The organism is Actinomycetota bacterium (genome assembly GCA_030650795.1).
Taxonomy (GTDB): Bacteria; Actinomycetota; Actinomycetes; order S36-B12; family S36-B12; genus UBA11398.
Genome location: JAUSDJ010000017.1, coordinates 288,358 through 344,243, shown reverse-complemented (window position 1 = coordinate 344,243; position 55,886 = coordinate 288,358). Strand labels below are relative to the sequence as shown.

Below are 55,886 nucleotides of genomic sequence, written 5' to 3'. Positions count from 1 at the left end.
CACGATGCGTTGCAGAATGCGGGTTGTCGTTCCTTCATAGTCGGGCTTAGTCACCCAGGCAACAGTCATTGGCAGCCAGTACTGATCAGGCAGACTGCCGATGTTCGAGATCATCGTCGCAACGGTGACTGTCAATGAGAGTCGCAGCGCGTGTCTGGTGAAGCGATCGTTCCAAATGAAATGCGGCCGTATCTGCGGCCACAATGGTGGCAGTCTCTTGACTACGAGCCCCAACTCACGCGGATGGTTGGCGATCCCGACGATGATGGTGACGAGCGCCTGAATGAGTCCGCCTAGACCTACGGCCAATGCATTCTCAACAGCACCGAGCGGGGTGTCGGGAATCCCGAGAAAAACCGTGAAGACGACGAGCGCGAGCAGGCCACCGATTCCAGCACGTGGACCCGCAGTGCCGCTATAGCCCGCGATGAGTGCGACGGCTGCCGTTGCGATGATGCCGAGCCACAGAATGTCGCTCAGCAGTCCGGCGATGCCCACGCTGACCATCTGCCACAAGGTCATCCAAAGCATCGTGCGCCAACGTCGACCGAACTCCTCTCCTGCCTCAGAAAGACCAGACGCAAGAGCGCCAAATGCCAATGGCAGGGCCAGAAATGGATTGCCGATGTGGATGCTGAATGCCACGAGCGAGCCGATGACCAGACCCACACGAATCGCCGCCGGACGATTGACGAAGGCGGCGTCGGTGCCAGGCAGGTGTAACACGGAGGCATTCTTACCGATCGGACGTTCCGGAGCGGGGTCGAATCGCCACAGTAGACTTGCGATCCCATGACTGAGCAGACCACCGCGCCCAATTTCGCATCGGATCAAGTACCCGAACCGGGCGCGTATGACTTCGAATCGATTCAGGATCGATGGCTGCCGATCTGGGATGAGCTCGCGCCGTTCCGTTCCGGTCTTGTTGATGATCCACGACCCAAGAAGTACGTGCTCGACATGTTCCCGTACCCATCGGGCGACCTTCACATGGGACATGCGGAGGCGTATGCGCTCGGCGATGTCGTCGCCCGCTACTGGGTGCAAAAGGGCTTCAATGTCATGCACCCCATTGGTTGGGATGCCTTCGGTCTGCCCGCGGAGAACGCGGCGATCAAGCGCGGTTCAGATCCTGTCGACTGGACCTACGAGAACATCGAGCAACAGAAGATTTCGATGCGGCGGTACGCCTGCTCCTTCGATTGGGACCGGGTATTCAACACTTGCGATCCGGAGTACTACCACTGGAATCAATGGTTCTTCCTGCAGATGTTTGAGCGCGGGCTGGCCTACCGCAAGGACAGCGCAGTCAACTGGTGTCCCAACGACCAGACGGTGCTTGCAAATGAGCAGGTCATCGGCGGATTGTGTGAGCGATGCGATGCCGTCGTCACGAAGAAGAAGCTGACCCAGTGGTACCTGCGCATCACTGATTACGCCGATCGACTTCTCGATGACATGAGCCTGCTCGAAGAAGGTTGGCCAGAGAAGGTGCTGCTAATGCAGCGCAACTGGATCGGCAAGTCGACTGGTGCCGAGGTGGCCTTCGAGATTGAAGGCCGAGCCGAGCCAGTGACCGTCTATACGACTCGTCCTGACACCTTGTTCGGTGCCACATTCTTCGTGGTCGCTGCGGATTCAGATCTGGCAACGGAACTTGCGGCAGGAACTTCAGCGGAGAGTGCTTTTGCTGCCTACCTCGATGAGGTCAAGAAGAGCAGCGAGATGGATCGTCTTGATTCGAGTCGCGCGAAGACCGGTGTCTTCCTGGAGCGCTACGCAATAAATCCGGTCAATGGCGAACGCATTCAGATCTGGGCTTCGGATTACGTTCTGGCCGACTACGGCACTGGCGCGATCATGGCTGTGCCAGCCCACGATCAGCGAGATCTCGATTTTGCCCGCACCTTCAACTTGCCAGTACGCATGGTGGTCGATGCTGGGGAGGACCCGGCGGTCACTGGCATTGCGACCGCCGACGACGGCTTGCATGTGAATTCCGGACCACTCGATGGACTTGGAAAGCAGGAGAGCATCGAGGCAATGATTGCCATCCTTGCCGAGCGTGGAACCGGCAAGGAAGCGGTGAACTATCGCTTGCGCGATTGGCTGATTTCCCGCCAGCGTTATTGGGGAACCCCTATCCCGATCATCCATTGCCCAAACTGTGGCGAGGTTCCAGTTCCGCTTGATCAGCTGCCGGTGAAGTTGCCTTCAGCCGAGGGTCTGGATCTCAAGCCCAAGGGCACTTCGCCGCTGGGTGCAGCAACGCAGTGGTCGCATGTTCCGTGCCCGAAGTGCGGTGAGCCCGCGGTGCGCGACACCGACACGATGGATACCTTCTTCGACTCCTCTTGGTACTTCCTGCGCTTCGTGAATCCGCATAACGGCAGCGCGATGTTTGACGCCGAAGAAGTTCGCAAGTGGCTGCCAGTTGATCAATATGTTGGCGGAGTCACGCATGCGATCTTGCACCTGCTGTACAGCCGTTTCTTCACCAAGGTCTTGCACGACATGGACTTGCTCGATTTCACTGAACCGTTCACACGCTTGCTGAACCAGGGCATGGTCGTGATGGACGGCTCAGCGATGAGCAAGAGTCGCGGCAATCTTGTTCGTCTTTCGGACGAACTCAATGAGCACGGCGTCGATGCCATTCGACTCACCATGGTCTTCGCAGGTCCACCAGAGGATGACGTTGACTGGGCCGATGTATCGCCCGGTGGTTCAAAGAGATTTCTTGCGCGTGCGTGGCGGCTGTCCGGTGACGTGACAAGCGATCCTGGAGTCGACTTCACCACAGGTGATCTTGCGCTTCGCAAGGCCACGCACAAGGCCATCAACGATGCTGCTCACGCTGTTGAGAGTTTCCGTTTCAACGTTGCCATCGCTCGGGCAATGGAGTTGGTCAATGTCACGCGCAAGGCAATCGACAGCGGACCTGGACCAGCAGACCCTGCGGTTCGCGAGGCCGCAGAGGCAGTAGCGGTGATGCTTTCGCTGGTGGCGCCGTACACATCTGAAGACATGTGGATGCGCCTAGGGCATGAGCCCGCAGTCGCACTTGCCGGTTGGCCCACGGTCGATCCGGCACTGCTCGTCGAAGACTCTGTGATCTGCGTTGTGCAAATTGCGGGCAAAGTTCGCGAGCGCCTAGAGGTTTCACCAGACATCACCGAAGAGGCCCTGCGCGAACTCGCGCTCGCCTCTGTTGCCTCAGCTCTGCAGGGGCAGGAACTGCGCACGGTGATTGTCCGAGCTCCCAAGCTCGTCAACATCGTCCCTGCATAAATCGAAGAGATCATGCGAATGGATTGTCGCCCAACTCAGGGGCCAAACCTGGCGGCAGTGCAGGATGCACTCGATACCTGATTGGGTGTCCAAGCGTCAGGTAGCCGTCCGGGCCTATCGTCAAAGTGCCGCGCTCACGGAAGTGTGGATGCTCCAACATCTGCTGCCGGGTCAGCACCGGGGCAATAGGTACAGCTGCGCGGCGCAGTTGATCCAAAAGCTCCTGGCAGTTGCGGCTGGCGATCGCGTCAGCGACATTCGCAGCAAGGGACTGTGCCTGGGAGCTGCGCTCGGCCATGGTCAAGCCGAGGTGCTCGGGAAGGTCCAGGCAGCGACACAGCGCATCCCAGAAATGGTCCTCGCTGTAGACGCCAAGAACAACCCATTGGCCGTCCGCCGTGCAGAAAGTTCCCATCCCTGGGCTGCCGCCTTGGCCGTTCTCGGCTTGCAGGCCCGGGCGTCGCGCATCCACTGCCCCGAGCGGTGCGACCCAAGATGCCAGAACATCAGTCATGGAGACATCAACATGCTCCCCAATGCCCGTCCGTCGTGCGCACAAGACGGCCGCGAGGATCCCGAAGGCAGCCGTCATGCCCGAGCCTTGATCACCGACCAACAAGCCAGGGGAGACTGGCGGCTGTCCTGGGTTCACGGTCATCGCACCGGCGTAGGCCTGATAGTTGTGCTCGTGACCCGTTTCGGCGGCGAGCGGCCCGGTTTGGCCAAAGCCAGAGATCGAGCACAACACAATGGCTGGATTCACTTTCTGGAGCTGCTCGTAGCTCACTCCCAAACGCGCTGCGACTCCTGGCCGGTAGCCCTCGACCACGACGTCGGCGTCCGCAACCATCTCCATCATCCGCGCCCGATCCCGATCCTCTTTGAGATTCAGCACGACGCTGCCCTTGCGGCCGTTGAAATTGATATGCCGATCGAGCACTGCTCTTTCGCGATCACCACCTGGTGGTTCAACCTTGATGACTTCTGCACCGAGGTCGGCCAACAATTGCGTCGCATAGTGACCTGGTTGCCACAAGGACAGATCCAGAACCCGCAAGTCGTCCAGTAGTTGATCGGTCACTTAGCCTCCTTGTCATCGGCGCGGCGACAGAGTCGTCGTCACCCCGATAAGTGCCGGGGTACACAGTCCATCACTGAATGTCGACTGCTGTGCACCAACGACGCAATCGCGTGACTTCGTCCACAGTTACTCCTGTCCTTTGCAGTTGTGGAGCGATCCACTTCTAGATTGCCGATGTGTTTTCGGTTCCTCCCGCGATCCAAGCGCGACTCGAGCGTCTGGCGCAGCAGTGGCTCCCGGAACACGGCCATGAGCCACAGCTGCTTCTTCCACCTGCCCGTACTGAGAGCGCGCGAATCCCGCGTCTGGATGCGCGTTCGTGGCGGGTCTTGGTCACTCTTGGTTCAGTCGCCTTCTTGATTGTTGGCTGGATGTGGTGGCAGGGACGAGCCCAGCCGGTTGTGCCCATTGCGGATCACTTGGTCACCAGTACTGCAACTCCCCTTCCGACCGTGGGTGGGTCAGAAGTCGTGGTGCATGTGGTCGGTGCTGTGCGCAGGCCGGGGCTCGTCCATCTCGCTGTGGGAAGTCGAGTTGCCGAAGCTCTCAAGGCAGCCGGTGGAGCCACCTCAACAAAAGCTGAGGGCTCAGTCAACCTGGCACGCATTCTTGTTGATGGCGAGCAGATTCGCCTCGATGCGTCAGGCGCTGCAGCAGGCGGCGCCTCAGACGGGAAAGTCAGTCTGAATTCAGCCAGCGCTCAGCAGTTCGAAGAACTCCCCGGAGTCGGACCTGTACTCGCCCAGCGAATTCTCGACTATCGAAAAGAGCATGGATCCTTTCGCAGCATTGATGAACTCGATGAGGTGTCCGGAATCGGAACGGCTCTCATGTCGCAACTGCGCGCCCATGTGCAGATGTGAGGCTTTCGCGCATTCTGCTGCCTGCCGTGGCACTGTGGTTGGGGGCGCTTGCGCTCGAACTCCTTGCTAGTTCAGGAGAATTCAACATTCGTGAGTTTTCGCAGTTTGCTCTCGTTCTTTCCGCTGCGGTGCTGCTCCTGGCTGTCATTGTGGCTTGGCGAAGACCCACTTTGCGATCAAGTCCAGTGCTTGCAGTCTTTGCAACTGCCGCAATGGGCACTGCTGCGGCCGCGATTCACTTGCTGCCGATGGTGGCTGAACCACTGAATTCGCTCGCCAGTTCGCATAGCGAGGTCGTCTTGACCGGCATTGTTGAAAGCGAAGGACGCCTCGTTGTCTCTTCGAAAAGTCGACTCTGGCAACTCGAGCCGGAATACCAATTTCTCTTTGCGTCCTCGACCTTGAGTTCAGGGCAGCAGTCGTGGGAAATGGCGCTGCCCTTCCAGGTGGCAAGTGCGCAGACTCCGCCTGCCATCGGGACGCAGGTGCGTCTGCGCGGTCCACTCGCGCCTGGGAAACTGCCTGCAACAGCGGCATTCATCCGCGTTCGTGGTGACATCGCAGTGCTGAGCACTCCCGGATTCGTTGATCAGATTGCAAATGACTTGCGCACAGGTCTTCGTGCTGCGGTAGCTAATCGACCGCCCGATGCAGCAGCTCTTGTAGCGGGCCTGACCATCGGTGCCCAGGGTGAGCAATCGTCCGAATTGACGCAGGCCATGCGCACGGCTGGACTGTCGCATCTCACGGCGGTGTCGGGTGGCAATGTCGCAGTGATCATCGTGCTTGTCTTTGGGCTGGCACGCTGGTGCCGACTGCGTCTAGGCGGTCAAGTCATCTGTTGTCTCCTTGCCTTGGCTTGGTTCGTGGTTCTGGTGCGTCCGCAGCCAAGCGTTTTGCGGGCAGCGGTGATGGGCGCGGTCGTGCTGATCGGCCTGCTCACCGGCGGTCAACGGCGAGGAACTGGGGTGCTGGCAGTCAGCATTGCCCTGCTCATCGCCATTGCCCCGGAGCTTGCGGTCTCCTGGGGTTTCGCGCTTTCAGTAGCCGCAACAGGTGGACTCATTCTGTGGTCGCCGTTGGTATTGCTCTGGTTGCGGAGGCACTTGAGTTCGTGGCCTTTGCCGTTGCTCGAAGGTCTGGGCGTCACGCTGAGCGCGCAACTGGCGACCACCCCGATCATCATTGCGATGGGTAGCACTGTCGGACTTGCCGGAATACCAGCGAATCTGCTTGCGATGCCGGTGGTTCCGGTGATTACGGTGCTTGGTCTCATCACCGCAGCACTCGGAACTCTGCTGCCAGGGATCGCCGTGCTTACCGGCTTGATTGCCTCGTGGTTCGCATCGTGGATCGCAACAGTCGCCTTTGCGATGTCTTCCTCGCCGCTCGCAGTTGTGCCGTGGCCATCGGGAGTCAATGGCGCCTTGCTTGCGATTGCCTTGCTCGGACTGCTGCTTTGCGCTCGATCATTCCTGCTCGCACATTTTCCACATGGAACTCCACTCAAATTGCGTCTTGGGCTTGTTGCATTTGGCTTGACACTTGTTCTGTTGGTGCCTTGGTTGGCAGCGCCTCGCGGCTGGCCGATGTCGGATTGGATCTTTGTCGCATGTGATGTGGGCCAAGGCGATGCACTCGTCATTCGCAGTGGCCCAAGTTCGGCAATGCTGGTGGATGCAGGACTCGATGGAAGAGATGTGGATCAGTGCTTGAGTCGATTGCAGGTGTCGACTCTCGACGTCATTGTGTTGACGCACTTCCACGCTGACCATGTTGGCGGGCTCAGCGACGCGATGCACGGCAGAGCAGTTGGCGCTGTGTTCGCAACCTCGACGAAAGAGCCGGCAGGCGAGGCCGCGCACATTCAGCAGGAACTGGCTGCACGGGGTCTTGAGATGCACACCGTGCGCACGGGCGAGAGGCACCAACTGGCAGAGTTGTCATGGCAAGTGTTGTGGCCGAGTCGCTTCATCGACGCGGGTTCAATTCCCAACAACGCGAGTGTGGTGCTACTGATCGAAGTCGAGGGGCTTCGCATCCTGCTGCCGGGGGATATCGAGCCGGAGGCTCAGTCGGCGTTGATGTCCGAACATCCAGCGATCCAAGCTGACATTGCGAAGATTCCGCATCACGGCAGCCGATTTCAGGAGGCCGGCTTCGCTCAGTGGGCAGGTGGGCGATTGGCCGTTGTCAGCGTGGGTGTGGGAAATGACTATGGGCATCCCTCGGCCTCCACCATTCAGCAATGGCAGCAGGCCGGAGCCGAGGTCTGGCGCACCGATCTCCAAGGTTCGATTGCCGTCTCGCGGCAGTCCGATGGAAGCCTGGGTGTCGTGGCCTTCAAGGCCTAGCCCGTGGGATGCTGACCGCATCATGTCCGACAGTGCTCAAGGCGTCCCGCGGATCACGATCGCCTTCGGAAATGAGCCCCTTCTTGTTGATCGCGTGGTGCGCACCACACTTGGGCAACTGCGCGCGGCTGAAGGTGAACTCCAGACCAGCACGATTGCGGCCAACGGCGAAGATGCCGCCAGCCTGCTCCGCGAGGCCTCGTCGCCAAACTTGTTCGGCGACACGACGGCGGTTGTGGTGACCGGCATTGATCAGGCCACCGACGAGGTCGATGCAGCGCTGCGTGAGTTTGGTCGCGATGCGCCTGATCACGCCTGGCTGATCCTCACTCATCCCGGCGGGGTCAAGGGCAAGAACCTGCTTGATGAGTTGAAGAAGTCCGGTGCCGAGCAGGTCGTCTGCGCTCAACTCAAGGGTCGCGAATTGCGCGCATTTCTCGCCAAGGATGTTGCCTCCTACAAGCGAGTCATGACCGACGATGCATTGAGCGCGCTGATCGACGCTGTGGGTCAGGATCTACAACTCCTGGTCGGAGCCATTTCGCAGCTCGTCGCCGATATTGAAGCCGATCCAATCGGTCGCGATGAAGTCAGTGAATATTTTGCGGGCGTGACGGGAGTCACCGGCTTCGCAGTTGCTGACGCCGTGTGGGAGCGACGTCCAGCTGATGCTCTGCGGGCCTTGCGTTGGGCCATGCGAGATTCCGGAGATCTGTCGGTACCGATGGTGATGGCCATGGCTGCTGGCCTGCGGTCGATCGTGCGGGTGGCAGCTGCTGGTCCGGGAGCTTCTGAGGTTGAGGTTGCCCGTGAGGCAGGTGTTCCGCCATGGAAGGTCAAAGCCCTGCGTCATCAGTGGGCTGCCTGGAGCGGCGATCAACGCAGACTGGCTGCAGCAGCAGTGGCATTGAGTGATGCCGACGGCGCAGCCAAGGGCGGAGTCGGCGAAGGCACCAGTCTTGATCCAGAGCAAAAGATGCTCGCGCTCGAGCGGCTCGTGTTGCTTACTTCCTCTCGCCAACCATCCTGATCATTCCCTCCCGCTTGTGCCTTGCGCGCTCTACAGTCACGGTGCGGGCGGTCGCGACAGTAGTGACAGGAGTTCGAATGTTTGATCTGACTGGGCGCACCGCTTTCATTACAGGCGCTGGACAAGGTCTGGGTGCGGAGATCGCCCGGGTGCTCTCAAGTCAGGGCGCTGCGGTCATTCTCAATGACCTGTTCGCCGAACGCGCGGACAGCATCGCGGCGGAACTGACCTCTGCTGGGGGCAAAGCGGTAGCGGCCATCGCTGATATCTCTGACTTGGAAGCTCTGCGCGCTGCCAAGGAAGATGCTGAGTCTGCGATCGGCAGCGGCGTCGACATCCTCGTGAACAATGCAGGCATTCCTGCAAGTGGAATGGCCTTGGAGAAGTTTCTAGACACCGATCCGGCGCAATGGCACCGCCAAGTGGATCTCAACGGCTACGGCACCTTCAACACTTGCTACGTGATGCTCCCGGGCATGATCGAACGAGGCTGGGGACGCGTGGTGACCATCGTGTCCGATGCTGGCCGCATCGGCGACCCAGGCGTCGCGGTCTACGGCGCAGCGAAGGCGATGGGGATGACCTTCATGAAGTCCTTGGCAAATGAGTACAGCCGTTTTGGTGTCAACTTCAATTCGATTTCCCTGGGCACCTTCGGTGCTCCCGGCGCATTCAGTGAAGAAGCGCAGGCCAAGATGGCTCGCAATTACGCGACCAAGCGGCTGGGTACGTGGACAGACATTGCTCCAGCGGTGCTATGGCTGGCGTCCGAAGAAGCCGGCTGGGTCACTGGTCAGACCATTCCCGTCAACGGCGGCTACGCAACGAGTTAGCTCGTTGATCCATGATTCCTGACATGCGAAAGCCCCCATCCGCAGATGGGGGCTTTCGAAGTTGTGGCTAGAGCGCGGCGGCGCGAGTGGCGATGGCCGACTTGCGGTTGGCGGCCTGGTTGGCGTGGATGACGCCCTTGCTTGCTGCCTTGTCGAGCGCGCGCGATGCCTCGCGAGCGAGCTCGGCTGCCTCAGCGCTACCGGCGTCAGCGGCCTTCTGGAACTTGCGAATGGACGTCTTCAGGCCACTCTTGACGGCCTTGTTGCGCTGACGATCCAGTTCGTTGGTCCGGATACGCTTGATCTGCGACTTGATATTCGCCACTGGTCAACCTTTACTCAATCGTGATGGGGAACCCCGAGCCCGCAGGTGGCGGTCATCAGGGCATGAAGCAAACCCGTAGGCTACCGGCATGGTGGCGAAAGCGCCAAATGCCCCATTCATGGGTAGTGGGTCAGTTTGAAAGCAACGAATTTCCGTGGACGTGGGAAGATAGATCTATGCCTGACCGCTCACGCAAGCGCCCCACTGATGTCAACTCATTGGCCGCGTCCATAGTCGCTGACTCTACCGATGAGGACGAGACACCTATGCCGGATGACGGCAAGGACCCAGCAGCTGTCGCCCTCGGGCGCAAGGGCGGACTCAAAGGTGGCAAGGCTCGCGCCGCGAAGCTGACGCCAGAGCAAAGGTCTGAGATTGCAAGGAAGGCGGCGGCGGCGCGATGGGCTCTTCCCAAGTCGGGGTCGTAAACCTCTGCGAGCCGACTTGACATTTCTTACGACTTTACGGCAGACTACGAATCGCTCGTAAACTGCTGAAAGGTTCCTAATGGCTGCGCCGACATTCAAGTTCACGTCCTTTGATCTCAATCAATCTGTGGAGGTCGCCCGCATACTCGATGAGCATGGGGGCTTGGGTTCGTCACATGAACTGGCAATCTGGCTTGGGTATAGCGGTACCAACAACGGCTCATTTCTCACGCGGCTAGCGAACGCAAAGCTGTTCGGGTTCGTCGAGGGACCGTCCAGCGGCATCCAGGCGACTGAACGTGGAGTGAACGTGATCAGGCCTGAGAGCATTGCTATGGCAGATCGGGCGCGCTTGGAAGCCTTCGAGAGCGTGCCTCTCTACCGTGCATTCCTTGATCACTTCCATGGTCAGTTGCTTCCCGATGAGACCGGCATGAGAAACGCGCTAGAGAACCGATGGGAGATTCAGCGAGACAAGTCAGCAACTGTTCTCACCCGCTTACTGGACTCTGCGGAGCAGGCGGGTCTCTTCAAAGTCGCCGGCAACAGGACAAAGATGGTTCGGCCAACGTTCGGTAGAGATTCGGTCACGGTTCCTCACGCGCACGTAGTAAAGGAACCATCGTCAGCAGCAGCCGAACCCATTCAGCAGCAAGAGGTTTACAGGCGTGAGTCAGCTAGAAGCCACAAGCTTGTGGATGGCGCCCTGGACCTTCTGCCGGACATCGGGGGGACGTGGGACGAGAACCAGCTACGTCAATGGCTGTCATTCCTGGAGTCTGCCCTGAGAGTGGTCTACAAGTTGCCCGCCGACCAACACCATTCTTCTCTCAAGCAAGGCGTGGTGGCGTAATGACTGACGTCATGGGCACTCCTGGAATGGTCGCGCGACCTGAGTACCCCTCCGCGATCATGGACCCTGCGCTTGCCGAGTTCGTGGCCCTCCCTGAGGTTACCCAGCGAGGACTAGATGAAGCGCTTGGCGAACTGGAGCAACGCCCTTGGCCAGATGACGCTCGGGAGCTCGTTAAGGGGTCTGTCTTTGCGGTGCTTCGCTGCGGCGTTTGGATCATTTATGAGCGGGACGACGAAGCGCGGACCCTTGAGGTCTGGCGACTGCTGCCGTGAGTTACCGACTTAGCCTTCTTCGCGGGCCAAGAATCGGTGGAGCTGGTCCCTGCTCGTTCCAGGGCCGCTCCCTCGGGACTTTCCATCGTTGTAAGCCTCAAGCAAGCGAGCTTGGAGTTCATCGTCCCGTTGATTGCGACGCTCGACAAGGCTCACAACGCGGCTGTCCGTGGTCATTTGTCGCTCCTGCCTGATTCGGGCGGTCCCTATTCGTTACTTGACACTCTAGACGAGATAAGTCTGTATGGCATCTTTGTGAGGCATTCGACTTGACTGTGCGTAAGCGGTCAAGCATAATGGTCATTATGAACAGGTTGAGCACCGAGCAGCGGGCAAGAATCGTTGGCTGCCTTACGGAGGGCATGAGCATCCGCGCCACTTCCCGTGTAACGGGCGCAGCCAAGAACACCGTTGTGAAGTTGCTGGCCGACCTGGGAGCAGCAAGCGCGGACTACCAGAACGTGGCCCTGCGCAACCTGTCTTGCACGCGGATCGAGTGCGACGAGATCTGGTCCTACTGCTACGCGAAGGCCAAGAACGTGCCCGATGAGCACCAGGGCGAGTTCGGCTATGGCGACGTGTGGACCTGGACCGCGATATGCGCCGATACCAAGCTCGTTCCCTCGTGGCTCGTGGGTGAGCGCACCAGGGAGGACGGCACAACGTTCATGGAAGATCTCGCCTCGCGCTTGGACAATCGAATTCAACTCACCACCGATGGACTTTCGATATACCCCTTGGCCGTTGAGTCAGCATTCTTCGGGAAACTCGACTATGCCCAGCTGCACAAGATTTACAACTCACCCACTGGCACCGGTCCCGACCGCCGCTACAGCCCCGGCATTTGCACCGGCATCAGCCTGAAGGTCATGGCAGGCAACCCCGATATGGCCTTGGCTTCAACGTCCTATGTAGAGCGTCAGAACCTCACCATGCGAATGGGAATGCGCCGCTTCACGCGACTGACCAACGGATTCAGCAAGAAGGTCGAGAACCTTGCTCACGCCGTGTCACTTCACTACATGCACTACAACTTCGCTCGGCCCCACAAGACGCTGACTAAGGCCGCTGGCGGATATGCCACGACCCCGGCCATGGCTGCGGGGGTGGCTGATCACGTCTGGACGAATGCGTCAATTGCGGGACTGCTTGACTAACCGCAATTGACGCACTGTGCGAGCTTCTTGCGATTGTCAGGAGCCGAGGTGATCGGGCATTGGGACCTGACTTGGCACCACGGACATATCGAGATCGCACGCGCCCTTCAAAGCGTAGACGTCAGCCTTGAATTTAGTGTTACTGAGGGGGCCATCGGGCAGATCGCTGGGTTCCATCTGACCTGTGAACGTGTTTTTCCAAAGTGTGGTGATCTCAGCTGATGATGCGTCGCGCAGGACATCTCGAAGATCCGCGCTGTCTACGTTCGGCCATGTCTCAGCGAATCGCTGTTGCGCCTGTTTGAAGAAGACCGTCTGTTCGATGTAGCCGACATAGATGGCTTTGCGATTTCCACTACGCACGAACTCTTGGGAACGCCAGCCATCCAGGTCGGCTGAGGCTCCTGACCAGGCAGATCGGATTGCGCTGCAGTCAGCCTCCGCTCGTGATCCGGCGCACGCTGCTATGCCAGTGGATGAGACCAAGGCGACGAGGGTTAGGGCGATCACTCTCGGACTGGTCATCACTGCGCGGGTCACGGTCAAATCTTAGAAGGCCAGTTGGTAGTTCGCCTTCATCGCGATCAGCCTCGCCGCAGAGGAATTACTAATAGCTCTTGGCCCTAAACTGACCCACTACCCATTCATGAACCAGAAGGACCCACGTGCCAGGACCGCAGCCCGGATCAACTGATCCATCGGTTATCCGGAATTTCTGCATTATTGCCCACATTGACCACGGGAAATCCACCCTCGCGGATCGGATGCTCCAGGTCACTGGCGTGGTCGATGACCGCTCAATGCGCGCTCAGTACTTGGACCGCATGGATATCGAGCGTGAGCGTGGCATCACGATCAAATCCCAGGCTGTTCGGCTGCCCTACAAGGCGGACGATGGCATCGAATATGTCCTGAACATGATCGATACCCCTGGGCACGTCGACTTCACCTATGAAGTCTCGCGGTCATTAGCTGCCTGTGAGGGCGCCATCTTGCTGGTTGATGCAGCTCAGGGCATTGAGGCTCAGACCCTCGCCAATCTCTACCTGGCACTGGAGAACGATCTGGTAATCGTGCCGGTATTGAACAAGATCGACCTGCCGGCCGCGCAGCCGGAGAAGTACGCGGCTGAGCTCGCTCGCATCATCGGCTGCTCGCCTGATGAGATCTTGCTGACCTCGGCCAAATCTGGCCTCGGAGTGCGTGAGGTGCTGGAGCGAGTGGTCGAGACGATCCCTGGTCCCACGGGCGATGCTGATGCTCCAGCTCGCGCGATCATCTTTGACTCGGTCTACGACACCTATCGAGGCGTAGTCACCTATGTCCGCGTCGTCGATGGCCGCATCGGCACCCGCGACAAGGTCGCGATGATGTCGACAGGAGCAGTGCACGAGCTGCTTGAGGTCGGAGTGATCAGCCCAGAGCCAGTCGTGTCCAAGGGTCTGGGCGTCGGCGAGGTTGGCTACCTGATCACGGGCGTCAAGGATGTTCGCCAATCGCGTGTCGGTGACACCATCACCACCGCGCATAAAGGCGCAACCGAATCTCTAGGTGGTTATCGCGATCCCAAGCCAATGGTCTATTCGGGGCTGTATCCGATCGATGGCTCCGACTATCCCCTGCTGCGCGATGCCCTTGACCGTTTGAAGCTCAATGATGCTGCGCTGATCTATGAGCCGGAGACTTCGCTCGCACTTGGCTTCGGATTCCGCTGCGGCTTCCTTGGCCTGCTGCACATGGAGATCGTGCGCGAGCGTCTCGAGCGCGAGGCCAACCTTGATCTCATCTCGACTGCACCCAACGTCATCTACCGGCTCGTGCGCGATGACGGCAGCGAGTTCGTCGTGACAAATCCAAGTGAGTTCCCGGAGCAGAAGATCGCGCATATCTATGAGCCGATCGTGAAGGCCACCGTCATCTTGCCAAGTGAGTTTGTCGGAACGGTGATGGAACTGTGCCAACAGCGTCGCGGAATGATGCTCGGGATGGACTACCTCTCCGAGGATCGTGTCGAACTTCGGTACACCTTGCCAATGGCTGAGATCGTATTCGATTTCTTCGATGCATTGAAGTCCAAGACCAAGGGCTATGCATCCCTTGACTATGAGTTGAGCGGCGAGCAGGACGCTGACCTCGTCAAGGTCGACATCCTGCTGCATGGTGAGCCAGTTGATGCCTTCAGTTCGATCGTGCACCGCGACAAGGCGATGAGCTACGGCACGATGATGACCACGAAGTTGAAGGACCTCATTCCACGTCAACAGTTCGAAGTGCCGATTCAGGCAGCCATCGGCTCTCGAGTGATCACTCGCGAAACCATCCGCGCAATCCGCAAGGACGTGCTTGCCAAGTGCTACGGCGGTGACATCAGCCGTAAGCGCAAGCTCCTTGAGAAGCAGAAGGAGGGCAAGAAGCGCATGAAGATGGTCGGACGTGTCGAAGTTCCGCAAGAGGCATTCATCGCGGCGCTGTCTACTGGCGACGAGACCTCGAAGAAATAGTGTCGGCCGTCCACGAGAGCCCGCTCTCTATGTATGTACACGTTCCATTCTGCTCAAGCCGCTGCGGTTACTGCGATTTCAACACCTATACGGCCACTGAACTTGGCAACGAAGTGCGCCGCGACAGTTTCCATGAGGTGCTGGCAGCTGAGGTCCGCATTGCGGCGGAGCAACTCTCGAATTCTCAACCGATCAGCACGGTGTTCGTCGGGGGCGGTACTCCGATCTTGCTCGGCTCCGATGGCTTGAACTACGTGCTGGCGGAGATCAGGAACAGCTTTGGTCTGGTCGAGGGTGCCGAGGTCACGACCGAAGCCAATCCTGATTCAGTGGATCAGCAGATGCTTGAAGATTTGCGTGCGGGCGGATTCACTCGAATGTCCTTTGGCATGCAAAGCGCCGCACCCAAGGTGCTGCAGATACTTGAACGCACGCACACTCCTGGTGCGAGCGTGCAAGCCGCCAGGTGGGCCGTCGAAGCCGGATTCGAGCATGTCAATCTCGACCTGATCTACGGAACGCCGGGCGAGACCGACGATGACTTGAAGGCGTCAGTTGAAACGGCCCTCTCCGCTGGCATTGATCACCTGTCGGCTTATGCGCTGATCGTTGAAGAAGGCACTGCGCTGAGTCGTCGAATCCTGCGCGGTGAGCTCGCGGCTCCAGACGACGATGTCTGTGCTGATCGATACGAGTTGATTGACGAGTTCATGACTTCCGCAGGCATGCCGTGGTACGAAGTCTCGAATTGGTCAAAGCCAGGTGGCGAATGCCAGCACAACCTTGCTTATTGGCGCAGTCAGAACTGGTGGGGAGTTGGACCGGGTGCGCACAGTCATGTCGACGGTCGGCGTTGGTGGAATATCAAGCACCCGGCTCCATACGCCGATCGCATTCGACTACATGAATCGCCAAGCGCCGATTCCGAGTTGCTGACAGATGTCAACCTGCGCACAGAGCAAGTGATGCTCGGCGTGCGGCTTGCCGAAGGTATCTCAGCTGATTCCTTCGACTCGACGGTGCTTGACGGACTGGCCAGTCGTGGACTCATTGCAGAATCTGCGCGCAATGACGGCCGGGTGCAATTGACCTTGGCCGGACGCCTGCTTGCTGATGCCGTGGTGCGAGAGTTGCTTCCGAATTAGAGATTGTGCGCGAAAGCTGCTGCACTTTCACCGGCGATGCGACCAAAGACCAGGCAGGTCGCGGTTGGCGTTGCATCCATCGCACTGCCATAGCCAGCGATGCCGCTGGCACACTCGCCGCCGGCAAACAGTCCCGGGATCGGCACGTTGTTCTGATCGAGCACGGCTGCTCGCGCATTGACGCGCGGACCTGCGCCGGTGAAGCCGACGGAGGCCAAGCGCATCTCCGTCGCGTAGAACGGACCAGTTTCAATCGGCCGCATATCGGCAGGATCTTTCAACTGCACAGAGTCATATCCGGCTCGCGCATCCTCGTTGTACTGCTGCAAGGTGCCGCGAAGCGATGCCGGCTCGATGCCGATCTCTACAGCCAGTTCATCGATCGTGTCGGCCTTCACGATGCTGCCGCGCTCAACTTCGGCATCGACGACGTCCTCGACATAGTCCGGATGTAGCCGTTGCTTCTTCTCACCTGGAGCCAGGATCTCGCCACTTGGCTTGTATGCACTCTTGCCCGCGTCGTCAAAGATGAGGTGGACAGGTCCCTGCGCGTGGCGCACCGCACCCTGCATCGCTGCCACGCCTGCGCACTCGTCCACGAAGCGTCGGCCCTTGGCATCCACGAGCACCATGTGTCCTGGCAGCGAAGGAAGCGAGACCTGCACGTATCCGGGACGAAGGGTGACCTCCCAGAGATCCTTGCCCGCAATCTGCGCACCGACGGCCGAAGCCAATGGGATCGCGTCGCCCTGCGCAAATCGGGCCAGTTCCTCGCCGCCGACGGGCAGCACCCAGTCGCCTGCCAGCGCAGCAACGGATGGCAGCCACTCTGCTACAAGCTCCTTGTTACCGCCGAAGCCGCCGGTGGCAAGGATCACGGTCTTGGACAGCAGTGCTTCGTCTCCTGCTTCGACCCCGATGACGCGCCCATCGTCAGTGAGCAAGCGGTCGACCCGGGTGTTGAGGATGAACTCCACGCCCTGGTCCCGTGCCAGCCGAAGCAGTACTTCGATGATCTTCCAGCCGCCACCAGAACGATGGATGCGGCTGACTTCATTTGTCTCGCTGGGCAGGATGCCCTTGACCACCAGCCCGTTATCGGCCAGCCACTCGATCTCCTCGCCGATGCCGAAAGTCAGGGCGTGGGCATTGGCAGCGTCAATCTGATACTCATGCAGGCGCATGTACTGCTTGAACAGCGCCTCTGGCGAGTCCTCCACCCCTGCCTCCTTCTGGAAGCGTGTGCCGGCTCCCATGAGATGGGCGAAGGAGTATTGGCTGCGACCGCCGATCTCTGGCTGGGCCTCGACGACGACCACCGAAGCCCCCGCAGCGCTAGCGGCCACGGCCGCTCGAAGGCCAGTGAAACCACTGCCAAGAACAATCACATCGAAGTCAGACATCAGGTTGCTCCAAGACGCGGATGGTGTTGCGGAGAGCGGCAAGCGTATCGGCGTTGTGTACGCGAGCACCATGCCTTGGCGTTATGGTTCTGTCATGTTCTCGCGTATGAATTGGTGGTCCGCCGACTAGGCGACCATTGGGATACGCGTATCCGCATTGACCGCCCTATGGGCGGTTTTTTCGTTTCGTGGGGTGGGCACCGAACAAGGGACCACCGCATGACTTCACTCCTTGAAGGCGTCGTCGCAGGCGACTACTCGGCCTTCGCTCTGGTCAATCGGCATGACAGCTCACAAGTCGAAGTGCTGGTGGGCTCGGTCATTGACGTAAGCCTGATTTCCGAGATTCCACTGTGGAATGAGCATGGGGAGCCAAGAGAGGTCTTGGCGCTTGTGCCCTTTCAGCAGATTCGTGAACGCGGCTTTGCGGCTCGAGTCGACGGCAGCCCCTTGAGATCTCTCGTTATTGAGCAGCGCGAACAGGTGGCCATCGATAAGTTCCTCGCGCTCGCTGGTCCTTCGCCTGCGCTCGAGGGAGAGCAGGGCTTCGACGTCAGTGATGCCGACTATGCCGACACCGTTGGCCGGATCATCGCTGACGAGATTGGTCGCGGTGAGGGCTCGAATTTCGTCATTCGCCGTGACTACCGGGCGCACACATCGATGGCCGCACACTCCGCGGTCATCGCGTGGCTCGCAGCACTCCTTGCGCAAGAAGCGGGGGCCGCCTGGACTTTCGCTGTATGCACGCCTGGTCTGTCGATGGTCGGCGCGAGCCCGGAACAGCACCTAAGTGTTGCGCCCACTGGCGAACTCGGGCGATCGCTGGTGCAGATGAATCCCATCGCCGGCACCTACCGACATCCGGTAGCCGGAGCCACAGCTGAAGGCTTATTGGATTTCTTGCACAACAGGAAGGAACAGGAAGAGCTGTTCATGGTGGTCGATGAAGAACTCAAGATGATGAGTCGCATCTGTTCGTCGGAAGTACGCGTTCGCGGGCCTTTCCTGAAACAGATGGCGCATTTGACTCACTCGGAATATGTCATCGAAGGCATGTCCAATGTGCATCCCCTGGATGCCCTGCGCCAGTCGATGTTCGCTCCGACCATCACCGGCTCACCTATGCAGAATGCCTGTGCCGTGATCGCCAAATACGAACCCACTGGGCGGGGTTACTACGCGGGTGTCTTGGCCTTGTTCGAAGTTCACTCAAAGGATGGACACAGTCTCGACGCACCAATTCTCATCAGAACGGCCTATCTCGACGGCAAGGGCGACATCTGCGTACCTGTTGGCGCAACTTTGGTGCGTCATTCTGACCCGGTGTCCGAAGTTGCCGAGACACTCGCCAAGTCGCGTGGAGTGTTGCAGGCAATCGGTGCCCGAGGTGCAAGGGCAAAGAATCCGCGACTGGATCTCGCCCAGTTGCCCGCGGTCGATCACGCGCTGCAAGTGCGCAACAGTGGATTGTCGGGCTTCTGGCTGCAAAGTAAGGTCAAATTCGATAGCCGCGCGGGGCTGTCCGGAACTGCAGTGGTGGTTGATGCCGAGGATGACTTCAGCGCGATGCTTGTGCAGCAACTGCGTGCACTCGGGATGAGTGTGGCGTTGCAGGCCTGGTCAGAGCCCCAGATTGCAGACTGCGATCTGCTCGTGGCTGGCCCAGGTCCGGGTAACCCATCAGATCTGCAGAATCCGCGAATCGCCCGCATGCATGAAGTCATCCGACAGCGTCGCGCGTCAGGTCGCGGACTGCTGGCGGTATGTCTGAGTCACCAGATCCTTGCGACCCAACTGGGACTTCGTCTTGAGCGTTTGGACCAACCGCGACAGGGACTGGTGCTCACAGCAAATGTGCTCGGTCAGCGAGCGCAGCTGGGCCACTACAACAGTTTCAGCGCAGTCGTCGATCAAGCTAGTCGACCACCGGCAGATGTGTGCGTTCACACGGAGCCGGACTCCGAGGCGGTCTCATCCTTGTCTGGTGCTGGCTTCTCGTCAGTTCAAGGCCATCCCGAATCGGTGCTGTCCCGTGATGGCCTTCTTGCGCTCAAGGCATTGGCAACGCACGCATTGCTGACTCCCAACGCGGCTGGTCACCTATGAGACGCGGAAGCCTGCAGCCCGCTCTACTGACAGTTGAACGTCCTTTCCGGCCGCGCAGGACAGTACGTGTCCTCCTGCAGTCTTTTCTGCAGTGATGCCATGCAAATGCAGGCCTGGCGCCCCGATGCCGGCAAGATCCGCGCCTGTTCTGAAGCCCACCAGCACGGCCTTTCGTGAGCCAAGCTGGAAGACCGTCTGCTTGGCCACTACATCTGCGAGCGAAGGATAAGGAGTGCTCTGGGCTGGAACGCTGCGCGTGACCAAGTCTGAGAACGTGCCACGCACGCGCACCGCCACGACGCCGGTATTGGTTTGAGCGAGAGTGTTGACTGCACTCAGGAGGTTGGCGCATGTTGTGCCTGGAGCAACGGGCCCGGACCAATCAGGCGTGAATTCGATCGTCTCGAAGAATGGCGTGGTGGCCACGCTCGTGACGGGGCGCGGAGTTCCGTCGGTGCCGACTCGGTAGGCAACACCGCCGAGCATCACCAGCTCGCCATCGAGGTGGTCAAAGGTGCCGATCCCGATGTTCTGATCATTGATGAACGACTTCACCGGGACAAGCCCGGAGTAGTTCGGTGAGATGAGGGAGTCGTAGGTTCCGATCTGGTCGACCCAAGGGGCGATAGAGGCTTGTGCCGGTGCGGGCAGCAGTCCTGCCGCCAGAACTATGGCGAGCGCACCAAGGAGCAGTGCCAGAGGTCGGTGGGGTCGTCGTGCACTCATCTTTGGCTGCTCCTTTTGTTCTGCGTAGGCCTACGACTGCACCATCTTCCTCACGCTCTCAGCGCGCGTACACTTGGCACTCAAGAATTGCGAGTGCTAAGGCCTGGAGGTGAGCATGCTCGAAGACCGCCGTTTGGCTGTCTTGCGTGCCATCGTCGAGGACTACGTGTCCACTCACGAGCCTGTGGGTTCCAAAGCTCTAGTCGAGCGGCACAGTCTCGGCGTCTCTCCAGCCACGATCCGCAATGACATGGCCGCCCTTGAAGACGAGGGATACATTGCCCAGCCGCACACCAGTGCCGGCCGAATCCCAACCGATCTTGGATATCGGCTCTTTGTTGATCGGCTCTCGGCCGTCAAGCCGCTATCAGCAGGAGAGCGCAGAGCAATTGAGCAGTTCCTGTCAGGCGCGGTCGATCTTGACGACGTGATGGTCCGCACCGTGCGCCTGCTTGCTCAAGTCACCCGGCAGGTGGCTCTGGTGCAGTACCCATCACTGACGCGCAGTTCCGTTCGACATATCGAACTCATAGCCATCAGCACAACGCGATTGCTGCTGATCTTGATTGCGGACACCGGCCGTATTGAGCAACGCACGATCGAAATCAATGAGCCGATCAGTGAGCAGTTGATTGGCGAACTCCGCGCTCGTCTTCTCACTGTTGTGATGGGACAGCCTTTCTCTGCCTTGGCCACGCTGCTTGAGCAATTCACGGAGAACTGCGAACCGGCGCTGCGCCCTGCAGCAACATCGATCACGGCCACGCTCTTGGATGCTGCAATGGAGACGGTTGATGAGCGCATCGTGCTCGGCGGCACCGCCCACCTGGCCAGGTACGGCGAGGCCTTTCCGATCGACATTCAGCCAGTGCTCGAAGCCTTGGAGGAGCAAGTCGTGCTGATGCGCTTGATGGGCGAGGCCACGACTAGTGGGGTCACCGTTCGCATCGGCCAAGAAACCGATGTCGAGGGTCTCCAGTCGACCTCCCTTGTCACCACTCGCTATGGCCGACACGGACAGGGGCTTGCCTCCTTGGGTGTCGTTGGCCCAACCCATATGGACTACGCCGGGGCCATCCGCTCGGTCAATGCGGTCGCGCAATACGTAACTCGAATACTTGAGGAGCAGTGAGTCTGCAGTGAGCACCGATTTCTACGCACTGCTTGGCGTTGAACGAACTGCGAGCCCGGAGGAGATCAAGAAGTCCTACCGCAAACTTGCGCGCGAGCTTCACCCTGATGTCAATCCTGATCCACATGCGCAGGATCGTTTCAAGAACGTGACTGCTGCCTACGAGGTGCTCAGCGATCCAGAGAAGCGTCAGATGTATGACGCGGGGGGCGATCCGCGACAAGGCGGCTCCGGCGCTGGTGGATTCCAAGGTGGATTCGACTTCGGCGACATCATGGATGCCTTCTTTGGTGGTGGCGGGTCTGGGCAACGCGGGCCACGCACGCGGGCTCGTCGTGGACAAGATGCGCTCATCCGCTTGCAAATCGACTTGAACACTGCGGTCTTCGGCGACACCCGCGACATCACCGTCGACACCGCCAGTCGCTGTGGATCGTGCAACAGCACCGGTCTCGATGGCGACAGCCAGCCAGTGGTGTGTGTGATGTGCAAGGGTCGTGGCGAGTTGCAGCAGATGCAACGCTCGTTCCTTGGGCAAGTGATGACTTCACGTCCTTGCCCGCAGTGCCAAGGTTTTGGTACGACCATTCCGCATCCTTGCCACGAGTGCTCCGGTGATGGTCGAGTGCGGACCCGTCGCACGATGACGATCCAGATTCCGCCAGGTGTCGACACTGGCACTCGCATTCAACTCACGGGCGAGGGGGAGGTTGGACCCAATGGCGGGCCTGCCGGTGATCTCTATGTCGAGATCGTTCAAGCTGCGCACCCTGTCTTTGAACGTCACGGTGACGAACTGCATTGCCGGGTCGCGGTGCCAATGACATCGGCTGCGCTGGGAACAAGCATCAGCCTGGAAACCCTTGATGGCGATGAACTCCTTGATGTCCGTGCCGGGACCCAATCCGGTGAGGAACTCATTCTTCGTGGCAAGGGGGCGGCCCGACTCCGTGGTGGCCAGCGTGGCGATCTGCATGTGCATCTCGATGTGCGTGTGCCCACGGATCTTGATGAAGAGCAACGCATCCTTCTTCAGCAACTCGCGCAATTGCGCGAAGAAGAAGCCGTGCGTGTATCGCACCCATCAGCGGAGGCCAACTCCGGATTGTTCACTCGACTCAAGGATGCGTTCACTCAGAAGTGACGATGCAGTTATTGCTGTGCGAGGCCGTGAGTGCGGCCGAGATTGGCGCGGTCGTTCAATTGTCGCCCCAAGAGGCGCGCCATGCGATCGCCGCTTTGCGCATGACTTCGGGCGAACATGTGTTGCTCGCCGATGGACTCGGACGCAAAGCCATAGGCAGGCTGGAAGTACAGAACAGTGCTGCGTCCGTTGTCATCGAGAGCATCAGCGACGAACCGGCGCTGGATCCGTCCATAACTGTTGTTCAGGCATTGGCCAAAGGTGAGCACGGTGAACTGGCGATCGATTTGATGACTCAAGTGGGAGTTGATCGCATCATTCCCTGGGCCGCTCAGCGCTCGATCGTTCAACTCAAAGGGGATCGCGCTGACAAAGCCCTGATCAAATGGCAACAAGCAGCGCGTGCTGCCGCAAAGCAGTCGCGTCGTTCGCGCCTTCCGGTTATCAGTGCAGCGCTTTCCACCCAAGAAGTCGTGGCGCTGCTCGCTGACTTTGATGCTGTCTTTCTCCTGCACGAGGCAGCAACGATCCCGCTCGCCTCAGCAGACTTGCCGACTTCTGGCCACATCTGCCTGATTGTGGGGGCGGAAGGCGGGATCTCGCCCGAGGAGTTGACGTTGTTCTCTGCGCAGGGCGCTATTCCCGTCTTGCTAGGCCCCGATGTGCTGCGTACCTCGCTGGCTGGGACGGTGGCGATCAGCGTCCTGGCAGCCCGGCTTCGCTGGGCAGCGCCACCCGCGCCTGGCGTGGGAGGATGAACTATGTCTGATTGCCTGTTTTGCAGCATCGTCGCTGGGGAGATCCCTGCTGATGTTGTGCTGCGCACGGAGGATGTTGTCGCCTTTCGCGATATCAGCCCGCAGGCGCCTGTGCACTTGCTCGTGGTGCCGATTGCTCACTACGCCAATGTTCAAGAGCTCTCCGCTGCGGCACCAGAGCTCACCGCGAGCCTCATTGGTGCTGCGGCGACCGTTGCGGCTAACGCAGGGGTGGGGGAGGCCTATCGCTTGGTGTTCAACACAGGCGCGGCTGTTGGCCAGTCGGTATTGCATGTGCACGGACACGTTTTGGGCGGAAGGGAATTCACATGGCCACCGGGATAACTGCATGAGCATCCTGCCTTCTGAGTCGCGCGCAGAGGCGCGCATCACTGTTCCTGCTTCACAGCCGATGGTTGCGCTCCTGGGCGTCAGCGATGCGCACATTCGATTGATAGAGGCGGCCTTTCCAGCCGTGGTGATACTTGTGCGCGGCAATGAAATTCAGTTGACCGGTGCACCTGAAGAGGTTGGAATCGCAGAGACACTCATCGGCGAGATGCTCGCTGTGCTGCGCACGGGGCAGTTGCTGACCCAAGAGTCAGTGGATCGCAGCATCACTCTTCTTCGCAGTGGCACTCGCCCCACTGAGGTGCTGACGGCAAATATCCTGAGCAATCGCGGGCGCACGATTCGGGCCAAGACTCTCAATCAGAAGCGCTATGTGGACGCCATCGACAACAACACCGTCGTGTTCGGCATCGGCCCGGCAGGTACCGGCAAGACGTACCTCGCTGTGGCAAAAGGCGTGCAGGCCCTCCAGGCAAAGAGGGTGTCACGCATCATCCTGACTCGCCCTGCCGTTGAAGCTGGTGAGCGCCTTGGTTTCCTGCCCGGAACCCTGTCGGAGAAGATCGACCCATATTTGCGTCCGCTCTACGACGCGCTGCACGACATGATCGATCCCGAGTCGATCCCGCGACTGATGACCAGCGGCACAATCGAAGTCGCACCGCTTGCGTACATGCGTGGCCGCACCCTGAACGACGCATTCATCATTCTTGATGAGGCGCAGAACACCTCGGCCGAACAGATGAAGATGTTCCTCACCCGTCTTGGCTTTGGCTCGACGATGGTGATCACCGGTGACGTGACCCAGGTTGATCTGCCCGGCGGCACTACGAGCGGCCTGCGCGTCGTCGGCGACATCCTCGACGAGATCGATGACGTGGCTTTTTGTCAGTTGACTTCCGGCGATGTGGTGCGTCACAAACTCGTTGGACGCATTGTTGAGGCCTATGCGCGTTATGAGGCGCAGCGCGAAGTATGACGCTGACTTGCGAGAACGAGACGAATTACCAAGTTGATCTGGAAGGACTGAAGGCTGAGGCTGAGTTCCTTTTCGGCGCCTTGCAATTGCACCCGGAAACTGAGTTGGCGATCACTCTGATCAGTACGGCCGATATGGAGGAACTGCATCTTGAATGGATGCAGGAGCCGGGTGCTACCGACATCCTGTCCTTCCCGATGGATGAGCTGCGGCCATCAATGGATCCCCAACCCGGGATGCTCGGCGACATCGTGATCTGTCCGGAGTTTGTTGAATATGACACCCAGCGCCCGGGGATGTCCCTGTCGCAGCGGCTGGAGTTCCTTCTGGTTCATGGGATGCTGCATCTCATCGGCTACGACCATGCAACAGAGGATGAGTACGACGTGATGTTCGCATTTCAGGATGAACTGCTGGTGCAGTGGCAGGGCGCACGCGGCGTAGTAGGGGGAGAACGTGGCTAGCGCCTGGCTGCTCGCCATCGCAGTGGTTCTTGTGGTGCTCGCAGGTCTGCTCGTCAGTGCCGAAACGGCCATTGGTCGGGTCTCGCGATCTCGGATCGAGGAACTCCGACGAGAAAAGCAGAAGTCAGCCGACCGACTGTTGATCCTGCTCGAGGATCGTGCTCGCTACGTGAACGTCCTGCTCTTCTTGTCTACCGTTGCCACCGTTGGCGCGACAGTCATCGTTGGGTATGTCTGCGTTGACACCCTTGCCATTGGGCACGACTGGTCATACGGCGGCGCCTTATTGCTCGCAGTCGGGGTCATGGTCGTCGTCTCATACGTTGCTCTCGGCGTTGCGCCGCGTACCCTTGGGCGCCAGCACGCTGATCGCATTGCGATGTCGAGCGCAGGGTTGGTGCGCACAATGGCCACGATCCTTGGGCCGATCACCTCATTGTTGATTGTGATCGGCAATGCGTTGACTCCCGGCAAGGGCTATCGCGAAGGTCCGTTTGCGTCACAAGCTGAATTGCGCGAGTTGGTTGACCTCGCTGAAGCCGACAGCCTCATCGAGGACGACGAGCGTCAGATGATTCACTCGGTCTTTGAACTTGGCGATACGCGCGCGCGAGAGGTCATGGTTCCGCGCACCGAGATGGTCGTTGTCGAGCGCCAGAAATCCTTGCGGCAGGCACTGTCTCTTGGCCTGCGATCCGGATTCAGTCGGATCCCGGTCATCGGTGAAGGCGCTGATGACATTGTCGGCGTGGTGTATCTGAAGGACCTCGTGCGACGAGTCTTCGATGATCGTCAGGCCGAGGAGGATGAACTCGTTGAGTCGCTGATGCGCAAGACCTTCTTCGTGCCCGACAGCAAGCCGGTCGATGAGCTTCTGCGCGATATGCAGGCCGCGCGCGTTCACCTGGCCATCGTGGTTGATGAATACGGCGGTACGGCCGGCTTGGTCACTATCGAAGATGTGCTCGAGGAGATCGTCGGTGAGATCGCTGATGAATATGACACTGAGATGCCTGAGGTGACCGAGCTGGGCGATGGTGGCTATCGCGTGAGTTCGCGCATGCACGTTGAGGATGTGGCTGAGCTTCTCGGCATCAAGATCGACGCTGAAGAAGAAGGCGTGGACACAGTGCTCGGGCTTCTGGCCAAGCGACTGGGTCGCGTGCCGATTCCTGGAGCGGCAATCATTGAAGATGGCTATGTGTTGACTGCCGAGAGCAGCGGTGGGCGCCGCAACCGAATCAACGCTATTCGCGTGGAGCGCATATTCGCAGAGGATCAAGTGAAGGCTCAGACCGATGGATGAACTGAACCCTGAAGACGCCAAGCTCGTCACTTTGGCGCGCGGGGCACGTGCTCGCATCGGTGCTAGTCAGGGGGCTGCTGTGCGCGATGAACTCGGCAGAACCTATGCAGGGGCAACAGTCGAATTGCCGAGTTTGCATCTGAGCAGTTTGGAGCTCGCCGTTGCGCAGGCAGTGGCCGCCGGTGCGACGGGTCTTGAGTGTGCAGTTGTGGTCGGCGGCTCTGAGATTGAACACACAAGTGTGCGCGATCTTGGTGGGTCGGGTGTCACAATCCTGATCTGTGCTGCGAACGGCTCCGTGCAGTCGCGGATAGCGTCCTGATGGCCTTTCGCAGTGGTTTCGTCTCCATCGTCGGACGCCCCAATGCTGGGAAGTCAACGCTGACGAACCGCTTGGTTGGGCAGAAGATCGCCATCACCTCATCGAAGCCGCAGACCACCCGGCGACTCATTCGAGGAATCCTTACAAGCGAAGAATCCCAACTCATCCTCGTCGACACCCCGGGCTTGCACCGTCCACGCACTCTCCTTGGAGAACGCCTCAACGATCAGGTCCGCGAAACCTGGACCACAGTCGACGCAATCGGCCTTTGTCTTCCGGCCGATCAATTGATCGGGCCAGGCGACCGCTACATCGCCAAGCAGATCGTCGAGCTCGGCCGAATTCCCATCATTGCCATCATCACCAAGTCCGACAAAGTCTCGCGTGAGGCGCTTGCTGAGCGTTTGCTCGATGCTCAATTGCTGGCTGAGCAACTTGGCACTCAATGGGCAGCGATCGTGCCGGTCTCGGCCAACAACGGCGAGAACATCGATGCTCTTGTGGCGGAATTCATCGACCTGATGCCTGAAGGTCCACTGCTCTATGTCGATGGAGAGGTCACTGATGAGCCTTTGGAGATCGCAGTCGCCGAGCTCATCCGCGAAGCCGCACTGGAAGGCGTGAGCGACGAACTCCCACATTCGATCGCTGTGACCATCGAAGAGATGGGCCTGCGAGCGGGACGATCTGCAGATCGTCCGTTGACCGACATCCACGCGAACCTCTTCGTTGAACGTGACAGCCAGAAGTCGATCATCATCGGCAAGGGCGGCTCGCGCTTGAAAGCGGTGGGCACCAAGGCTCGCCAGAACATCGAGCATTTGGTTGGCACGCCGGTCTATTTGGATATTCGAGTGAAGATCGCCAAGGATTGGCAGCGCGATCCCAAGCAGCTGCGCCGCCTTGGTTTCTAGCCCTTTCACGCCTCTGACAGGCGTGGCAGTTGGCCGGAACCCCGAGTGAAGATGACAATGTCCTGTGCCGCTTTATCGTGACGAAGCCATCGTGCTGCGGACCCACAAATTGGGCGAGGCCGATCGCATCGTGACTCTCTTGACTCGCAGGCATGGTCGAGTCCGAGCAGTGGCTCGCGGGGTTCGCAAGACATCCAGTCGCATTGGGGCTCGCCTTGAGCCGTTCAGTCATGTCGATGTGCAGCTCTACGAGGGAAAGAACCTGGACAACGTCACGCAGGTTGAGACCATCGACTCGCACGGAGCGCAACTCTCAGGTGACTACGGACGTTGGACTACAGCAATGGCGATGGTCGAGACAGCCGAGCGTCTGACTCCAGTTGAGCGCGAGCCCGCCGTGCAGCAGTACGTCCTGCTCTTGAGTGGATTGCGATCACTGGTCGGCGGCGGTCACGATTCACCGCTCATCTTGGATTCCTATCTCTTGAGGTCCTTATCCATCGCTGGTTGGTCGCCTTCTTTCGATGAGTGCGCGCGCTGTGGTACAGCCGGCCCGCATCGGGCCTTCTCAGTCCAAGGTGGCGGCATGGTGTGTGGCGATTGCCGCCCACCAGGTTCGGCAACTCCATCGATCGCCGCCATCGCCTTGCTCGCTGCCCTGCTCAGTGGCGACTGGGAGCTTGCCGATGCCAGTGAGGTGCGCGAGCGTAGGGAAGCCAGCGGGCTGGTGGCAGCCTTTTTGCAATGGCACTTGGAGCGGGGATTGCGTTCGCTGCCTTTTGTCGACCGTGACGATCGAAAGCTTGGTTCATGAAGAAGCAGGTGCGCCTTCCAACGCCGCATAGCGCCGGCGTCAAGCCGCCGAAGTTGCCATCTGATCTCGTGCCCCGTCATGTTGCTGTCGTGATGGACGGCAATGGGCGCTGGGCAAAGGAGCGCGGGCTGCCCCGAACTGCGGGACATGAACAAGGCGAGGCCAGCCTGCTCGATTGCGTGCATGGCGCACTCGAGCTCGGCATCGGCTGGATCTCTGCCTACGCCTTCTCAACTGAGAACTGGAAACGCTCACCTGAAGAGGTGCGATTCCTGATGGGATTCAATCGCGATGTCATTCGTCGTCGCCGTGATGAGATGAATGAGATGGGCGTTCGTATCCGATGGGCCGGACGGCGACCAAAGTTGTGGCGCAGTGTGATCAATGAGTTGGAAGAAGCCGAGCGGCTGACGGCCAAGAACACAACGCTGACGCTGACGATGTGTGTGAACTACGGGGGCCGAGCGGAAATTGCTGATGCAGCTGCAGCGATGGCTCGCGATGTTCAAGCTGGTCGATTGAATGCCGAGCGCATCGACGAGCGAATGTTCCACCGCTATCTCGACGAGCCCGATATGCCTGATGTCGATCTGTTCATTCGATCGTCGGGGGAGCAGCGCACGAGCAACTTCTTGCTCTGGCAGTCGGCATATGCCGAACTGGTGTTCATGGACACCTTGTGGCCCGATTTCGATCGCCGACATCTGTGGCATGCCTGCGAGATCTATGCCGCACGAGATCGTCGCTACGGCGGAGCACTTCCGAATCAAGCGCCGCAATGAGCGCATAAGCCGAAGAGCTCCAAGGTATGGCTGACTTCGGTGAATCTGTGTTGCGCAGCTACCGCATCAGCCCAGCGCTCAACCGCCGGTCCTTCGATCTCAACTGCCGAGCCACATTTGCGGCAGACCAAGTGATGATGGTGTGAGCCGCTGCACTGGCGATAGACAGACTCCCCGTCTTCGCGGACGATGACATCGACTTCGCCAGCATCAGCCATTGCTCGCAGAGTCCGGTAGACCGTGGTGAGCCCCACGCTTTCGCCCCGAGTGCGGAGGTATTCATGTAATTCCTGGCTTGAGCGAAAGTCATCTAAGCCATCGAGCGCTGACGCAACTGCGGCGCGTTGGCGGGTAGAACGTGGTCCGCTTGTCATCTCAATGCCCGTGGTTGTGGTCGTGATCGTTGTGACCGTCTTCGTGATGATGATGATCGGTGGAGGGCTCGGCATCTTCGCTTCGATGCAATCCGCCAAGCCCGTAGGCAGTCAGCAGATTGTCATTGGTGAGCACGGCTGCCGGTGGGCCTGCAGCTATCACGCGCCCGGCCAACAGCACAACGAAATCTGAAGCCCGAGCCTCATCCAGGTCGTGGGTGGTGAGGATGACCGTGCACCCGCCCTCGGGCTCTTGATGGATGATTTCGTCAATCGTCTGAGCAGAGCCGATGTCCAAACCAGTCAAAGGCTCGTCGAGCAGCAGCAGATCGTGATCCTGCGCAATGCCTTGAGCCACGTAGACCCGCTGCCGTTGGCCACCTGACAACTCACTCAAATGGCGCTTGGCAAGATCGGTGATGCGCAGCTTCTCCATCGCCTCACCTACCCGAGCTTTGTCGAGCTTGCTTGGGCGGCGCATCAACCCAAGCCCGGGGTAGCGACCCATCATTACGGACTCGGCAACGGTGATCGGTGTGCCGACGGGCACGGTCGTGTTCTGCAGGACGTAGCTGATGTGCTCCCGACGTGACTGTGGTTGCGAATCGAGTACGCGAAGGCTGCCGGCGAGTGGACTGATCAGCCCCGCGATGGCGTGCAGCAAGGTTGATTTGCCGCTGCCGTTTGGTCCGATGACGGTTGTCACTTTGCCAGCGGGGATGAAGAACGACGAGGCATGCACTGCGATATGCGAGTTATGCCCGAGCACGACATCGTCGGCAACCACAGCGTCAACTGCGGCGCTGTGGTTGTGATGGCTATGCACGTCAGGCATATTCGGCCTTCTCCACTGCAGTTCTCTTGGCAAAGATCATGCGAAGTCGAGTGACGGTGAGCACGATGAAGAAGATAAGAATCGGCATCAGCGCCATGGTTGCCGAACCCGCTGTGCCGAGGTGGTAGCTGAAGGTGAGGCCAAGCCACACAGAGACCAGAGCTATTCCCGCCGAGATCAGCATCATGCGCGGCACGGTCCGCGCCAGAAGTGCCGCTGTAGCCGGCGGTCCGACCAGCAGTCCGAAGACCAGCAGCGTTCCCACCGATTGGAAACTTCCGATCACTGCCGCGGCAATCAGGATCAGCAGAGCCGCGTGGGTGGCTTTGGGTCGCATCCCGAGAAGCTCGGCCTTGTCGCGATTGAACGAAAGCGCCAGCAGTGGTCGATAGAGAGCCGTTGTCACGATGACAATTGCCAGAGCAAGTATTCCTTGAGCCCATAGATCGCTGGTCGTCACGCCCAGTGCATCACCAAACAAGATGGTGGTCAGACTGCCCGAGAAAGAGCTCAGCCTGGAGATGATCACGACGCCAAGTGCCAGCATGCCTACGAACAGCAGACCGATGCCAGTGTCTTCAGTAAGCGCGGTTTGACGATTCACCAGCTCGATCAGCAGCACCATCACAAGGGCCGCGACTGCTGCCCCAATGACGGGATTGATACCCAGGACGACTGCCGCAGCAATGCCGGGAACAACTCCATGCACGAATGCATCGCCGAAGAAGCTCATCCCGCGAAGGACCAACCACGTTCCGACGATGGAAGACATCAAACCGGCAAGCGCGCCTCCGATGAGTGCGCGCTGCTCAAAGCCCAGCGAGAAGGGCTCGATCCACCAGTCCATGTCAGCTCTTCAAGGCCTCTGCGATGCGCTGAGCATCGGTGTGCATGTATCCGATGTAGGTGCCGGCACTGCTGCCCGCGGGTCCCAGGCTGTCGACGTACAGATCAACGACGGAAACCGGGTATCCCACTTCCCCTGCAACGGCTGTAGCCAAAGCCTTCGGGGTATTGGTGTTCGCGAAGATCGCCGTGACTCCCTTGTCCGTGATCGTCTTGGCGAGCGCTGCAAGGTCGACCGTGCTTGGCTCAGCCAAGGTGGTGCCAGAGGGAATGACGGCGCCAACAATTGAGTAGCCGTATGCATTCGCAAAGTAGCCAAATGCGTCGTGATCAGTGACCAGCACACGCCTCTTCGCTGGCACTGACGCCAAAATCGCCTTCACCTCTTGCTCTGCTGAGCGGATCTTTTCTGCTTCTGCAGTGGCACAGCTCTTGTATTTTGCGCCACCCTTCACGGCGAGCTGATCGCCAATCAGCTCGACCGCATGCGCCATGCGCGTCATGTCGAACCAGAAGTGAGGGTCCGGGGTCGTTGTCCCAGCGAACTTGCGAGGGGAAATGTCAGGCGCGACTTCATACACCGTTGCACCGTCGCTTTTCGCTGACTCCAAAGCGTCAACGAGCCCACCTTCGAGGCCGAGCCCATTTGCGATCACGATGTCGGCGTGAACGAGCGATGCCACTTGCTGGGAGGACGGAGCAAAGTCATGCGGATCGGCTCCATTGGGGAGCAAGGTGGTGACCTCACCCCCAGCACAGGCCGCCAAGTCACCCACGACGCTGCCGAGCATCGTGGTAGTGGCCACGATTGACAGTCCATCGGAGGAAGTCGAACTCGAGGGCTCAGCGCTGCTGCAAGCGCTCAGGCCTACCGCTGTGAGCAGGATCAGCGCAGAGGTGCGCCCTGCGATGAAGGCCATGGCGAAAACCTAGGCTTATTGAAAATGATTGTCAATTTCAAACTAGAAGCGACCGAGGAACTTCAAGATCGCAATGCCGAAGGCGCCACCGACCACGATCAAGCGGATGAGACGGGCCTGGGTAGGCAGCACGGGCCAAGCCAGAACAAGCAGCCAGAACAAGAAGGCGGTAACGATCAGCAGCAGGACTCCACCAAGCCAGGCCAGCGGGCCGGTCTGAATGAGTCCGAGGAACAGCAATGCGCCCATGACTACTACTACGAGCCATCGAGGCAAGCGATTGAGGATGAGTAGGAACCGCATGCTTCGGCGCTCAACTGCCTCGCGTCCCGGACCGCTGGGTCCGCGCACACCTGGCGGCAGTTGGCGTGGGGGCTTGGCCATGAATCCTCCGATACCCGCTACCGTCGAGCGGTGAGTGAACTGCAGGGTGACTCTAGTGCGCCCATCTTGCTTGTGATCAACCGCTTTCGGGTCGCTTCGGATCAGAGTGCGAGCTTTGCCGAGGATGCCCGTCTCGCTTTGGCGACCCTGGCTGGGAGTGTCGGATTCATTGATGGCGCAATCGCTCAGGCCACTGATGAGACTGATTTGCGCCTGGTCACCACCCGATGGAAAGACGTTGGTTCCTACCGTCGGGCTCTTTCAAGATTTGAGGTCAAGGTTTCTGCGGTTCCGCTGTTGTCGCAGGCCATCGACGAATCCTCCGCCTTTGAAGCTGTGCACATGATCAGTGATGGAGAAACGATCACCGTTGCCTCTGGGCGTGCGGCAGACGCCGACGTCATTGGGCTGGGCCGCGCCTCGGCCGCGAGAGTTCCGCCGGTTCAACTGTGACCGCCTATTCAAGTTTCGCGGAAGCAGGGCGCCTTCTGGCCGTTGAAGTGCTCGCTTCTGGACGATTCTTTGACCCATGTGTCATCGGGATGAATGCTCGAGGGCAGTTGGTGGCAAGTCCGGTGGCAAGGGCACTCGGCGTCCCGTGCGAACCGGTGGCAGTTCTGAAGACGGGCGATTCGGTAACCACCACTGAATTGCCCGAGACTCTCGGGCGAACCGTGATCGTGGTTGATGACGGAGTTGAATCGGGAACAGCGGCGCGCGTTGTCGGCGTGGCCATCCGAGCGACGGGCGCCTTGCGGATTGTTCTCGCGGTGCCGGTGTGTCCCCAAGAGCGCATTGCAGAACTCGGCGCTATCTACGACGAACTTGCTGTCCTGCACGTGTGCGCGGACGGCTTGCCCTTGGAAGGTCACTACCTGGATTTCGACCTTCTCTCGTAGACTCCCTCCACCCGCCGACACCCAGCCGGATTGGAGCGCCGCAAGCGCTTCGGAAATGGAGCGCTCAATGGCCGCCGATCGTGTTGATGCAGTAGTCAATCTCTGCAAGCGTCGAGGATTTGTCTTCCCATCTTCAGAAATCTATGGCGGTACCCGTTCAGCTTGGGACTATGGCCCCAACGGTGTTGAGCTCAAAGACAATGTGCGCCGCCAGTGGTGGCAGTACATGGTTCGGGGTCGCGAGGACGTTGTTGGCCTTGATTCGTCAATCATTCTTGCGCCGCAGGTGTGGGAAGCATCGGGCCATGTCAACGCGTTTGTTGATCCGCTGACCGAATGCAAGAAGTGCAATCGTCGTTGGCGCGCAGATCAACTCATCGAGCAGTACGAAGAGAAGCATGGCCGCGCGCCAGCCAATGGGCTCGCTGACATCACCTGCTCCAACTGTGGAAACAAAGGCGAATTCACCGAGCCCCGCGATTTCAACGGCATGCTGCGCACCACGGTCGGTCCTGTTGAAGACGCGGGAGCCATTCACTACCTCCGCCCGGAAACAGCGCAGGGAATCTTCGTCAACTACCTCAATGTGATGAACGCGGCTCGCAAGAAGCCTCCTTTTGGCATCGGCCAGACGGGCAAGAGTTTCCGCAACGAGATCACTCCTGGCAACTTCATCTTCCGCACGCGTGAGTTTGAGCAGATGGAAATGGAATTCTTCGTCAAGCCCGGCACTGATGAGGAATGGCATGAGTACTGGCTGAAGCAGCGCTGGGATTGGTATGTCGACCTAGGCCTTGATTCTGAGAACATGCGTTTCCTTGAGCACCCCAAGGAGAAGCTCTCGCACTATTCCAAGCGCACTGTCGACATCGAATATCGATTCCGATTCGCCGGCTCCGAGTGGGCAGAGCTTGAAGGCATCGCCAACCGCACCGATTTTGATTTGACCACGCACGGTCAGCACTCCGGTACTGATCTTTCCTACTTTGACCAGGACTCAGAAGAGCGCTGGGTGCCCTACGTCATTGAGCCTGCTGCCGGATTGACCCGCGCAGTTTTGGCCTTCCTGCTGGATTCGTACGACGAAGACCAAGCACCCAACTCCAAGGGTGGGGTCGATACCCGCACAGTGCTTCGACTTGATCCCCGTCTCGCACCGGTCAAGGTCGCAGTCTTGCCGCTCTCGCGCAATGCAGATCTCTCGCCCAAGGCCAAAGATCTCGCCACTGAATTGCGTAAGCGGTGGAATGTTGAGTTCGACGATGCCGGTGCTATTGGCCGCCGCTATCGCCGTCAGGACGAGATCGGTACTCCTTTCTGCGTCACGGTTGATTTCGACACCCTTGAGGATCAGGCCGTAACAGTTCGTGAGCGCGACACCATGCAGCAGGAGCGCATCGGCCTTGATGCGCTGCCGGCATGGCTCGCCATTCGTCTGCCTTCGTACTGAGCCACATCTAGGCTGCGCGCATGGGCAAAATTGTCGTCACCACGTTCATGTCCCTCGACGGAGTTGTTGAAGCTCCGGGCGGCGAAGAGGGATTCGAGCACTCAGGATGGGTGCACAGTTATGCCAACGACGACTGGCTTGAGTACAAATTGCAGGAAGTGCTGGATTCGGAAGCCTTGCTTATTGGGCGCACTACCTACGAGAGTTTCGCGGGAGCCTGGCCAGAACGCGACGGAGAGTTCGCAGACAAGATAAACGCGATGCCAAAGTATGTGGTAAGCACCACCATGACTTTGGCCGACTGGAACAACACCTCGGTCCTTTCGGGTCATTTTCGCACCGAAGTCGACAAGGTAAAAGCTGCGCATCGCGGTGAGATCCAGGTGGCTGGCAGTCGCACGGTCGTCAATGCGCTCAAAGAACTTGATCTGGTTGATGAGTATCACTTCATGATCTTTCCGATCATTCTTGGAAGTGGCTTTGGCCTCTTCGATGAGGTCGAGGACACCTACGCACTCAGTTATCGCACAACGCAGAACTTCGACAACGGCGTGGTTGTTCACACCTATGCGCGCCAGCGCTAACGAGTCGAGGGTGCGGGTGTCGCCGGAAGCAGCGGGAGGGCTTTGTCTCGATTGATTCAGTACGCGACCCTGTCACCCGTCAGGGAATCACCGTTTCGTATTGGCGCGACGAAGCTTCTGCCAGGAGTTGGAAACAGGTGGGGGAACACCTGGCAGCGCAGGAGCAGGGCAAGACGACGTGGTACTCGTCTTATGAAGTCGTCATCGCGACTATTTCGAGACGATACGGCTCACCCTCCGCGTGAGCGGAGTTGCGTTGAATTCTGTTCGTACTCGTCGCACTGGCAGAATCATCCGGTGATCTCGATGGGCAACCTCAGTGTGCCGGTTGTTCTCGCGCCAATGGCGGGCATCACCAATCGCGCTTTCCGTCGTCTTTGTCGTGAAGCCGGCGCTGGGCTGTACGTCTCTGAAATGGTGACTTCGCGGGCATTGGTCGAGCGCAATGCGGAGACGATTGACATGGTCACTTTCGATGTTGATGAGGTCCCGCGTTCAGTGCAGCTCTATGGCGTTGATCCAAAGGTGATGGCTGCGGCGGTGCGCATCATCATTGATGAGGATCGCGCCGATCACATCGACATGAACTTCGGCTGCCCGGTTCCCAAGGTCACGCGCAAGGGTGGCGGCAGTGCACTGCCGTGGAAGCGCGATCTCTTCCGAGCGATCGTCCGCGCTGCTGTCACTGCGGCGGACGGCCGCGTTCCGGTGACGGTGAAGATGCGCAAGGGCATCGATGAGGATCACCTGACCTATCTCGAGGCCGGTCGTGCGGCCGCCGAGGAAGGCGCCACGTGGGTTGCACTTCATGCGCGCACTGCTGAGCAGATGTATTCGGGTGTCGCCGATTGGGATGCGATTGCACGATTGAAAGATCATCTGGCGCCAATTGGCACGCCCGTCTTGGGCAATGGAGACATCTGGACCGCGCAGGATGCCCTCGACATGGTCGCTCGCACAGGTGCTGACGGAGTCGTCGTGGGCCGCGGATGTCTTGGCAGACCTTGGCTGTTTGGCCAGTTAGCAGCAGCATTCACGGGCGCGGCTGTTCCGGCCGATCCTGATCTGACTCATGTGCTGCTCACCTTGCGCCGACATGCGCAATTGCTGTGTCAGGACTATGGCGAATACAAAGGCATCCGTGATATCCGCAAGCACATGGCCTGGTACCTCAAGGGCTTCAGCGTCAGGCAGCAAGTCCGACAAGGCCTGGGCACAGTCGCGAGCATCGGCGAACTCGATGCCTTGCTCGCGCAGATCAATCCCGATCAACCGTTCAATAGTGAGGTCGGTGCCGGACCGCGCGGTCGCACCTCCGGCGGTCGTCGGCCCACGCTGCCCGATGGCTGGCTTGATTCGCCTGAGCTGGATGCTCCGGCGCGACTCATGCTTCAAGATGCCGAGTTGTCGGTGAGTGGCGGTTGAAGGAACTGGTTCAATATCGCGCGGGATGACCAACGTGACTTTCCAATGCGACTCATCAGTGCTCAACTTGGTGCATGAACACACTGGGTGATGCCGGCGGCATTCCGCACTATGTCTTCTCGTTCGCGCAGGGTGACCGATCGCAAGCTGATCTCCTGGGTGGCAAGGGTGCGAATCTGGCCGAGATGACGCGATTGGGTCTTCCCGTCCCGCCCGGATTCACGGTCTCAACGGCGGCCTGTCGGGCCTATCTGACGGCGGGAGCGTTGCCGCAGGGATTGGCCGAGCAGATCCAGGATTTTCTGGAGCTGCTTGAGCAGGAGATGGGACAGCGACTCGGTGATGCAACTGATCCGCTGCTGGTATCAGTGCGTTCAGGCGGCCGGTTCTCCATGCCGGGCATGATGGACACCGTCCTGAACATCGGACTCAATGACGCGAGCGTGCTCGGGCTGGCAACGCGAGCCAATGATGAGCGCTTTGCCTGGGATTCCTATCGCCGACTCATCCAGATGTTCGGCAAGACGGTGCTTGGCCTTGAAGGCGAAGGTTTTGAGCAGGCATTGGAAGAGGCCAAACAGCGTGCGCAGGTGATCTCCGATGTGGACCTGCCGGTAGAGGAGCTGAAGAAACTGGTCACCATCTACAAGGCCATGGTGGTGCGGCTCGCTGACATTGAGTTCCCGCAAGATCCCTACCAGCAGTTGAACATGGCGGTTCAGGCCGTCTTTGATTCCTGGAACACCGATCGCGCGCGGCTGTATCGCCGCAGAGAGCGCATTCCGCATGATCTGGGCACGGCGGTCAACGTTCAGGTGATGGCATTCGGGAATGCGGGTGAGGGCTCGGGCACGGGAGTCGCATTCACGCGCGATCCGAGCACCGGAGCCCGTGGCATCTACGGCGACTATCTGCAGAATGCACAGGGCGAGGATGTTGTAGCGGGCATCCGAAACACTCTTCAGTTGGAGCAGCTCGAAGACATCGACCCGAAGTCCTACCGCGAACTGCTCGACATCATGCGCCGACTGGAACTCCACTATCGGGACCTGTGCGACATCGAATTCACCATTGAGCGGGGCAAACTCTGGATGCTGCAGACCCGTGTTGGAAAGCGCACGGCGGCAGCCGCCTTCCGAATTGCCACGCAACTGGTCGACGAGCATGTGATCACCCTGGACGAAGCGCTCCTGCGCGTGAGCGGCCACCAACTCTCACAGTTGATGTTCCCGAGATTCGCCGCAGATGTCAGCCATCAACTCATCGCTCGAGGCATGAGTGCTTCGCCGGGGGCCGCGGTCGGTCGAGCCGTCTTTGATTCAGCCACAGCTGTCGCTTGGGCAGAAGCAGGGGAGCAGGTGATCCTCGTACGCCGTGAGACCAATCCCGATGATCTGGCCGGAATGGTCGCTGCAGCCGGAATCCTCACCAGCCGTGGCGGCAAGACCTCGCATGCAGCAGTCGTGGCACGCGGCATGGGCAAGACCGCAGTCTGTGGCGCCGAGGAGCTAGAGGTGGAGACCAGGGCCAAGCGATTGACGACTCATGAAGGGCTCGTGGTGATCGAAGGCGACTCCATTTCGATCGACGGCGCGACCGGAGAGGTATTCCTAGGTGAAGTCCCGGTCGTGCCCAGTCCGGTGGCCGAGTACTTCGAACACGGGATGGCCGAGGCACTGGCGACCGCAGATCAGGCGACGAACGAGTTGATCCATGCTGTTGACCGACTTATCGCGCATGCCGACAAGCGTCGGCGCCTGCGCGTTCGAGCGAACGCAGATACCCCGGTCGACGCGCTGCGTTCACGGAGGATGGGCGCCGAAGGCATCGGTCTGCTGCGCACGGAGCACATGTTCCTGGGTGAGCGGAAGGTCTACGTCGAGCGTCTCATCATTGCCGACACTCAGCAGGAGCATGACGAGGCGTTGGCGGCACTGCTGCCCTTGCAGCGCAAGGACTTCATCCGCATTCTGGAGGCAATGGACGGTCTCCCAGTGACCATTCGGCTCATCGACCCACCGCTGCATGAGTTCCTGCCAAACCTCACAGACCTCGCGGTTCGCGTTGCCGTGGCCGAAGCACGTGGTGAGCAGAATGCCGCGGAGTTGCGCATGCTTCAGGCCGTGCGCCGCCTGCACGAGCAGAATCCGATGCTGGGTTTGCGCGGAGTACGCCTGGGGTTGGTGCTGCCTGGTCTGTTCGCCCTTCAGGTTCGAGCCATTGCTGAGGCAGCTTGCTTCCGCAAGAAGTTAGGCGGCAACCCGATGGCCGAGATCATGATCCCGCTGGTGGGTTCGATCCAAGAGCTCGAACTGGTCATCGACGAGGCAGCAGGAGTCCTCAAGGACGTGGCCGATGCCAATGGCTGCACCTTGTCTTTCCCCATCGGCACGATGATCGAGTTGCCGCGAGCTGCGGTGACGGCCGATCAGATCGCGGAGGCTGCGGAGTTCTTCTCCTTCGGCACCAATGACCTCACACAGACGACCTGGGGCTTCAGTCGCGACGATGTCGAGGCCGCATTCTTCTCCACCTATCTGGAGAAGGGAGTGTTCAGTGTTTCTCCGTTCGAATCCATCGATCGTGAGGGAGTCGGCGAACTCGTTCGCATCGCCGTCGAGCGCGGCCGTCGAACGCGGCCCAATTTGCATTGCGGAGTCTGTGGTGAGCACGGCGGTGATCCGGACTCGATCCATTTCTTCGATGAGGTGGGGCTGGATTACGTTTCCTGTTCGCCCTTCCGGGTGCCGGTGGCCAGACTTGAAGCAGGCCGGGCGACTGTGGCGAGCACCGCTACTGGGAGTGACTCTCGCTAGGAGTGGGGGGCCTTCACCAGTTCTGGCTGAGTCCATCGGCTGATCAGGTAGTAGCGCATCAGCGCTGCAGTTTCGCGCCCAACGTAGTCACTGGTCATCGCCGAACCTGGTCCGGATATTGCAGGGGAGAGGTGGGCATCAATTCCGAATCCAGACGCAATAGCCGATGCCCGTGCTGCGTTTGGCGGATCAGTAACGATCGTCGCTGAACTCCAGCCCAGATCGCTCATCACTGCAGCGATCATCTGCAAAGAGCCAAGGGTGTCCATGGATGTGGTGAAACTGACGATGTCTTGGTCAGGCACGCTGCGAGCGCGAAGAAGTTTGCGTTCTATGTCTGCAGTTCGGGCACGCCCAGTGAGCATGATGACCGGGGCAACCCCCGTGTTGTAGAGATCTGCAGCATGGTCGGCCCGAGAGGCCATAACTGCAGGGTCGTCGCCCCAGAATCGCGTGGGATCCATCAAGATGATGGCCTGTGTTGGGCTTCGATCATCGAACTGAGCGGTGAAGACGATCTGCATTGCGGCACCAATTGGGATGAGCAGAACCAAAGCGAGGGAGATCGTGATTCCCGCCGTGATCCAACCGCGCTTGGTTCGCATTGCTGGTCGAAGAGACCCATGGCGTGAGGATGTAGCGGGGGGTGCACTCACGTTCTCAATGCTCACACTTGTGCGGGAGATTGGGTGGACGGCGCACCGCTAAAGTCGTACTGATGAGTCTTCCGCCGGGTTATGACGAATCCGCGAGTGTGCGGTACGTCTCAGAACCAATCAAGGAATCAGTGCGCAGTCCCTTCGCGCGCGATCGAGCGCGCGTCCTGCATTCAGCCGGGCTCCGGCGTCTTGCAGCAAAGACTCAGGTGATGACGACTGGATTGAACGACTTTCCACGGACACGATTGACGCACACTCTTGAGGTCGCGCAGATCGCTCGCGAATTAGGTGAGGCCCTTGGTTGCAATCCCGACATAGTCGAAGTTGCCGGACTCGCGCACGACCTTGGGCATCCGCCTTTTGGCCACAACGGCGAAACCGAATTGAACCGGCTTTCGGACAGCATCGGCGGCTTCGAGGGCAATGCGCAGACCCTGCGCATCGTCTCGCGTTTGGAAGCCAAGGTCTTTGACGAATCGGGTGCAAGCGCTGGTCTCAATCTCACTCGCGCCACACTCGATGCCTCGTGCAAATATCCCTGGCCAAGGCGCGAGGGAAACCCGAAATTCGGCTACTACGCCGATGATGAACCAGTGTTTCGTTGGCTGCGCGAGGGCGCACCCGCGGAGGAACACTGCATCGAGGAACAGGTGATGAACTGGGCCGACGATGTGGCCTACTCGATTCACGATGTTGAGGATGCGATCCAGGCCGGCCTTGTCACTTTCGAGGAACTACGCGACCCCGTCAACAAGAAGATTCTTGTTGAGACGGCGAGCAGGAGACTTGGGCCGAGCCGTGATGTTGCTGAACTGAATGCGGCGATTGACCGCTTGCTCGGCCTGGAATATTGGCCGACCGAATTCGACGGCTCCATGCGTGCTCTGGCTGCGCTCAAACGTGCAACCAGTTACCTCACCTCGAGGTTCTGCGTGAGCACTCAGGTCGCAACCCGCATCCGTCACGGAGATCAGCCGCTCACTCGCTATGCCGCTGATTTGGTGGTGCCAGAAGAGGTCCGCGATGAAGTTGAAGTGATGAAGGCCATTGCCGTCCACTTCGTGATGGGCCGTCCCGGAATCGATGCGGAGCGAGCCCGGCAGCGTGAGCTCCTGGCCGAAGTCGTCCACGCACTGCGCCTCGACGAAGGTCGATCCTTGGAGAATTGGCTCAAGGAGACGTACGAATCCGCTCAGACTGATGCTGAACGCTTGCGCGTGATCATTGATCAGGTTGCCAGCCTCACGGACGTGAGCGTGGTGCACTGGCATGCCCGACTGATCCGATGAATCCGGTCAGCCAGCGCGCCTAGACTCCCTTCATGGCAGGCCGGATTCGCGATGAAGACATCGCTCTGGTGCGCGAGCGAGCCCGCATCGACGATGTGGTCCGTGAATACGTCACTCTGAAGTCCGCCGGAGGTGGCTCCCTCAAGGGGCTTTGCCCCTTCCATGAGGAGCGATCACCCAGTTTTCATGTCACTCCAAGTCGAGGCATGTGGTACTGCTTTGGCTGCGGTGAGGGCGGCGATGTTCTTGGGTTCCTGCAGAAGATCGATCATCTGAGTTTCGCTGAATCTGTTGAAAAGCTCGCTGGCAAGACGGGTGTCGAACTGCGCTATGTCGATGGTGGAGCAGCGATCAACCGGCAGCAGGGGCAGCGCACCCGTTTGGTTGAGGCGCATAAATTAGCCGCACAGTTCTATCTCGAACAGTTGGCCAGTCCTGATGCTCAGATCGGCCGTGATTTTCTGAACTCCCGAGGCTTTGATGCTGACTCGGCCAAGAATTTCGGGGTCGGTTACGCACCGAAATCCTGGGATGCGCTCTTGAACACTCTGCGCAAGCAGGGGTTCACTGACGCCGAGTTGCTTGCCGGTGGGCTGCTGAGCCAAGGCAATCGTGGCGTCTACGACCGCTTCCGCGGGCGTCTGGTCTGGCCAATTCGCGAGTTGAGCGGCGATGTGATCGGCTTTGGCGCTCGCAAGCTCTATGAAGATGATGACGGTCCCAAATATTTGAACACACCTGAGACGCCTATCTATAAGAAGAGTCAGGTGCTCTACGGGCTCGATATGGCTCGCAAGGAAATCTCCAAACAACAGCAGGCAGTCATCGTCGAGGGCTACACCGACGTGATGGCCTGTCATTTGGCCGGCATCACCACTGCGGTCGCTACCTGTGGCACGTCATTCGGATCCGACCACATCAAGGTGCTGCGACGACTTCTGATGGATGACGATCAGATGCGCGGTGAGGTGGTGTTCACCTTCGATGGTGACGCAGCTGGGCAGAAGGCCGCGCTTCGCGCCTTCGACGAAGATCAGCGCTTTGTCACCAATACCTTTGTCGCAGTTGAGCCCTCCGGTATGGATCCTTGTGATCTGCGTCTTGCCAAAGGTGATGAAGCGGTGGTCGCGCTTGTGGATCACCGAGTGCCGCTCTTCCAGTTTGCGATCAAGTCGATACTGGCGGGTCACGATCTTGAGCGCGCCGAAGGGCGAATAGCTGCCTTGCGCGAAGCCGCACCTGTGGTTGCGAAGATCAAGGACGCTGCCCTCCGACCCGAGTACACTCGCTTGCTTGCCGGTTGGTTGGGGCTTGACGTTGCGGCCGTGACTGCTGCCGTTGGCCAGCGTCCAGCGCCAACTCAGCGCCCGAGTTTCAATCAGGCGCCCGCGGCTGAGCCAAGACCAACTCCGACTCAGGAGATCCCAATCGCTGATGGTCCGGCTTTCACCATTGAGCGCGAGGCCTTGAAGTGCGCTCTGCAACTGCCTTCGGCTGTCGAAGAGTGGTACCCGGCACTTGAAGCCTCTGCCTTTACGCACCCGCGAGCTCGCGAGGTGCACACCGCCATTGTGATCGCCGGATTACCCACTGCCAGAGTCGACGGCCTTCGGTGGATCGATGCCGTACTTGCAGCATCACCTGACGATGAGGTGCGTCGAATGGTCCGTGAGCTGTCGGTAGATCCACTGCCATCGGACGCCATCAACAGCGATCGTTATGCCACCAGTCTCATCGCTCGACTTCTTGAGCTTGATGCCGGTCGCAGAATCCTCGATGTGCGCGGACGCCTCCAGCGCACTGCCTCCGAAGAGCAGGGCGAGGAGCACCAAGAACTCTTCACCCAGCTGCTTGAGCTTGAGACCTATCGACGCTCTTTGCAGGCCGCGGCCTTGGGCGAGCAGACATGAGCCTGTTCACCAAGGTTGCCAAGAATCGCCTGCCGAAAACTGCGCGCGAGGCGGCAGGTGTTCCGGCAAGTGAGCGGGTCATCGCTTGGGCGCCGGATCAACGCGATCCGGAGCTCTTCGTGATTGCCACGAACTCTGCCATTTATGCCAAGGGTGCTGTCATTCCGTGGGTGAACATCATCCGGGCTCACTGGAACGAGCCATTCCTTGAACTGACGACGGAGCAAGTTGGAGGCACGAGTCAAAGGCTGCGCATCCCGCTGGCCGAGCCGGGAAATCTGCCAGCCGCTGTCCACACTCAGGTCACAGCCAATGTCATCGTCAGCGAGAAATTGATTCTTGCCAACGGCTCGCAATGCTTGGCCGCGGCTCGACGCCAAGCCGGAGATGAAATTTCCTGGACTGTGGTTTTCGATGAAGGCGTGGACCCAACTGATCCCGAAATTCGGGCGCAAGCCGATTTCGCATTGAACGAATTGCGGTCAGCACTGGGTATTTGACCTGTGGCGAGTGAGGGTCCAGCGCCTTGCTATTCTCTGCGGGCCGCAATTAATCCCCCATAGCTCAATTGGCAGAGCATTCGACTGTTAATCGAAGGGTTTCTGGTTCGAGTCCAGATGGGGGAGCTCAGCTGCTTAGTAATGTGGCCGCATGCGAGCACAAGTACTGACTGGCGCCGGAATTCTAGGCTTAGAAATACGAAATCTGCCTGATCAGGCCCCCGGACCAGGTGAGATCGCAGTTCGAGTAGGTGCCACCTCACTCAACTTCCGCGACTTGTTGCTTGCGCGCAGTGCGAGCAACCGCATCCCACTCTCAGATGGCGCTGGAACCGTGAGTGCTATCGGCGATGGAGTCAGTGCTGTCGCTGTTGGTGATCGCGTCGCGGGCTGCTTCTTTCAAGACTGGCTCGACGGCCGGATGGAAGCCAAATACCACGAGGCGGCTCTGGGTGGCAGCATCGACGGGATGCTCGCCGAGACCGTGATCCTGTCCCAAGACGGCGTTGTCACATCCCCTCGCAACTGGACGGATGAACAGACGGCGACCTTGCCGTGCGCCGGGCTCACTGCCTGGAACGCGCTGGTCGAGGGCCAACACATCCGCGCAGGCTCAACGGTCCTCTTGCTTGGCACAGGCGGAGTCTCGGTATTTGGCCTTCAATTCGCGAAGATGCTTGGAGCCCGCGCGATCATCACCTCGAGCAGCGATGCGAAGCTGGAGCGCATGCGCGAACTTGGCGCAGACGTGACCATCAACTACCGCACGAGCGAGGAATGGCAACTTGAGGTCCTCGATGCCACTGGTGGTGCGGGTGTTGATCTTGTAGTTGAGGTCGGCGGTGGAGCCACATTGCAGCGTTCAATGAGTTGCACCCGATTCGGTGGCGAGATTGCGCTGATCGGCATGGTCTCTGGGCAGGCACCAATCGATCCCTTTCCGCTGCTTTCTCGAAGTGCGAACTTACGAGGGGTGTACGTCGGGAGTCGTCGGATGTTCTCCGAAATGGTTGCGGCGATTGACGTCAACGCTATGCAACCCGTAGTCGATCGAGTCTTTGCATTTGAACAAGCACAAGATGCCTACAGGCATCTGCGTGCTCAGGAGCACGTGGGCAAAGTCGTCATCTCCGTCTGAACTCAACCATCGCTCTTGCGAGTTTCTCAGGCGCCGACCTCGCAGATTTGGGCGTATGCCGCAACCGAACTGTTGAACGAATCTGCTGCTTCCTGCTGTGTGGCTTCACCTTGCATGTAGTTGCGCTGAAGCGAAGTGGCGCGGTGGAACGCGTTGAACACCCCACGCATATTTGAACTCGGCAGCCCTGTTGTCCATGGCACGAACGCGTAATTGGTGAGGGCACGGTCGAAGTCCATCCCTCGGGCAACGCGCAAGAGTGCCCTTTGCAGAAGTCCGCAAGCAGCCGCATCAGCCGTGCTCAACTGAGGCGCAACATCAGCTTGCGGTGTCGCGCTGGAACTCGCCGCGGGCGCGGCCTCGGTAATAGTTCCAGATGGGATCTGGGCAATGAAGAAGACCAAACCCAAGGCGGCAACTGCGCCCAAGATCATCCTGAGGGCAGCACGGACGCTCGTGGCGTCCTTGATGCGACCCATCCTCTGACCCCCGATCGACACACGGCTGTGGCGGAGCAGTACCTCAAGATAACCGTGGCGTGGGCAAAGCCCCGAATTCCCCTCACAGATGGCCCCGGACCCGGCGGATCCAAGCTTGCCCCAAAGGTCGGATTTGACCTCGGCATACGGGGTAAAGCGGCTAGGGTCCCCGAGGTACTCCGACCAATTGATGCGAGCGAAGGGTGAATCCCATGGAACGTCATGAACTTGAGGCCGTTATCTATGAGAAGGACGGGCCTATCGCTCGCATCATCTTGAACCGCCCAGAGAAGGCCAATGCCCAGAGTTCAGCGATGGTCTGGGACGTCGAGAACTCCCTGAACGACGCGGAGAACGACTACAACATCAAGGTCGTCATCATGAAGGCCAATGGCAGGGGCTTCTCTGCCGGACATGATGTGCCCGCCAGCGGCGGTCCTGCTTACCCGGAGTTTGCCGAGGCGGCCGAGCACGGCCACCCGTGGGCCGGACAGGCCAAGCTGTTCACGTGGCCAGTGCTCCACCTTTGGGAGTTCCGCAAGCCGACCATTTCGGCCGTCCAGGGCTACTGCATCGGCGGTGGCACCTACTTCGCACTCCTGAACGACATCGTTATCGCTTCAGAAGATGCGTACTTCCAGATGCCATTGCCACAAGGTCTGGGCTTCCCCGGCGGCGAGACGCTGATCGAGCCTTGGGTCACGATGAACTTCCACCAGACCTATGAATACCTCTACCTCTCGCAGACCATCGACGCGCACGAGGCAAAGCGCATTGGCATGGTCAATCGTGTGGTGCCGCTTGACGAACTCGAGCAGACGGCTGAACTCATTGCCTGGCAGATCGCGCAGGCTCCGCTTTCGGTGTTGATGGGCATCAAGGCAGGAGTAAAGCGCACCTGGGAGACGATGGGCATGCGTGTCAGCCTGCAGAACAGTTTGCAAATGATGGAGATCACCGGTCACGCTGGCGATGTTGCGGACTGGCGCAAGGAGAACGCTGAGAAGGGCTACGGACCAGCACCCCGCAGGGTTGCCCAGCAGCGTGCGGAGATCGCTCTGGAAGAAGCCCAGAAGAGGTTCCCAAACATCAAGGGCTAGGTTCGCGGTATGGACCAGACGCCCCCATGCCCGCTGTGCAGTTGCGAGTTCACGTACGAATTGAGTGGGCTGTTTGTGTGCCCGGAGTGCGCCCATGAGTGGTCAATGCAAGACGGTGCAGATGACGGCACCGCGGCAGTTGTCACTCGCGATGCCGTGGGCAATGTTCTGACCGACGGCGATTCGGTGACCATCATCAAAGATGTCAAGGTCAAGGGCAGCGCGTCACCGCTCAAGGTCGGCACCAAGGTGCGCGACATCAGATTGGTGCAAGGTGCGGGTGATCACGACATCGACGCAAAAGTCGACGGCTTCGGCCCGATGATGCTCAAGTCGAGCGTGGTCAAGAAGGCCTAGGCCTGCAGCAGCTCGTCGACGCGCGCCTGCACTGCGGCAGCATCAGCGCACTCGATCTCGACCACCTTCGTGCGACCTGTGTGACCGGTCACGACGCTCACCTCGGCCCTGCGCACGTCGAGCGCTGTGGCAAGCGCATCGATCACAGCCGCGTTGGCCTGGCCGTCGACCGGCTGCGCATGCACAGCGACGATCAGCACCGCGGGCTCGCCGTAGGAGCCACCGACGCGTGCGCGGGAGGCCCCTGGCTTCACCCGTAACGTGATCCGCAGCGATTCCATTGCAGCAATGCAACCACGGACCGGTGCGCCGCTGCGCCAGCCGTGCTGGCAACGAGTGAAGAGACGAACACCACGCTCGGCGAGCGCCTGACCAGGATCGTCACGCGCAGACTGCTCAACGGAGCATTCGATCGCGACCCTGGTCTGGGCGAGGACCGTGGCGTGGATCTGTGGCTCCGGAGACTCTGGCCCACTAGCCTCGGCACATGACAAAGCACACCATGGTGCGCACCGCGCTTTCCGTGTCCGTCGTACTCGCCGCGCTTGTCGTCGGCGACTCGTTGGCAAGTGCCGCTGAGCTGCCGGGCGAGCCCTGCAGCAAGCCCGGCGAGGTCAAGCCATTGGGGGCGGGAGCCATCGAATGCATCAATGGCACATGGGCGCCGAGCTCGAAGCCGGCAGCCGGTGCTCCGGTTGGCAATGCCACGGGTGCCCCGGCCGCGCCGCCCAAGCCGGCCGCGGCGGCCAAGACCGCGGGCATCTTCAAGTCTGTCGGCCCAGTGCTCACGCAGGACACCTTCGGCGGCACAGGCAAGCAGGTGGCCGATCCGACAGCGATCCGCCTCGCCGACGGCCGCATCCGTCTGTACTCGTGGGTCAACCCCACGGGATTGCGCACGGCGACCTCGACGGACGCTACCGGGACGAAGTTCGTCGCTGACTCGGTGGCGCCACTGAAGTCGATGGCCGGGCAGCCGCGCGCCGTGCGCGTGGATGCCAGTCGCATCCGGCTCTTCTACACCAGTGCTGGCACCATCACTGCGGCGATCAGCACAGACAACGGGCTCACGTTCACCGAGGAGGGGCCAGTCATCACCAGCGCCCAGGCCGGCTTCGAACCCGGCACGCTCAGCCTCGTGAGGGTTGCGGGCGGCTACCGTGCCTACTTCTCCAATCTCGAGAAGCCGGGGGTGCAGGCCGAACGAGTCATGCGCACGGCGACCTCGACCGACATGCTCACATGGACCATGGGTCCGCAGTTGGCCATGAGCGGCTCGCACCCATTCGCCCTGACGGATGCCAAGGGCCGGATCGCGCTCTATTACGCGGCCGACCGTGGCGCTTCGTACGGCATCTTCATGTCCACGAGCGCCAACGGCACAGCCTTCGGCAGCGAGAAGTTCGTCATCTCGGGCGGTGGTGACCCCGACATCATCAGCAGTGGCAAGAACAAGTGGCTCATGTACTACGGCTCGGAGGTCTCACCTTCGCTCGGCTTCGGCGTGCTCGTTGCACGATCATTGACCAATGCGATCCCGAAGTGAGCCGATGCTCGCCATGAGTCGGCTACGAGCGCTGACCGTCGTGATCGCTGTCAGCATCGTGGGCATGACAGCAGTACCAGGGTCCGCTGCCGCTCCGACGGCCCAACGCGCCTGCACGAAGGCGGGAGCTCGAGCAACGATCGCTGGCACCAAGTCCGTCTGCGTGAGAACAGCCAAGGGCCTGGTCTGGATGCCGCAGGGGAACTCCAGTGGTGGCGGCTCCCAGCAGGGCCAGCAACTCGGATCGGCAAACAGCATCACGTGGTCACCCACCGCTGACGGATGGCGCGCCAACGGAACGCCTCCCGTGTGCCCGGCGCCACTGGTGATCGAGCCTCCCGTCGACGTCGCGCGGGCCACATCGATCCTCTATCCAGGGCAGACCCGTGGCGGCAACTACAAGGCGCATGGCGGGTTCAGGTTCGACTCGAACGCGGACAACGCGATTGCGGTCCACGCCCCGATGGCCGGCTCCGTTGTGCTCGGGGCCCGCTATCTCGTCAGCGGCGAGGTGCAGTACACCTTCGACATCATGAGCCCGTGCGGCATCATGAATCGGCTGGGTCATCTGCTGGTGCTCGCGCCGCGGATGCAGGCCATCGCTGACAGGTTCCCTGCCCCGCAGGAGAACGACTCGCGCACCACCTTCGTCAGCCCGCCCGTACCCGTGGCGGCTGGCGAGCTCCTCGCCACCCAGGTGGGCGTCACCAGGCCCGCTCCCAATGTCTTCCTCGACTGGGGCGTCTACGACTACCGGTCGACCAATGCCAGTGCCGCCAGTCCGGTCTGGGCTGGGCAGCATGCACAGGACTTCGCGCTGGCCGGACATGCGCTGTGCTGGCTGGAATTGCTGCCACCGCAGCAGAAGGCGCGAGTCGCCACACTGCCGGCCGCAGATCCGGCCAGCGGCAGGACGAGTGACTTCTGCAGGGCGTGAGCAGCGCTGAGGCGCGAGGGCGCCCACTGCCACTTCAGTAGAGTGCAGTGCTCGTTGGGGGGCGGTAGCTCAGCTGGTTAGAGCCCCGGACTCATAATCTGGTCGTCGCGGGTTCGAGCCCCGCCCGCCCCACCGAGAAAACCCCTTGTAAATCAAGGGGTTTTCTCTATTCGAGGATTGCCGCTGAGCCCCTTTCGTGCCCTCTTGACCCCTCTCACTATTGCACGCCTATTGCACGCCGGAAAGATATTGCCACGTAAGGGGTTGCACCTCAACGGGGGGAGTTCAGTTCGATCTCGACCTGCGGGTCGCTATTGCACGCCTATTGCACGCCGAAATCGGGCGAATCGGTCAGGTCAACCTAGGCTGTACAGGGCGAATGCCGCGATGTGAACTGCTGACTTCGTTCTGCGTCGTGAGGTCACGCGGAAGGTTCAGGGGCGAGGGAGTTTGCTGAGCAGCTGCGCGATGACCAGTTCACCGGCGGCATCGATGTTGTAGCCGATGGGCCAAGGCTCAACCAGTGGTGCGATGTCCTCGCGGAAGCCGGGGTCAGCCATCTTGGCACGCAGGTCTGCCTCGGCGCGCTTTGAGGTGAGCCCGGGCGGGGCGTAGGTGGGGTAGGCGGCAAGGATGTCGTCCGGATCGATACCAAGGTCCGTGAGGGCTAGCCACAGGTCGAACAGATCGCGGCCCTTCTTGCGCTGGTGCAGGGCGCGAATCTTCGTTGACACCAGTTCGGCTGGGGTGAAGGTGAGAATTTCCGCCTGGCCCGTCCACCACGGCGATCCGACGACGTGCGGGATGGCGATAAGCGGGAGGGCGGGGGAGCGCTCGTGCGTGTTGATCTCGACCTTGATCCGCAGGGTCGAGCCGTCCGCAGCTCTTGTGCGCAAGTAGATCTTCGGCTGCTGGCTGATGCGTGTGGAGACCTCGAAGCCCAGGCGTTGACCCAGGGCGCTGACTGCCTGCGTGATGGGGGCGATGCCTGACTGCGTGGTTCGCACGAAGTCCAGGTCCTCGCTGTAGCGGCGAGGCGGATTCAGGTGCAGCTTGTGCAGGCATGTTCCGCCGCGGAAGACGAGTTCGCGACTGAGGTACGGGTCGCGGTAGATCTCAATGAGCACCCGGCTGAGCAGCAGATCCTGCTCCACCTGGGCCATGGTGGGCCACGGAGCGTGCAGGCTCCAGTCGGTGACGAACGCGGCTGGGATCACAGGTCGGGCTCCACATCGGTATTCACGCAGATGCCCCACCGGAGGTCGACATGGCCACGTCGGGGCATGCGTGGATCCAGCAGTGCGGGATGGCCCATTGGTTGCACGGTTGCACGGTGGCCCAGCGGGCCGGTGTCGACGTCGGCTCCGACCAGGTCCAGCAGGAATCCGAGCCGGCGGACGGCCGTGGTCGAAAACCCCGCGGCGACAACTGCAAGACCTTCGGGGTCCAATGGAACGCTCTCGGCGAGTTCGTACAGCACGGTTGCGACATTGCTGACCCCGCCGCCCAGTTCAGGGCGGTCCACGAGATCCACAGCGGTCAGCTCAGGCGTTGAGATCCACACCTGCCCGGACTCCACGCTGTGATGTTGACGAGGCAGGCCCGCGGCTTTCGACTGGCGGTAGAAGCGCAGATGCGCCCGCCCGAAGGATCGATTCTCAGTGGGCCGGTCCACGGCAATCTGCGTTGCCTGCGGGCGTTGATGAGCGGCGCCATGGATCTCAGCTGCTGATAGCCAACCCACGTAGTAGGCCCGGTCCAGGTGCGTCATGAGTGTGTCGATGAACTCCACGGCTGGTGGAGCCCCCCAGGTGCGGTACTTCGGCGCAATCGCGATCCACAGGCCGCGGCCAGGGCTGAACAGGCTGCCATCGGCCACCGGCTTGTGCAGGCGAACCCGCACCTGGTCGCGCTGCACCCCGAGGAGCTCGGCGGCTTGCTCCGTGGTCACGGCGCTGCGTCCGCGAGACAGGAGCCAGTCTGCGAGTTCGCTGGCAGTCGGCATGAATTTCCCTAAAGAGTGGCTATCGTTACGAAATTCGTTACGTTGGTCACTCATAATACAGCCTCGAGCGTTCACAGGAGACCTACGGATCAGCCCCGGCGGGATACGGATCGTGCAGACGGCTGGATCGTCCACGCTTGCATGGCGCTCACGAGGTCCGATTCGCGAAACCGCACATGCCTCCCCACCTTCACGAAGGCGATGCGCCGACTCTCGACGAGACGGCGAATCATGCGTGTGTTCACCGCGAGGATCTCAGCTGCTTGCTCGATCGTCAGAAGGCTGTCCACGTTAGCAGCCATTGAGGTGGAGGCCATCTCAACCTGCCAGTTGAAATGAAGGTGTGGAAGAACTCGGACGAGTTTTCGGCCACCTGGGGCCTTCGACGTGGTGTACCAACTCGCTGGATATTCGAGCAGCCTGGCCCATGGACGTCTTCGCATCCTGGAGATATGCAATTCGATCCTCGAGGATTCCTGGCGTTCGGGGGTTCGCGTCCATGCGGTCGAGCCACAGCAGTACATGAACCTTTGGCGACGGACTCACGATCCGAGGCAGAAGCGTCGGATCTGAGGCGTAGATGATGGGCTCATTTCCATCATCGGGACGCATGGCTGATGCGGCAACGGAGGTGGCGTGGTCGCGGACAAGCTGGCGGGTCGGGACTCGCTGTTGTTTGCGCAAGGCCACGATGCAGTCGTAGACCTGTGCTTGCTCAAGGGTGAAGTTGGGTTCGACTCCGGAGGCCAGCAACTGGTCGCAGGCTTGGGATTCGGTTGATGCGATGTGCTGCAGGACCTGTTCGGCTTCGGCGATGCTGGCGCCCGAGTGGCGGGCGTAGGTGGCTGGATCCATGGTGACACCGTTGGGGGTTGCGTCGGCGACTGGAGAGCACAGCACTTGATACAGCAATGCGTCCGCTTCGGCGATGACCTGCGCGCGCGGGTAGGTGGCCTTGCGCACGGCCGCTTCCAGAACAGCTTCTGCTAGCTGCGCGAACGCTGGGTCTGGGCAGGTGGCCAGGGCGGCGGCGAGTTGGTCGGGGTCGCAGTGGCCTAAGGCGGCGACGATGTCGCCAGGCGTAATGGGTCTGGCGCTGATGGTGTTCACGGGTACCTCCGGGCGGGGACGAATTGTGCTTCTGCCTTATCAACGGCCCCACCCCCTCGGTACCTCGCATTTACGACGCCATTTCGCAGGCTCCCCACCCCTGGGGCGTGGCGATCTGGATGCGGGGTGCCCTGCTACGCGTGGTGCGCACGGAGTCGCGGATCGCCTGGGAGTCCTGCAGCAGCCAAGGCTCGACACGCATCTTGCGGGCGATCTCGACCATGCGTCGCTCCTGCCGGGCTGGTGGTCGGATGTCGAGATCTCGCCACTGCGCGATGTTGACCGGCGACGTGGTGATGAGGTCGATGACTTCGTGGGCCCATCCCCATTCGTGTAGTACGGGTACTAGGTGCGGCCAGGAAGTCGGGCCGCGCAGGTCCAAGCGAAGGAGCTCCATGTCGGTGGGGCAGCCTGGGCACCGCACGGGGATCCCAAAGCACGATGCGACCCTTTCGAGGGCGGCTTCGATGCCTGGGTGGACCGAACGCCCGGGTCGCTTGCGGGGGATGGCCAGCATCTCCAGGTGCGCCAGTGTCCAACCGAGGTCTTCTAGGAGGTCGAAGATCCCGATGGTTGGGGAGAATGGCGATGGGGCCGGTTCTATGGCGGCAAGGTCGCCGTCTTCGGTCAGGGGAATGGTGCGTTTGTAACGGCCGGCGGACTCATAGGCTTGTGCGGCGGCGTTCTTGGCCGCGAGGGTCAGCAGCGCAGCCGGGTTCGCGTGGGTGGTCAGGCGCGTGCGGATGGCTCCGCCTGGCATGAGGCGTTCGGTCAGCAGGATGGTGACGTCGCCGGCGATGTCCGGGTCGCCTCGCGAGACGCTTTGCGCCAAGGCCAGCAGGACGCGGGCCGCGGCTGGCGTGTTCAGGTCGGGGTCGTTGATCAGTGATTCCAGTTCGTTGTTACGCATGGCTGTGCCTTCTCTATGAGGTTTGGGGTGATGGCGGGCTGTAGTCGAAGCAGCTGTGGAGCTGTCTGCCTGTCTAGGCGGGGACTTCTTGGGCGACCTTGGCTGCGGTGGTGATCCAGGCGGTTCCGTTGTCGCTATAGCCGACAGGGGCTGTGTCCTTGACGAGTTCGGTCTTGCTGTACGCGGACCCGTTGTCGGTGTACCCGGTAGGCGGGGCGTCCTTGACTGTTGCGTAGTACCCGTCGGGGATGACGGCGTAGTAGCCCGCGGGGCTGCCATCGTTGCCGTTCCAGGCATCTTGCGCGTAGTAGGTGCCACCGTTTGGTGAGGCGGAGTAGTCGGTGTGCGATCCGGTTTGCACGAACTGCTGGTGATAGCTGTAGGGGCTTGTGGTGGTCACGGAGTGGAAGGTGTACGTCTGCGTCTTGTTGCACAGTGATCCCGCGTCGGTGAATCCGGTGGGGCAGACGTAGATCGTGCGCGTGGTTGGGCCGGCAGGAGTAGGTGCCGAAGCCGGTGCGGGGGCTGGAGCAGGGTCAGCGGCCTTGGGCAGTGGTATAGCTACAGCTGCTGGCTTGTTGGCAGCGGACAGGTCGGCGAGGGTACGGGTCATCGTTGCCGATGAGGCTTGTCCCGTGGCTGCGGTGTTGGTGGGGGTGACGGTGAAGGTGTACAGGGTGTCGGGGTTCAGGCCGGTCAAGGTTGCGCTGGTCACGTTGGCTATTGCGCGCACCGGCGCGACTTCTGCAGCAGTGCGCAGTTGCGTACCGGTTGGAGTGGCCGTGATGGTGTAGCTGACCTTGCCTTCGCTGCGCGCGGTCTGGTGCTGCCAGTCCAGTTGCACGGATCCCGGGGTTGTCGTTGTCGAAACGGTGAGTCCGAAGGCTGCGCCGGGAGCTGCCAGCGGTGTTGCGATGCCGATGGTCCTGCCGGCGATCGCTACGGCATACGGGACGCCGGTGGACAGCTTGCGAAACACCACCGGAGCACCAGGGCCAGCAGTAGCCATGCGCGGGGCTTGACCTTTGGCGGTCACAGTGACGGGCTTGCCTGCCGCGCCGGTGACGGTCAGGCCGCCAACGATGTTGGCGTCCACACCGATCACGGTCGCGTCCGGTGCAACGGTGGGTGCGGGCGTCGGGTCCTGGGCGATGACGCTGGATGCGACGGGATCGGCGAATGCAGCTGGTGCGTAGATCAGGGTTCCCGCTGCCAGGGTGGTGATGGCCAGGGTTGCCTTGCGGTTGGTCTTCATGATGTTCTCCTTGTTTGACCGAATGGCTATACAGAGAACTATGACACTTATAACAAGGTAAACAATGGTTCTGACAAAGGCTTGATGTCACTTTTACAGAAATGAAACATTCATAGACCAGCACAAGTCTGTGACAGATATTTGCCGCAGCGTGCAATACGATGCTGGTATGTCAGCGAACCCATCGAAAGCCATCAAGGGTGTCCACACCGGTGGCGCCGCATGGACCCAGTTGCACGCATCGATCGCTGCGCACGCACTGGATCTTCTGGTCGAGCGGGGCTATGACGGCTTCACCGTCGACGCCCTGGCGGCCTCCAGTGGAATCAATCGCAGGACCATCTACCGCCACTATCCCTCGCTGGTCGATCTTGCCGTAGCCGCAATCCGGCAGATGCCCGCATTGGCTACTGACCTGAATCGCTTGGGAACCCCTCGGGACAGGATCCTGGCCGCTGCTCGCGAAAGTTCGCTGCTACCGATGCGACTGCCCCGCCTACTGGCAACGGTCATCACGCACGCCCACAGCACGCCTGAACTCCTTGCCGCCGTGCAAGAGCACGTCTTGAAGCCGCGCGAGGCCGCACTGGCGCAAGGGCTAGAGGCTGGCAAGGCCGCAGGATGGGCGCGTCCCGACGTGCAGGCTTGGGAATTGAGCGCCTTCCTCAACGGACAGCTCATCAACGAATACTTGGGTCTGGTGCACTTCGACACCAAGGCCAAACGTGCGCAAGCCATCGCCGACGGCATCTGGCGCCTGGCCGCGATCGACCCGGACAGCGACGGCAGCAACTCTCAGGCGCGAGCCAGCTCGTGAA

At 60.2% G+C, this 55,886-nt stretch carries 59 protein-coding genes and 2 tRNA genes (1 of these 61 running past the window's edge); 40 read left to right on the top strand and 21 right to left on the bottom strand.

What is annotated here, in order from left to right:
* Positions 1-726, bottom strand: partial view of an FUSC family protein gene (locus Q7L55_05455; GenBank protein ID MDO8732005.1) — the 5' portion only. 291 nt of this gene lie to the left of the window's left edge; only the first 726 of its 1,017 coding nucleotides appear in the window; its start codon is at positions 724-726; the stop codon falls past the left edge of the window.
* A gap of 66 nt (positions 727-792) precedes the next feature.
* Between Q7L55_05455 and leuS the strand changes: the two genes are divergently transcribed.
* The gene (leuS, locus tag Q7L55_05450; protein ID MDO8732004.1) at positions 793-3,291 is read left to right on the top strand and encodes a leucine--tRNA ligase; all 2,499 of its coding nucleotides are present in this window, start codon (positions 793-795) and stop codon (positions 3,289-3,291) included.
* A gap of 10 nt (positions 3,292-3,301) precedes the next feature.
* On the opposite strand, the gene Q7L55_05445 is transcribed toward leuS, so the two are convergent.
* Entirely contained in the window at positions 3,302-4,372 is a 1,071-nt protein-coding gene (locus tag Q7L55_05445) for a CoA transferase (GenBank protein MDO8732003.1), read from the bottom strand.
* 176 nt (positions 4,373-4,548) lie between these two features.
* Here Q7L55_05445 and Q7L55_05440 point away from each other — a divergent pair, with 176 nt between their 5' ends.
* From Q7L55_05440 to Q7L55_05425, 4 genes are all read left to right on the top strand, one after another.
* A complete protein-coding gene (locus tag Q7L55_05440; GenBank protein ID MDO8732002.1) occupies positions 4,549-5,235 on the top strand; it encodes a ComEA family DNA-binding protein in 687 nt (228 codons plus the stop codon).
* Positions 5,232-7,589 (top strand): DNA internalization-related competence protein ComEC/Rec2, encoded by a 2,358-nt coding sequence (locus Q7L55_05435; protein MDO8732001.1) that lies wholly within the window; start codon positions 5,232-5,234, stop codon positions 7,587-7,589. Before Q7L55_05440 ends, Q7L55_05435 begins: the two co-directional genes overlap by 4 nt.
* Before the next feature lie 22 nt (positions 7,590-7,611).
* Positions 7,612-8,619 carry a DNA polymerase III subunit delta gene (gene holA, locus Q7L55_05430; GenBank protein MDO8732000.1) on the top strand — a complete coding sequence of 336 codons (1,008 nt, stop codon included), beginning with the start codon at positions 7,612-7,614 and terminating at the stop codon, positions 8,617-8,619.
* A gap of 77 nt (positions 8,620-8,696) precedes the next feature.
* Complete coding sequence (locus tag Q7L55_05425; GenBank protein MDO8731999.1) at positions 8,697-9,452, top strand: SDR family NAD(P)-dependent oxidoreductase; 756 nt, start codon at positions 8,697-8,699, stop codon at positions 9,450-9,452.
* 67 nt (positions 9,453-9,519) lie between these two features.
* Here Q7L55_05425 and rpsT read toward each other — a convergent pair whose 3' ends face one another.
* Positions 9,520-9,777 carry a 30S ribosomal protein S20 gene (gene rpsT / locus Q7L55_05420; protein ID MDO8731998.1) on the bottom strand — a complete coding sequence of 86 codons (258 nt, stop codon included), beginning with the start codon at positions 9,775-9,777 and terminating at the stop codon, positions 9,520-9,522.
* 176 nt (positions 9,778-9,953) lie between these two features.
* Here rpsT and Q7L55_05415 point away from each other — a divergent pair, with 176 nt between their 5' ends.
* The 3 genes from Q7L55_05415 to Q7L55_05405 all read left to right on the top strand — a co-directional run bounded on the left by Q7L55_05415 (position 9,954) and on the right by Q7L55_05405 (position 11,333).
* On the top strand, positions 9,954-10,205 hold the full coding sequence (locus Q7L55_05415) for a hypothetical protein (protein ID MDO8731997.1): 252 nt from the start codon (positions 9,954-9,956) through the stop codon (positions 10,203-10,205).
* A gap of 79 nt (positions 10,206-10,284) precedes the next feature.
* Positions 10,285-11,058: a hypothetical protein gene (locus Q7L55_05410; protein MDO8731996.1), complete on the top strand. Its 774-nt coding sequence runs from the start codon at positions 10,285-10,287 to the stop codon at positions 11,056-11,058.
* Positions 11,058-11,333, top strand: a complete 276-nt coding sequence (locus tag Q7L55_05405; GenBank protein ID MDO8731995.1) for a hypothetical protein — start codon at positions 11,058-11,060, stop codon at positions 11,331-11,333. The genes Q7L55_05410 and Q7L55_05405 overlap by 1 nt, the downstream gene beginning before the upstream one ends.
* Positions 11,334-11,342: 9 nt before the next feature.
* Here Q7L55_05405 and Q7L55_05400 read toward each other — a convergent pair whose 3' ends face one another.
* Complete coding sequence (locus Q7L55_05400; GenBank protein MDO8731994.1) at positions 11,343-11,510, bottom strand: hypothetical protein; 168 nt, start codon at positions 11,508-11,510, stop codon at positions 11,343-11,345.
* Positions 11,511-11,638: 128 nt separating this feature from the next.
* Here Q7L55_05400 and Q7L55_05395 point away from each other — a divergent pair, with 128 nt between their 5' ends.
* Positions 11,639-12,490, top strand: coding sequence for an IS1 family transposase (locus tag Q7L55_05395; protein MDO8731993.1), 852 nt, complete (start codon positions 11,639-11,641; stop codon positions 12,488-12,490).
* Between the two features lie 36 nt (positions 12,491-12,526).
* Here Q7L55_05395 and Q7L55_05390 read toward each other — a convergent pair whose 3' ends face one another.
* Complete coding sequence (locus tag Q7L55_05390) at positions 12,527-13,030, bottom strand: hypothetical protein (protein ID MDO8731992.1); 504 nt, start codon at positions 13,028-13,030, stop codon at positions 12,527-12,529.
* A 125-nt stretch (positions 13,031-13,155) separates the two neighbouring features.
* Here Q7L55_05390 and lepA point away from each other — a divergent pair, with 125 nt between their 5' ends.
* Both lepA and hemW read left to right on the top strand, forming a co-directional pair.
* Positions 13,156-14,991, top strand: a complete 1,836-nt coding sequence (lepA, locus tag Q7L55_05385) for a translation elongation factor 4 (protein MDO8731991.1) — start codon at positions 13,156-13,158, stop codon at positions 14,989-14,991.
* A gap of 29 nt (positions 14,992-15,020) precedes the next feature.
* Positions 15,021-16,136 carry a radical SAM family heme chaperone HemW gene (hemW, locus tag Q7L55_05380; GenBank protein ID MDO8731990.1) on the top strand — a complete coding sequence of 372 codons (1,116 nt, stop codon included), beginning with the start codon at positions 15,021-15,023 and terminating at the stop codon, positions 16,134-16,136.
* Here hemW and Q7L55_05375 read toward each other — a convergent pair.
* Positions 16,133-17,539: an FAD-dependent oxidoreductase gene (locus Q7L55_05375; GenBank protein MDO8731989.1), complete on the bottom strand. Its 1,407-nt coding sequence runs from the start codon at positions 17,537-17,539 to the stop codon at positions 16,133-16,135. The genes hemW and Q7L55_05375 overlap by 4 nt on opposite strands.
* A gap of 219 nt (positions 17,540-17,758) precedes the next feature.
* Here Q7L55_05375 and Q7L55_05370 point away from each other — a divergent pair, with 219 nt between their 5' ends.
* Positions 17,759-19,648, top strand: coding sequence for a chorismate-binding protein (locus Q7L55_05370; protein MDO8731988.1), 1,890 nt, complete (start codon positions 17,759-17,761; stop codon positions 19,646-19,648).
* Here the strand turns inward: Q7L55_05370 and Q7L55_05365 are convergent.
* The gene (locus tag Q7L55_05365) at positions 19,643-20,374 is read right to left on the bottom strand and encodes an acetolactate decarboxylase (GenBank protein MDO8731987.1); all 732 of its coding nucleotides are present in this window, start codon (positions 20,372-20,374) and stop codon (positions 19,643-19,645) included. The genes Q7L55_05370 and Q7L55_05365 overlap by 6 nt on opposite strands.
* 115 nt (positions 20,375-20,489) lie before the next feature.
* Between Q7L55_05365 and hrcA the strand changes: the two genes are divergently transcribed.
* The 11 genes from hrcA (at position 20,490) to Q7L55_05310 (ending at position 29,340) form a co-directional block, all read left to right on the top strand.
* Entirely contained in the window at positions 20,490-21,506 is a 1,017-nt protein-coding gene (hrcA, locus tag Q7L55_05360; GenBank protein MDO8731986.1) for a heat-inducible transcriptional repressor HrcA, read from the top strand.
* Between the two features lie 7 nt (positions 21,507-21,513).
* The gene (dnaJ, locus tag Q7L55_05355) at positions 21,514-22,650 is read left to right on the top strand and encodes a molecular chaperone DnaJ (protein MDO8731985.1); all 1,137 of its coding nucleotides are present in this window, start codon (positions 21,514-21,516) and stop codon (positions 22,648-22,650) included.
* 2 nt (positions 22,651-22,652) lie between these two features.
* Positions 22,653-23,408, top strand: coding sequence for a 16S rRNA (uracil(1498)-N(3))-methyltransferase (locus Q7L55_05350; GenBank protein ID MDO8731984.1), 756 nt, complete (start codon positions 22,653-22,655; stop codon positions 23,406-23,408).
* A gap of 3 nt (positions 23,409-23,411) precedes the next feature.
* Positions 23,412-23,753, top strand: a complete 342-nt coding sequence (locus Q7L55_05345; protein MDO8731983.1) for an HIT domain-containing protein — start codon at positions 23,412-23,414, stop codon at positions 23,751-23,753.
* A 4-nt stretch (positions 23,754-23,757) separates the two neighbouring features.
* Complete coding sequence (locus tag Q7L55_05340) at positions 23,758-24,738, top strand: PhoH family protein (protein MDO8731982.1); 981 nt, start codon at positions 23,758-23,760, stop codon at positions 24,736-24,738.
* The gene (ybeY, locus tag Q7L55_05335; protein MDO8731981.1) at positions 24,735-25,202 is read left to right on the top strand and encodes an rRNA maturation RNase YbeY; all 468 of its coding nucleotides are present in this window, start codon (positions 24,735-24,737) and stop codon (positions 25,200-25,202) included. Before Q7L55_05340 ends, ybeY begins: the two co-directional genes overlap by 4 nt.
* Positions 25,195-26,508, top strand: coding sequence for a hemolysin family protein (locus Q7L55_05330; GenBank protein ID MDO8731980.1), 1,314 nt, complete (start codon positions 25,195-25,197; stop codon positions 26,506-26,508). The genes ybeY and Q7L55_05330 overlap by 8 nt, the downstream gene beginning before the upstream one ends.
* A complete protein-coding gene (locus Q7L55_05325) occupies positions 26,501-26,830 on the top strand; it encodes a cytidine deaminase (GenBank protein MDO8731979.1) in 330 nt (109 codons plus the stop codon). Before Q7L55_05330 ends, Q7L55_05325 begins: the two co-directional genes overlap by 8 nt.
* Entirely contained in the window at positions 26,830-27,744 is a 915-nt protein-coding gene (gene era / locus Q7L55_05320; protein MDO8731978.1) for a GTPase Era, read from the top strand. The genes Q7L55_05325 and era overlap by 1 nt, the downstream gene beginning before the upstream one ends.
* 64 nt (positions 27,745-27,808) lie before the next feature.
* Complete coding sequence (gene recO, locus Q7L55_05315) at positions 27,809-28,558, top strand: DNA repair protein RecO (protein MDO8731977.1); 750 nt, start codon at positions 27,809-27,811, stop codon at positions 28,556-28,558.
* Complete coding sequence (locus Q7L55_05310; protein ID MDO8731976.1) at positions 28,555-29,340, top strand: isoprenyl transferase; 786 nt, start codon at positions 28,555-28,557, stop codon at positions 29,338-29,340. Before recO ends, Q7L55_05310 begins: the two co-directional genes overlap by 4 nt.
* Here the strand turns inward: Q7L55_05310 and Q7L55_05305 are convergent.
* Genes Q7L55_05305 through Q7L55_05285 form a run of 5 tightly spaced genes read right to left on the bottom strand, consistent with a single transcriptional unit; the run spans position 29,325 to position 32,699 of the window.
* Positions 29,325-29,714 carry a transcriptional repressor gene (locus Q7L55_05305; protein MDO8731975.1) on the bottom strand — a complete coding sequence of 130 codons (390 nt, stop codon included), beginning with the start codon at positions 29,712-29,714 and terminating at the stop codon, positions 29,325-29,327. The two genes, Q7L55_05310 and Q7L55_05305, sit on opposite strands and share 16 nt — an antisense overlap.
* Before the next feature lies 1 nt (position 29,715).
* On the bottom strand, positions 29,716-30,549 hold the full coding sequence (locus tag Q7L55_05300; protein ID MDO8731974.1) for a metal ABC transporter ATP-binding protein: 834 nt from the start codon (positions 30,547-30,549) through the stop codon (positions 29,716-29,718).
* On the bottom strand, positions 30,542-31,396 hold the full coding sequence (locus tag Q7L55_05295; GenBank protein ID MDO8731973.1) for a metal ABC transporter permease: 855 nt from the start codon (positions 31,394-31,396) through the stop codon (positions 30,542-30,544). Before Q7L55_05295 ends, Q7L55_05300 begins: the two co-directional genes overlap by 8 nt.
* Before the next feature lies 1 nt (position 31,397).
* The gene (locus tag Q7L55_05290) at positions 31,398-32,315 is read right to left on the bottom strand and encodes a metal ABC transporter substrate-binding protein (GenBank protein MDO8731972.1); all 918 of its coding nucleotides are present in this window, start codon (positions 32,313-32,315) and stop codon (positions 31,398-31,400) included.
* A gap of 42 nt (positions 32,316-32,357) precedes the next feature.
* On the bottom strand, positions 32,358-32,699 hold the full coding sequence (locus Q7L55_05285; protein MDO8731971.1) for a hypothetical protein: 342 nt from the start codon (positions 32,697-32,699) through the stop codon (positions 32,358-32,360).
* 30 nt (positions 32,700-32,729) lie between these two features.
* On the opposite strand from Q7L55_05285, the gene Q7L55_05280 reads away from it, so the two are divergent.
* The 6 genes from Q7L55_05280 to ppdK all read left to right on the top strand — a co-directional run bounded on the left by Q7L55_05280 (position 32,730) and on the right by ppdK (position 39,873).
* Positions 32,730-33,152: an antibiotic biosynthesis monooxygenase gene (locus Q7L55_05280; GenBank protein MDO8731970.1), complete on the top strand. Its 423-nt coding sequence runs from the start codon at positions 32,730-32,732 to the stop codon at positions 33,150-33,152.
* A complete protein-coding gene (locus Q7L55_05275) occupies positions 33,149-33,598 on the top strand; it encodes a phosphoribosyltransferase family protein (GenBank protein MDO8731969.1) in 450 nt (149 codons plus the stop codon). Before Q7L55_05280 ends, Q7L55_05275 begins: the two co-directional genes overlap by 4 nt.
* Before the next feature lie 67 nt (positions 33,599-33,665).
* A complete protein-coding gene (locus Q7L55_05270; protein ID MDO8731968.1) occupies positions 33,666-35,048 on the top strand; it encodes a glycine--tRNA ligase in 1,383 nt (460 codons plus the stop codon).
* A gap of 20 nt (positions 35,049-35,068) precedes the next feature.
* Positions 35,069-35,632 (top strand): dihydrofolate reductase family protein, encoded by a 564-nt coding sequence (locus Q7L55_05265; protein MDO8731967.1) that lies wholly within the window; start codon positions 35,069-35,071, stop codon positions 35,630-35,632.
* A 306-nt stretch (positions 35,633-35,938) separates the two neighbouring features.
* Positions 35,939-37,057 (top strand): tRNA dihydrouridine synthase DusB, encoded by a 1,119-nt coding sequence (gene dusB / locus Q7L55_05260; protein MDO8731966.1) that lies wholly within the window; start codon positions 35,939-35,941, stop codon positions 37,055-37,057.
* A 74-nt stretch (positions 37,058-37,131) separates the two neighbouring features.
* Positions 37,132-39,873, top strand: a complete 2,742-nt coding sequence (gene ppdK / locus Q7L55_05255) for a pyruvate, phosphate dikinase (protein MDO8731965.1) — start codon at positions 37,132-37,134, stop codon at positions 39,871-39,873.
* On the opposite strand, the gene Q7L55_05250 is transcribed toward ppdK, so the two are convergent.
* Positions 39,870-40,529 (bottom strand): YdcF family protein, encoded by a 660-nt coding sequence (locus Q7L55_05250; GenBank protein MDO8731964.1) that lies wholly within the window; start codon positions 40,527-40,529, stop codon positions 39,870-39,872. The two genes, ppdK and Q7L55_05250, sit on opposite strands and share 4 nt — an antisense overlap.
* A 62-nt stretch (positions 40,530-40,591) precedes the next feature.
* Here Q7L55_05250 and Q7L55_05245 point away from each other — a divergent pair, with 62 nt between their 5' ends.
* From Q7L55_05245 to Q7L55_05225, 5 genes are all read left to right on the top strand, one after another.
* Complete coding sequence (locus tag Q7L55_05245) at positions 40,592-41,821, top strand: deoxyguanosinetriphosphate triphosphohydrolase (protein ID MDO8731963.1); 1,230 nt, start codon at positions 40,592-40,594, stop codon at positions 41,819-41,821.
* 32 nt (positions 41,822-41,853) lie between these two features.
* Positions 41,854-43,731: a DNA primase gene (gene dnaG / locus Q7L55_05240; protein ID MDO8731962.1), complete on the top strand. Its 1,878-nt coding sequence runs from the start codon at positions 41,854-41,856 to the stop codon at positions 43,729-43,731.
* Entirely contained in the window at positions 43,728-44,231 is a 504-nt protein-coding gene (locus tag Q7L55_05235) for a hypothetical protein (protein MDO8731961.1), read from the top strand. The genes dnaG and Q7L55_05235 overlap by 4 nt, the downstream gene beginning before the upstream one ends.
* Positions 44,232-44,284: 53 nt before the next feature.
* A tRNA-Asn gene (locus Q7L55_05230) sits at positions 44,285-44,357 on the top strand.
* A 25-nt stretch (positions 44,358-44,382) separates the two neighbouring features.
* Positions 44,383-45,369, top strand: coding sequence for an NAD(P)-dependent alcohol dehydrogenase (locus Q7L55_05225; GenBank protein MDO8731960.1), 987 nt, complete (start codon positions 44,383-44,385; stop codon positions 45,367-45,369).
* A 26-nt stretch (positions 45,370-45,395) separates the two neighbouring features.
* Here Q7L55_05225 and Q7L55_05220 read toward each other — a convergent pair whose 3' ends face one another.
* Entirely contained in the window at positions 45,396-45,848 is a 453-nt protein-coding gene (locus Q7L55_05220) for a hypothetical protein (GenBank protein MDO8731959.1), read from the bottom strand.
* 212 nt (positions 45,849-46,060) lie between these two features.
* Here Q7L55_05220 and Q7L55_05215 point away from each other — a divergent pair, with 212 nt between their 5' ends.
* Together Q7L55_05215 and Q7L55_05210 are read left to right on the top strand one after the other, a co-directional pair.
* Positions 46,061-46,948 (top strand): enoyl-CoA hydratase-related protein, encoded by an 888-nt coding sequence (locus tag Q7L55_05215; GenBank protein ID MDO8731958.1) that lies wholly within the window; start codon positions 46,061-46,063, stop codon positions 46,946-46,948.
* Positions 46,949-46,957: 9 nt separating this feature from the next.
* Positions 46,958-47,305, top strand: coding sequence for a zinc ribbon domain-containing protein YjdM (locus Q7L55_05210; protein MDO8731957.1), 348 nt, complete (start codon positions 46,958-46,960; stop codon positions 47,303-47,305).
* Here Q7L55_05210 and Q7L55_05205 read toward each other — a convergent pair.
* Positions 47,302-47,577 (bottom strand): DUF167 domain-containing protein, encoded by a 276-nt coding sequence (locus Q7L55_05205; GenBank protein ID MDO8731956.1) that lies wholly within the window; start codon positions 47,575-47,577, stop codon positions 47,302-47,304. The genes Q7L55_05210 and Q7L55_05205 overlap by 4 nt on opposite strands.
* A gap of 215 nt (positions 47,578-47,792) precedes the next feature.
* On the opposite strand from Q7L55_05205, the gene Q7L55_05200 reads away from it, so the two are divergent.
* The 3 genes from Q7L55_05200 to Q7L55_05190 all read left to right on the top strand — a co-directional run bounded on the left by Q7L55_05200 (position 47,793) and on the right by Q7L55_05190 (position 49,920).
* Positions 47,793-48,851, top strand: coding sequence for an exo-alpha-sialidase (locus Q7L55_05200; protein ID MDO8731955.1), 1,059 nt, complete (start codon positions 47,793-47,795; stop codon positions 48,849-48,851).
* Positions 48,835-49,788: a hypothetical protein gene (locus Q7L55_05195; GenBank protein ID MDO8731954.1), complete on the top strand. Its 954-nt coding sequence runs from the start codon at positions 48,835-48,837 to the stop codon at positions 49,786-49,788. The genes Q7L55_05200 and Q7L55_05195 overlap by 17 nt, the downstream gene beginning before the upstream one ends.
* A 58-nt stretch (positions 49,789-49,846) precedes the next feature.
* Positions 49,847-49,920, top strand: a tRNA-Ile gene (locus Q7L55_05190).
* Between the two features lie 302 nt (positions 49,921-50,222).
* On the opposite strand, the gene Q7L55_05185 is transcribed toward Q7L55_05190, so the two are convergent.
* From Q7L55_05185 to Q7L55_05160, 6 genes are all read right to left on the bottom strand, one after another.
* Positions 50,223-51,005 (bottom strand): nucleotidyl transferase AbiEii/AbiGii toxin family protein, encoded by a 783-nt coding sequence (locus Q7L55_05185; protein MDO8731953.1) that lies wholly within the window; start codon positions 51,003-51,005, stop codon positions 50,223-50,225.
* Positions 51,002-51,793 (bottom strand): type IV toxin-antitoxin system AbiEi family antitoxin, encoded by a 792-nt coding sequence (locus tag Q7L55_05180; GenBank protein MDO8731952.1) that lies wholly within the window; start codon positions 51,791-51,793, stop codon positions 51,002-51,004. The genes Q7L55_05185 and Q7L55_05180 overlap by 4 nt, the downstream gene beginning before the upstream one ends.
* A gap of 89 nt (positions 51,794-51,882) precedes the next feature.
* On the bottom strand, positions 51,883-52,095 hold the full coding sequence (locus tag Q7L55_05175; protein MDO8731951.1) for a helix-turn-helix domain-containing protein: 213 nt from the start codon (positions 52,093-52,095) through the stop codon (positions 51,883-51,885).
* A gap of 16 nt (positions 52,096-52,111) precedes the next feature.
* The gene (locus Q7L55_05170; GenBank protein MDO8731950.1) at positions 52,112-52,903 is read right to left on the bottom strand and encodes a hypothetical protein; all 792 of its coding nucleotides are present in this window, start codon (positions 52,901-52,903) and stop codon (positions 52,112-52,114) included.
* Positions 52,904-52,973: 70 nt separating this feature from the next.
* A complete protein-coding gene (locus tag Q7L55_05165; protein ID MDO8731949.1) occupies positions 52,974-53,813 on the bottom strand; it encodes a hypothetical protein in 840 nt (279 codons plus the stop codon).
* Between the two features lie 73 nt (positions 53,814-53,886).
* Positions 53,887-55,068, bottom strand: a complete 1,182-nt coding sequence (locus Q7L55_05160) for a fibronectin type III domain-containing protein (GenBank protein MDO8731948.1) — start codon at positions 55,066-55,068, stop codon at positions 53,887-53,889.
* Positions 55,069-55,237: 169 nt separating this feature from the next.
* Here Q7L55_05160 and Q7L55_05155 point away from each other — a divergent pair, with 169 nt between their 5' ends.
* A complete protein-coding gene (locus Q7L55_05155) occupies positions 55,238-55,885 on the top strand; it encodes a TetR/AcrR family transcriptional regulator (protein MDO8731947.1) in 648 nt (215 codons plus the stop codon).
* The last annotated feature ends 1 nt before the right edge of the window (position 55,886 follow it).

Excerpts from the sequence above, each read along its gene's own strand:
- Q7L55_05310 (MDO8731976.1), top strand. The coding sequence starts at position 28,555 with ATGAAGAAGCAGGTGCGCCTTCCAACGCCGCATAGCGCCGGCGTCAAG.
- Q7L55_05215 (MDO8731958.1), top strand. The coding sequence starts at position 46,061 with ATGGAACGTCATGAACTTGAGGCCGTTATCTATGAGAAGGACGGGCCT.
- Q7L55_05405 (MDO8731995.1), top strand. The coding sequence starts at position 11,058 with ATGACTGACGTCATGGGCACTCCTGGAATGGTCGCGCGACCTGAGTAC.
- Q7L55_05155 (MDO8731947.1), top strand. The coding sequence starts at position 55,238 with ATGTCAGCGAACCCATCGAAAGCCATCAAGGGTGTCCACACCGGTGGC.
- Q7L55_05195 (MDO8731954.1), top strand. The coding sequence starts at position 48,835 with ATGCGATCCCGAAGTGAGCCGATGCTCGCCATGAGTCGGCTACGAGCG.
- hrcA (MDO8731986.1), top strand. The coding sequence starts at position 20,490 with ATGCTCGAAGACCGCCGTTTGGCTGTCTTGCGTGCCATCGTCGAGGAC.
- leuS (MDO8732004.1), top strand. The coding sequence starts at position 793 with ATGACTGAGCAGACCACCGCGCCCAATTTCGCATCGGATCAAGTACCC.
- Q7L55_05285 (MDO8731971.1), bottom strand. The coding sequence starts at position 32,699 with ATGGCCAAGCCCCCACGCCAACTGCCGCCAGGTGTGCGCGGACCCAGC.
- Q7L55_05265 (MDO8731967.1), top strand. The coding sequence starts at position 35,069 with ATGGGCAAAATTGTCGTCACCACGTTCATGTCCCTCGACGGAGTTGTT.
- Q7L55_05220 (MDO8731959.1), bottom strand. The coding sequence starts at position 45,848 with ATGGGTCGCATCAAGGACGCCACGAGCGTCCGTGCTGCCCTCAGGATG.
- Q7L55_05165 (MDO8731949.1), bottom strand. The coding sequence starts at position 53,813 with ATGCGTAACAACGAACTGGAATCACTGATCAACGACCCCGACCTGAAC.
- Q7L55_05340 (MDO8731982.1), top strand. The coding sequence starts at position 23,758 with ATGAGCATCCTGCCTTCTGAGTCGCGCGCAGAGGCGCGCATCACTGTT.
- ppdK (MDO8731965.1), top strand. The coding sequence starts at position 37,132 with ATGAACACACTGGGTGATGCCGGCGGCATTCCGCACTATGTCTTCTCG.
- Q7L55_05235 (MDO8731961.1), top strand. The coding sequence starts at position 43,728 with ATGAGCCTGTTCACCAAGGTTGCCAAGAATCGCCTGCCGAAAACTGCG.
- Q7L55_05295 (MDO8731973.1), bottom strand. The coding sequence starts at position 31,396 with ATGGACTGGTGGATCGAGCCCTTCTCGCTGGGCTTTGAGCAGCGCGCA.
- Q7L55_05365 (MDO8731987.1), bottom strand. The coding sequence starts at position 20,374 with ATGAGTGCACGACGACCCCACCGACCTCTGGCACTGCTCCTTGGTGCG.
- Q7L55_05410 (MDO8731996.1), top strand. The coding sequence starts at position 10,285 with ATGGCTGCGCCGACATTCAAGTTCACGTCCTTTGATCTCAATCAATCT.
- Q7L55_05425 (MDO8731999.1), top strand. The coding sequence starts at position 8,697 with ATGTTTGATCTGACTGGGCGCACCGCTTTCATTACAGGCGCTGGACAA.
- Q7L55_05400 (MDO8731994.1), bottom strand. The coding sequence starts at position 11,510 with ATGACCACGGACAGCCGCGTTGTGAGCCTTGTCGAGCGTCGCAATCAA.
- Q7L55_05225 (MDO8731960.1), top strand. The coding sequence starts at position 44,383 with ATGCGAGCACAAGTACTGACTGGCGCCGGAATTCTAGGCTTAGAAATA.
- ybeY (MDO8731981.1), top strand. The coding sequence starts at position 24,735 with ATGACGCTGACTTGCGAGAACGAGACGAATTACCAAGTTGATCTGGAA.
- Q7L55_05325 (MDO8731979.1), top strand. The coding sequence starts at position 26,501 with ATGGATGAACTGAACCCTGAAGACGCCAAGCTCGTCACTTTGGCGCGC.
- era (MDO8731978.1), top strand. The coding sequence starts at position 26,830 with ATGGCCTTTCGCAGTGGTTTCGTCTCCATCGTCGGACGCCCCAATGCT.
- Q7L55_05415 (MDO8731997.1), top strand. The coding sequence starts at position 9,954 with ATGCCTGACCGCTCACGCAAGCGCCCCACTGATGTCAACTCATTGGCC.
- Q7L55_05375 (MDO8731989.1), bottom strand. The coding sequence starts at position 17,539 with ATGTCTGACTTCGATGTGATTGTTCTTGGCAGTGGTTTCACTGGCCTT.
- Q7L55_05270 (MDO8731968.1), top strand. The coding sequence starts at position 33,666 with ATGGCCGCCGATCGTGTTGATGCAGTAGTCAATCTCTGCAAGCGTCGA.
- Q7L55_05245 (MDO8731963.1), top strand. The coding sequence starts at position 40,592 with ATGAGTCTTCCGCCGGGTTATGACGAATCCGCGAGTGTGCGGTACGTC.
- Q7L55_05210 (MDO8731957.1), top strand. The coding sequence starts at position 46,958 with ATGGACCAGACGCCCCCATGCCCGCTGTGCAGTTGCGAGTTCACGTAC.
- Q7L55_05395 (MDO8731993.1), top strand. The coding sequence starts at position 11,639 with ATGAACAGGTTGAGCACCGAGCAGCGGGCAAGAATCGTTGGCTGCCTT.
- Q7L55_05175 (MDO8731951.1), bottom strand. The coding sequence starts at position 52,095 with ATGGCTGCTAACGTGGACAGCCTTCTGACGATCGAGCAAGCAGCTGAG.
- Q7L55_05305 (MDO8731975.1), bottom strand. The coding sequence starts at position 29,714 with ATGACAAGCGGACCACGTTCTACCCGCCAACGCGCCGCAGTTGCGTCA.
- Q7L55_05350 (MDO8731984.1), top strand. The coding sequence starts at position 22,653 with ATGCAGTTATTGCTGTGCGAGGCCGTGAGTGCGGCCGAGATTGGCGCG.
- dusB (MDO8731966.1), top strand. The coding sequence starts at position 35,939 with ATGGGCAACCTCAGTGTGCCGGTTGTTCTCGCGCCAATGGCGGGCATC.
- Q7L55_05200 (MDO8731955.1), top strand. The coding sequence starts at position 47,793 with ATGACAAAGCACACCATGGTGCGCACCGCGCTTTCCGTGTCCGTCGTA.
- Q7L55_05290 (MDO8731972.1), bottom strand. The coding sequence starts at position 32,315 with ATGGCCTTCATCGCAGGGCGCACCTCTGCGCTGATCCTGCTCACAGCG.
- Q7L55_05300 (MDO8731974.1), bottom strand. The coding sequence starts at position 30,549 with ATGCCTGACGTGCATAGCCATCACAACCACAGCGCCGCAGTTGACGCT.
- Q7L55_05180 (MDO8731952.1), bottom strand. The coding sequence starts at position 51,793 with ATGCCGACTGCCAGCGAACTCGCAGACTGGCTCCTGTCTCGCGGACGC.
- holA (MDO8732000.1), top strand. The coding sequence starts at position 7,612 with ATGTCCGACAGTGCTCAAGGCGTCCCGCGGATCACGATCGCCTTCGGA.
- dnaG (MDO8731962.1), top strand. The coding sequence starts at position 41,854 with ATGGCAGGCCGGATTCGCGATGAAGACATCGCTCTGGTGCGCGAGCGA.
- Q7L55_05345 (MDO8731983.1), top strand. The coding sequence starts at position 23,412 with ATGTCTGATTGCCTGTTTTGCAGCATCGTCGCTGGGGAGATCCCTGCT.
- Q7L55_05370 (MDO8731988.1), top strand. The coding sequence starts at position 17,759 with ATGACTTCACTCCTTGAAGGCGTCGTCGCAGGCGACTACTCGGCCTTC.
- hemW (MDO8731990.1), top strand. The coding sequence starts at position 15,021 with ATGTATGTACACGTTCCATTCTGCTCAAGCCGCTGCGGTTACTGCGAT.
- Q7L55_05160 (MDO8731948.1), bottom strand. The coding sequence starts at position 55,068 with ATGAAGACCAACCGCAAGGCAACCCTGGCCATCACCACCCTGGCAGCG.